This window comes from Micromonospora sp. DT228, from assembly GCF_049841595.1.
GTDB lineage: Bacteria > Actinomycetota > Actinomycetes > Mycobacteriales > Micromonosporaceae > Micromonospora.
The window spans coordinates 1-57,671 of sequence record NZ_JBNCKO010000023.1; the positions used below are offsets into that span (position 1 = coordinate 1).

Genomic DNA, 57,671 nt, shown 5'->3' on the forward strand with positions numbered 1-57,671 from the left:
CGACTAAACATCAACAACCAGCGAGGGGGTCAAAATTCGGCCGGAACAGAGGGGTCAACCTTCAGCCGGCGTTGACAGAGGCCCTGAACTCTGGCGCCGCTGGGCCGCACCGACTGGTCGCACTGCAAAATCTGGCGCAACTTGGCCGCTGGCCCATCCCCGACCTAGACGAAATGAGAGACGACGGACACCTAACGGAGGGGGTCTATGACCTGTTACACGCGCAAGCACTCGCCGCGTCGGGCCAGCCCGACGCGGCCCTGAGCCTGCTACGTGTCGGCCGGGATGGCAGCGTCCTCGTCGCCGAGGAGTACGCCAGGCAACTCGCCGCGGCAGGGCGCGTCGATGAGTGTGTCCGGGCGTGCGACCACGCGAGCCTCCGGTTCGGAGACCCGCGGCTGTCGCTCTACGCCCTCGAAGTGCTGACCGGTGCCGAACGCACGGACGAGGTGATTCTCCGGGTCAACATGCTTCTGGGCCGCGCCGACCTGCCCATCAGCCTTCGCCATCTCCTACGAGGCAAACTGACCGACATCTTCACCGAGCGCCGAGACTGGTTCTCCTGCGAACGGCTGGGACATGACGGATTGTCTGAAACGCGCCGCTTGCGAGCGCACTGGCACGAGAGCCAGCCGGGCGAGCTCAGGTTTCCCTCGTCAACGGCGGCGGACCTCGACGGAAACGAGCGAGACTACGCCTGGTCGATTGTGATCAGCCAATACAACCAAGGCAATGCTGAACGGGCATTCGAGACTCTGCAGACTTTCGACCCCGCGCCCCGCACCGTCCCTCAACTGCAGGCGTGGACCGACCTGCACCGCCTCCACGGCTGGACACCCGCCAGCGCCGAGCAAGCCCTCGCCATAGCGGAACACGACCGCACCCCGGGCGAGGTCGTGGGACGCCTCCTGTTCTCGCTCGTGCAGACATGCCGACCTTCGCCCAACATCACAGCGATGACCGGCGGCGACGTCGTAGCCACCGACCTGAGTGACCCTCTCCCCGTCCCGGTGTCCGAGGAGCTTCACCTTCGGCTGACACAAGCCTGGACCAGGTTCCTGAGCGAACATGACCCAGCCCGTGCTGTCCGCGTCGATGCCGACGTCAGCCAGATCCGTGCGAGACCTGGCGACCCGCTCGATCTGGTGACCGCGCTCCCACAACACGCCGCCGCCGTCCACGCCGGCCAAGCCGCGCTTGGCTCGCTGAGTCTGGCCACCGGCCTGCCGTATCTGCTGTCCCTCGCCGACGACCTCGCTGGCGTCGTTCCCGCAGTCGATCCCAGCGACGCGGTCACGGAAGCCGAGCTGAGCGTGGCGAAAAAGGCGATCGGTGGGACAGTCAGCATCGAGACCTCCGCCGTGTACCTGGCTGCCGCGGTCGCCCAGCTGTGGCCAACAGTGCGGGCCGCCTTCCTGAACTTCCGAATCGCCAAACCTGTGGCGTCGGACATCCTCCATAGCCACCTGGCCGCCAACAGCCGCGCCAGGGCGGCGCGAGACCCAGCCTCCTCCGAGACTGGCCGACTCTCGTCGGGAGAAATGTCGTCCGAGCAGAAGAGGTCCTCCGTCGTCCGCACAGCGGCAACTCAGAGAGCAGCACAGGACTGCCAGCTGACAGATGTCGCCACCCCGGTCGAAGACCTACCTGCCGCACCCGGCGCCATAACCATGCCCTGGGTGGCCGCCGTCCTCGTCGCGAAGCAAAACGGCATCCCGCTCTACAGCGACGACGTAGCCCTGAGAACCTGGGCCCGGTCGCAGGGCGTGCCAGCTTTCGGCACCCTCGCTCTGGTCGAGGCGCTCCTTGACGCCGGAACGGTGATTGACGTCGATCCCGTCGTCACCAAGCTCTTCCGCGGAAACGTCGTCGACCTGCCTTCGCCATGGCCGTTGGTTGTCCAAGCGCTCGAGTGTGACGGACCGATGTCGCCGCATGCGCGGCTCAACCTGACACGACCCGCTTTTTGGCAAGCGGCAGCTGCCGAGGAGGTTGGTCCGATGGTCCTTGAACTAACTCGGCTAGCCAGGGGCGACGCCGACGGACTCGGTGCCCTCGTCGCGGCGTGCGCAAAAGGGCTGACCGCAGCGCTGGAGCCCGTGGAACTCGTGCTCGGCAGCCTCGGCGCGACCGTGCTCGCCTACCTCAACGGCTCGTCGTCGTCATTGGGGGCGACCGTGGTTCGTGCCGTTCAGGACGTAGGTGCCCGCCTTGACATCGACCCCCTACCAGCGCTGAGGCAACGCTTCGTCGCGATTATGACCGATCCGGCAGGGCCATATGAGCTGCCACGGGAGGAGGCCCACCGAGCCTTTGACCAGATCCTGCACACCGCCTCGGGCACCGACATCGCTGAATGCGGGTGAAGTTAGTCGATAGACTGCATGGTGTCAGGACACCGCAGGATGCAAATCTAGAAACCCATCGACCAGGTCAAGTAGGCCATGGTCGGGCACGCTCTCGGCAAGGCGCGGCTAACCCAGACACTCGTGGTTGCGAAAACTGGAGGGCCTGTGTCGCCGTGTGGCCTGGGCTCCCAGTTCTGCCGAAGGCCCAGTCGTACAGGTGCCCGCTCAAGTCCGACCTGCTTATGCCCTGACCGGCCCGGGAGATCCACTTCCGCAGCCCAGCGGCCAAGGCCTAGAAGGCCTTTCGGTCTGACGAGCAGACAGTGGATGTCACAGTAAGACGTTGTCCGCAAGCACGAAGAGCGTGTTGATCAGGAGTTCTAGGTGCCCTGCTCACCCGTGCTCCTGTGCGTCGGTTACTGCTGGCCTAAAGATGCGGCTTCTTCCACGGTTGTTTCGGCAGTTCGGTCGGTCGGTGTCGTGATGAAGGGATGCTCGGAGAGCATCTTCTGGATCTTGAGGCGCCATCCGTCTTCAAGGTCGCCGACCTGTAGGAACATGTCGGCAACGACACTGAGGAACCGTCGTTCATCAGTGAGTGGAATGTCCGGAGCGGGATGCGGCCGGTGTTGCTCGACGGTGTGTGGTCCGGAAGGGACGAGGTCGAGCATGAGGTCGAGGGTGCAAGCGCGCACGCCCCGCTTGGCGTGGTCAGTCTCGTTTTCGCTGTGAACCATCTCGCAGCCCACGGCGCGTAGGCCGGCCGTCTGCAGCGCGCCGAAGACGGCGGCCCAGGCGCGTGGGCTGCGGTTGGCGTAACTGAAGATGAGATGTCCATCGGGACGGAGCGTCCGTCGGGCCTCCTTAAAGATGCGGCCTAGGAGCGCCTCATAGGCGCCGTCATCGACGAGTTGGCCAGTGGTGCTGTTGACCACGGCTTCGCCGGTGAGCGCCTCGTTGGTGAGCTTTTCGTTCGCGAGGCGGGCCCAAGCACGCAACGGGCCCGACAGCTCTGCGTACTGGACATCGTCGTGATACGGCGGATCGGTTAGGGCTAGGTGCACCGAGTTTGCCGGCAGGACCATCTGCTCACTGCTACCTTCGACAACCCGTACGTCCCACTCGTTCATAGCCGTGGCCGGTGCGCTGGTGGTGAGCGGCCCTTGGACGAGAAGTTCGCGGCCGGTCTTTTCCTGTAGCCATGTTGCGGACTTGACAAGCTGGTTGAGGCGCCGGAGGACGGTTCCCCGCCCGCGGCCGACGCCGCCCCAGACATTGGGCTCGACCGAAACGGTGGTGAGGTTGAAGCGATGGCCTGCCATCGATTCGAAGCTTTTGAGGTAGAACCGGTCCCATCGAGATAAATGTCCGGCCATCTCGGCGCTGCCGACGACGGCCAATTCTGCCGCACGCACGACAGAGGGATCTTGCGAGCAGCGACTGGCGAGGTCGAGTATCCGTTCGAGCATGTGCCGCTGCCGGTGTGGGTAAAGGTCCTGCCAACGTTGGAAGCCGTGGCGGGTGAGCACGCTTGTTTCTTGGCCGGGTGGAATTGGCCCCAAGTCGGCTGCCGGCTGCCAGGCGCTTGAGTCGGCCGTCTCGCGTTCAGCGGAGGTCGGGATGTCGACCTCACGGGCCGTACGGCTGGAACGGTCGACGAGCACGATCTCCCACTGCCAGGACTCGGCCCGATCGGCAAGGCGGTCCGTCCTGCCACATTCGCAGGTGATCATTCGCATCGGGGTGTAGGTGGCCGTTGGCTCGACGAGGACGCGGCAGGTCGGGCATCGTCGACGTTTGTCGGACATGGCTGAGAACAGATGGCCTCGTCGGCATGCCAACCAGGCCTGGGGGTTTCCGCTCTCCTTACGAGCACGTAGCGACACGAGCGCATGAGGGAACATGCGCGCGCGTTCTCCACAGTCGGTGCACTCGCCAGTTGCCACTCGGATCGTGTGGGAGACGACGCCCCTGGTGCCGTCGGTGAGTGTGGTGCCGTAGGCGGCTTCGACCTCAGTGTGGATCCACTGCTCGATCGTCGATGCCGCCTCCCGGAGCTTGTCGGGTGCGGGCAGGCCGAGCATGGCGGTGAGCCCAGCGGTTGGCCAGGGGTTGAGGTCCTGGGCGTACACCTGGTGACCTCGTGCGACGGCTGCGAGCGGGATCACGCCACCGCCGGCGAACATGTCAGCTACAAGCAGTCGACCGGGCATCATGGCGTTGAACGCGTCGATGACCGCTCCGTTGACGGCGCTAGTTCGCCGAGCCCACCATCGGTAGGTGCTGACCGGCGGAAGATGGATTTCCCGGTTGCGGCTTTCGGCTCGCGCTTCCGCACTGACCTTGAGGTAGTCGAGCCCGCCGAGTGGGCTGCGGAGCGGTTCATTCCGGGCGGACGACGGGGACGGCGTTGGCGGGTCGGTCGTTGGGGCCGTCATCGCGGTCATCGTTGTCCTAGGTTCGCTCACTTAACCGTGGGGGGCGTTCGTGTCACGTACGTGAGGGTGCGTGTCGTATAGCTGAACAACTGATCATGTTACGGCGTGGTTCGCGTGATTGGGAATCACCCATGCAGGATTTCGGTCTAGTCCGGTTCGTCCGGCTTGCGAAGCGGGAGGCCGCTGCGGAGACATTGAGCACTGAGCGTGATTCGACATGATGCCCAGCGGCCTCGCAGCTGGCCGCCGCCGAGTGACGGGTGTGGCGGGTCCGCAGGCAGGGCAGCGGCGAAATCGCTGTGAGTGAGCCATCCGGCGACCTGCATGACCGGCTCGCCGGTGGTGGGATCCTGTTCTCGGCGGGTAACCACCAGCGACCAACGAGGGTCGCGTTCGGCGACGGTGGCCTCATTTCGGCTAATGAAAAATTCAACCCAGCCCGCTGGTGCTGAGGTGGCCTTGACCTCGAGCCGGTGACGCTGACCGGTTGCATCGGGGCTGGCAATGTCGTAGCCCAAGGTGTCGTCGATCAGGCTGAGCTGGGCCACGTCGGGGAGCATGTGCTGCATTCCCGCGCTGCGCAGGTGGGTCCGGCATGCATCGAGTACCGTCTGCTCGCCTTCGTCCCCGAACTCCTGCAGCACCTGAAGATCAACCTTCCGGGCCGCAGCAAGTAACATGGCGTCGCGCTCGCGCTCGTCTTCGAAGGTAGAGGCAAGCGCCGTAGCAACGTCGTAGGGCACGAGCTCCCAACGGACCTCGTCGGTCGTCGCCATTTGTGCCAGCCACACCTCGCGCTGGTCGGTCAAAATCTTGAAGAGCAGCGCCTCCACGAACGTGTCCACCGGCAACCGGGACATGGCCAACAGATCGTCGGACGGGACGACGAGGTTTCGCTGAGTCGCGACCAGGCCCGCGTGGGCAAGCAGGCGTTCACCCTCGGTGAGGCTGCGGTGATCGTGTAGCGCCCCCGTCGCGAGACTCCGGTAGCTCCGGTCGAGCGCGTGCCGGGGCTCGCCATTTGGCTTGAGTAGCCGGGCGACGTAGAACGCCGCCTGAAGGTGACGATGACTGGGATGGATCGGTACCGGCTCGGACAGCACAGCTGCTCACTGTTCCTGGCCGGTGATATGGGCAAGCAGCGCGGCCATATCCGCATCGGTCTCGATCGGCGGTCCGTAGTCTTCGTCGTCGGGCAGCGACATCCTTACCAGCTCCTTGTCGTCCAAGGCGCGGGCAAGGTTGGTGGCCTTGTCCCGGATCCGGGTATCGACGACCTGATCGACGGTGTCCTCCGTGATCATGAAAAGCAGTGTCGTGCGCTGGCCGGGATCCATGCCGAGTCGATGGATGCGGTCGATGCTCTGCAGGTAGTGGCCGGCGTTGAAGGTCCTGTCGAAGTAGATCGCGTCATGGCAGTCGTGGTGCAAGCTGACGCCCTCGCTCATCGCCGCTGGATTGGCCAGCAGCACTTTGCAATCGTCGTCAGTCCGGAAGCGCCGCAGCTCGGCCTCCCGGGTGACCGCTGCAGTCGGCGCACTTGTGACGGACGGAACCCCACCATGGATCATGGCGGGCTGGTAATCGGCCAGCCACCGTCTCAGGCCCTCCAGATTCGAGACAAAGTTTGACCACACCAAAGTCTTGCGAGGGCCGGTCGGATCAGCGGCGTTCTGAGCGACGATTTCGCGGAGACGGGTGAACTTGGGGGGTGTCTCGTAGCGCCCGTAGCCGACGATCATTTCCCACAGACGGCTTCCGGGTTCGACGGGCAACGGTGGGTGGGCGAACTCGCCAGGCAGGTCACGGGATCCGACCGCGAGCAGCTGAGGGTTGCTCGCCGCCTCGAGCAGGTACATGACAATCGTGCCCATGCGGGCCAGCTCGACGCGGTCGTTCATTGACACTCGCAGCATGCCAGCGTAGCGGTCGCGAAGACCTGAGTAAATCTCGCGCTGCAGACCGCTCAGCGGAACCACGACCCGGCGCAGAGTGGGAGGCGGCAGCTCCAATTCCCTCTTCGTGGTCCGCACGAAGAGCGGCTGAATTGCCCGATTGATGGCGTGAAGCGCTTCTGGCTGAGGATTGGTCGTCAGCGCCTCAGGCGGAATGATCCGTCGGGACTGTCCAGGCCACAGAAATTCGTACAAGGCGACGAAGTCCTGTGCCGACTGTGGGGCGGGCGTACCCGTCAGTATGTCCCGTCGAGAGGCGGAGAACGCAAGATCGAGGCAGGCGGTGCCATGCTGGCCGACGCGGCCGGCCTTCATCCGGTGTGCCTCGTCGAGCAGCACCATGGTTCGGCCTTTGCGGACCCACTTGGTGAGCTCGCTGAGGTTCGCCGCCAGGCGGTGATAGTTGACCAGCAGGATCTCGGCTCCCTGGCTGCCCGGCGTACCGAATACCTTGACGTGCGGTGCCGTGCCCGGCTTGAAGCACGCCTCGACCTCGGTCTGCCACGCGTCGAACGCCGAAAGCGGCGCAACTACCAGGAGCTGGTCGATTTTCTCGGCATGGTGCTCGGCCTCATAGACCGCGTATGCCACGCTCGTCTTGCCGGCACCGGGTACGGAGAAGTTCGCGCCGTGCGCCAGACTGAGCAGTTTGGCCGCGTCGCGAAGTTGGAACGGCTTGAGCCGCCTGGCGAAGCGGCTGCCGTCTAGCTGGTGCTGCACCTCTTGGGTGGTCACCGGTGCGCTTTGCTGGTGGCGTGCACGCTCGAGCTGTTTGCGTTCACGCTTGATGGTGGTGATGATCGCTATTGCGTCAGGCGCCCAAGCGATGTCCACGTTGTAGCGGTTGCAGGCAGGACCCAGCCAGCCAATGTTTTCGCGAAAGCGTTCGAGTGGCACCCGGACTGACCGTGCCGGGTCGCCCTCGTAGCCCCACTCGACACGCAGCTGGCCCCAGAACACATCTGGGACGGCACCGACCTTCTGCGCGAGAACCACGTTCGCCGCCGGGTCGAAGTCGAGCGAGATGGCCGGGCCGTCGGTCACAGTCGATTCTCCGCAGCGGCGAACCCGCGTTCTGCCAGGTAGTGCAGCAGTTCGTCGTGCGAGCGCAAGTAGGCTTCGAGCGCCTGTTCCAGCGCTGCCGGTTCCGGCTGGTCGCCGTCATCCTCAAGCTCCGTGTATGCCCGTCGTACTCGATCGCACGCGGCACCAGCAGCGTTCAGCTGCCGCCGCGGGACGTCTAGGGCGTCCTGGCCCTGATCATCCTGCGCCTTGCTGTCTGCCGCCGTTTGCATAGCAGTCTTGACCGCGTCGAAGAACGTATTCTTGGGCAAGATCGTGGTGCCCTCGTCGATCGGGACCTCAACCTCGGCGTCCCAGTCGTTGTCATCGTCGACCTTGCCGTGACGGACGAGCACGTCGAACAGCGGCTGAAGAGTGACCTCGCCGGGTTGATCGACAGGCAGGTCCTCGTCGAGGTCGTCGAGAATGGAAAGGCCACCCAGGTCCGCGTGGGGAGCCACCTGTTGTCCGATTGTCAGAGCCTTCGCAGCGGGCCGCAAATTCGGCTGTTCTTCGAACGCCTGGAGCACATAACTGTCCAAATACGACTCGTCAATGTGCCGTACCCTGCGGTAATCCATGCCCGCTAAGAGGCCGACTAGCTTCGCCTGCTTGACACGCCGCGCGGCATCAGGGCCCTTGCGCGTAACCATCCTCCGATAGGATTCATCAATTTCAATCAAATTCTGGCGGTCGTCATCAAAATCCGGCCAGCGAAGCGCTCCACTGCTGGCGGCGATCAGTTCCTCAATGATCTGCCGAAGTCGGTCTTCGGCCTCCACCTCATCGGCGGCTGCACGGCGGTCCTTTGGCGATGCGGGATCATAGTGCGGCTTCATCTGCACGCCGATCTCGTCCGGTTTGAGACCAGAGTCCAGCAGGTCTTTGATGAAGATCAACTGATTGGTGAACGAGTACGGCTGCTGGTAGTTCCGCCGCATCTGGAAGTTGAACTCCAGCTGCATGATGTCAGTGCTGTCGGCATTATTCGGCAGCACTTGGACCTTGATAAATGCAAAGGCTCTTTCGTGCGGGAACTCCTCATGCAGGTCCCGCAAGGTGACCGCTCTGGTGTTGGCGTTGATCAGCACACCTTCGTGCGTAATGAGCCCTGGCTCGCGCTGCTTCTCGTGGCGAATCATGGCCTTGACTTCGCCATACCCGCTGGTCTCCCGAATCAGGTCGGCCAGCAGCCGCTGCGCCTCCTCGCTATGCGGGTTGGTATCGATGATGGTGCCGCCGGCCCCGAGGCTCTCGACTTGGGCGCGCACGCGGTGCGTACGGTGGTTCAGCAAGACATCACCTACGGGAACCCTGACCACCGGTAGCATCACGTTTTCGCCGCGCCACTCGAACGGCCTACGCTCGTCCTGGTCGGTGACTGCCGCCTGGGCCGCAGCGATGACCTCGCGCCTGGCGTACTGCGTCAGCGAGTTCATGAGCGGACCTCCAAAGGATCATCAACCAGCCCGGCGGGCTGTGCCGCGCCATTCTGCCCGGTCGGTGCGACACCGCCACCCTGCGCGACCATCGCGCTGAGCGCATCCGCCAACTCAGCGACCGTCCGCTCCGTATAGATCCGTCCATTAAACGGACGAACAAGCTCGGCCGTGGTGTTCCGTTCGGCCCAACCCGGACCCACCAGAACCACGCTGCAAGCGATGCCCAGGCGCGCCGGAAGCGTGCCGAGCCTGGCCCCGCTCTTCCTAGCTGTTCCCCCGTCCCGTGCAACCGAGACGGCAACCGCGTGCGTCAGCGCCGGCGAATGCACCAACACGGCAAGTTGCCCGCCCTCATTACGGCCGTCCTCCGCGGCGGTAGCCGGGTTGGCCCCTACACGCGTCAACAGCTCTCGTGACGCCGCGTTCATCGCAAGCCGGTAGAACGGCACCGACCGCTCGTCAAGCAGTTCGCACAGGGAAGTCGTCACCGCAGCTTGAACCTTCTTGCCCGTGCTGCTCCTGTGGGAGACCCACGCGCTGCCCACCGCTCTTTGGGTCAGCAGAAGCTCATACGGGACGCCGTGAACCCGCATCTGCTCGACCAATGCCCATCCGCGCCGCCGTCCAGGCTCGTTGTCATCGATGTCGGGCAGCAGATGTTCAACCGGCCGGGCCGGGTGAGCAGCCGGACTGCTTGCCGTCACTCGGCCGGTGATGACCGCGTCAATGACGTCGAACACTGCCTTCAACTGGTCGTTTTTCCACCGTCCACGTAGGTCAGTGGGTACCGACGCATCCTGAACTCTCGCGCGCAAATCCCGGTAGGACAGGCCCGCTGCCGCGCAGAGCGCCGTCACGACGTTGCGGTCATCATGCTGGGCCGAGATGACCGCGGCCAGAGTCACGCTCGTCAGAGTTCGAGTGGCGGTCCTGGCGGCCAGCGCGTCAAGGGCAGCCCGATACTGCGCCGGACGCAACACTTCATCGAGCGCCAGGAGCTCCTGGCTCGGATCCAGCCCCGAAACCACCTCGGCCCGGCAGACCTGCCGAATCACCCGGCCTGCCAGTCCTCGAACATCTGCCGTCGGCGCCTGATCCTCAATCGAAAGCAACGAGGCCAGCAGGGTGGGCAAGTCGATCGGCCGGGACACCGCGCGCTCCTCGCCGAGCCACGCCAGCGCGTCCTTGGTCGACGTTCTCCGGGTGACTACCTTGACGTACGCCTCGGCGTCTTGCAGCTCCAACCTAGATCCTTTCGAACACTCGAGACGATCAGCAGGCACCCGCCCCCGCGCGCGCACTGTTCGCTGACGCGGGGACGACGATCCGCAAGCGGCCCGGATGCCGATTGTGCCGTACGACGAGTGAATACGTCTCACCCCGAAGGGCAGGCGGTTGGCACCAGCACCAGCGGTCCGCTCCTGTATCGGCACTTGAAGCCATCCATCGTCCCTGCGGTCAACCAGGTTCGTCGCACCGTGCCGCCGGCCGATCCTTCTCGTTCACGTCGCGGTCAGCGTTGGGATGACCCTCGGCGCCTCGATGGCGAACGAACCGCTACGTCGACGGCGCGTCGACATCCTTCATGGCTGCGGCGCGGCGCCCGGCTCTGGCGACGCGTACTTGTAGGAGGCCGACCCGAGGGATCCGTGTTCACGTGTGTGTGCAGATCGGCGTCGGCCCAACTCGAATCACTCATTCTTGCCGCGTCTCTGACGCTAGGTGCCGTATCCTCATGAGTTGCCCTCAGCTCGGGAAGGAATGTTCAGCATGTCCATAAGACCCCTCGAAGAACTTCAGTGCGCCGATGAGCGCACCCTCCGATTCCTTCCTGGCGGCCCGGGTTGGACTGAATCATCCGCCCTTATGCCAACGCGCCCAAAGCGAGGTCGGCTACTACCGCCTTAGCTCACACTGAACCAACTCGGACGGTCATTCTCGTGGTGGACGAGTTCGCCACCAGCGGCTCTCGGCATTTCACAACGTAGATGCCGCTCGGACCACGCAACCACTTGCGTCGGTCGCGCTCGGGCGAGGGGCTTGTCGAGGCTACGAAGGTCCAGGGCGCGTGACACCCAGCGCGTGACGGTAGAGATCGGGGACACGCAGTATCCGTCTTCCGGAGGATTCTTCCCTCCGTGCCAGCAGCCCTACTTCGACAGCTGTATCGACGAGTTCGGCTTCAAGTGCCAGGTCGGCCTCGGGAATGGGTGTACGGCCATATCTGCGCAAGGCTGCGATGACGGGGTCAAGTTCCTCGCCGAACTCCTCCCGTAACGCCTCGACCGCCATGTCGCTAACTACGGGCAGGCTCCGGACTAGCAGACGTGGCCGGATCACCGAGCGCTCGTACTGGCTGCGGCGGTATTCCTGCCTCTCCCCATTAAGCGCCTCGTTGAAGAGTTGGATAAGGGTGCGCGGGGAGTGGTCGCCATTGGCGTCGGCTAGACGCTTCCAAACCCAGTTCCAAGTGAATGCTGTCTGTTCGCCCTTCATGCGCTCGCCGATAAGTGTGTTCCATGCATACTCGACGTCCTGGGCGGACCATTCGCTGATCTCGCGATCCGGAAGGTTTGGCGCGTTCAAGCGAGCGACGCGTTCGAAGCTGGGTACAGCCATGGCCTGTTTAACCACGACCTTGTAGTAGTCAGTGCTACTTTCCCACCGTAGTCGCAGTGAGGAAGCGTAGAAGTGGCTCTTGTTGTTGAATCTCAGGGCATCCCAGATGTCTTGACGGATCATGATCTTAAAGGGGAGATTGGCGAGTTGGTGGCCAACCTCTGCCTGTACGGACAGAAGCGCTGAAAGTGATTCGCTGCGTCGATGGCGGGCCTTTGAGTCGTTCCCGAATGCCGTGTCGAATCCGTCAAACAGGAGCGGGCGCTGACCATCGATGGCCGAGCTGGCTCGCTGCAACCAATCCTCGGCGAGCAGGCCGCAGCGGGGCTGACCTAGGGTGGCCTCCAGTCTGGATATGATCTGCAGTACGGACAGATCAGGTCCGACCGCAGAGAAGCCGTCTGGCAGTGGCGGTGTTCGCGCCCCCGACCGGGAGAGTGAGGCATGCACCACAAGCGTTAGATGTACCAGCCAGAATGTCGACCAAGTCAGATCTCGCGCACGAAGTACCCTTTCCAGGTCGCCGTAGGCGGCCTCGCTTAGCGACCAGGCGGGCCGAGACGGGTACTTGTTGGGCGCAGCGACGATGATGGCTTCGCTTCCAGGTCGTTCTGCAAGCCATCGAAAGAGTGCCGTCTTTCCGGTGCCCTTGCGCCCAATGACGAGCGGAACCGATGCAGAAGCCGCCTCGGCGACATGTTCAGTGACGACGTAGTCGTCGAGCAGCGAGTTCTGTTGCTCGGCCGTATCCGCCTCGAATGAAAGGTCGGCTAGGACGCCACGTTTGGACGGCTCAGACTGGCCCATCGAGGGCTTCGCCCGCTCGGGGACAAGCTGTATGACCCAGTCCGCCACCGGTTGATAGGGAACGAGCGCGGCAGGGTCCGGGGCCACAACGTCGCGGAATCCAACCTCGGCGTTGTAGCCGACAATATGGACTGCAGCCTCAGAGGACAGCCCATCCCGCCCACGCGCCACGGTGAGAGGCTGCAACCAACTCTCAACCCATCCGATAGCGCGTTGGGCCAACACCTCGCTGCTTGGACCGGGAGGCATAGGGCTGACCACGAAACGGGGTTCAGGCGTGAGAGCTTGTGCACCATGGCGCTTCGTCTTGGTGGAAAGCATCGCCTGCGTCAGGAGCTCGGTGCCCCTCTTCGCCTGCGCCTGAGGATGGAAGAAGATGATGGCAAGATCGCTTACGTCGAAGAGCAGCGGACCCGCGATCGGGCTTAGCCCCGTACGGGAGTCGATGAGAATCGCGTCCGGCCGGAGCGGAGAGGCTTGAAGCATCTCGATTAGGCGGTGCAAAGGATTGCGCTGCTCCCGGTACCAAATCTCCACGTCCAGCGCAGAGAGTCGTTGGGCGTAGGCCGCGCTAAGGTGCCCCGCTGGCATGCAAAAGAGTCGGTTGTCCTCATCTACAGGAAGGACGTGGCTCAATATGTCGATGTTGTCGTCGTACTCGAGGTCGTTGAGTGCGGCGAGCACACCCTGGTCTTCACCTATCTGCTCTTCAATCCCGAAGAGAATGCCCAGCCCCGGTGCTTCGAGATCCATATCGACGGTGACGACTCGGAGCCGGTGTATCGTCGTCAGGAGTCGCGCCACCGACGCCAATGCGGTGCTGCGGCCAACCCCGCCACGCAAGCTGTAGAAGGTGACGATGGGCGCGACCGCTAGGCCCTCATCAAGGTCACTGGCAAAGACGACCGATGAGAGGTCCGTCTTTGTCCGCTCCAGCGCGGTACCCCATACGGGTGGCAACTCGGCCTGTTCACGAAAAACGGGTCCGAACCAAGGCTCCTCGGCGGGAGTCAACAGTTCGATAGTGTGCAGCTGCGATACCAACTCGGGTATGTCGTCGCCGAGGGCGACCTCCTTGCGCTGGGCGATGGATTCTCCATCGAAGCCCGAATCTACGACTCGGGCGAGCAGACCACCACGGTCGGCGCTGACCGTGATCGTCGCGTCTGGCAGCCGCGCTTCGATATGCGTGCGGAGACGCACCACGAGGTCCTCCGCCTCGGAGCCTCGAGAACCGTGTGTGCTCATTGTCTGCCCTTCCGTGCGCCGCGCCGGCTCTTCCGCGAGTTTTCGCTTCGAATCCGCGAAGTGATGCGAGCGGCCAGGTCCTTCGCGCCCAACATGAGGTTCTGCGCGTCATGCTCTACCGGAAGAGCCGTTTCGTATCGCAGGTTCGTGGACCACGCGGTGAGGAACGTAACCCCGTGGCCGCGCGCCGGTTGGTTCGGGAACGCGCTCGCCCAGAGGCCGCGCAGGTTGTGGCCGTCCGGGCCACTGCTCGGAAAAGGTACTCCGCGAAGGTGTAGCAGGTACTTCAACAGGCACTCAATGTTGTACCCCTGAAGGTATACGGCCCCAAGATGGTGTCCGCTTCGCCAGAGAATGTCGGATTCTCTGGCGCGAGTGATCGCCACACTCTGCATGGCGGAGACGCCACTCAGTGCCGGCATTCCGCCTCCGGCTCAGACCCCGACGCCATCGCTGGTGACATGCGGTAACTCTAGCCACAAGCGTGGCGGCCGTGGCAACGGCTCGCCTGTCTCAGGCTCCTCACGGGAGCCGAGGAGTCGTGACGCGAACGAACCACTACGCACATGGACCAGACCGGAGGCGTGGAAGCCACTTGCCCATCAATGGACGGGGATAAAGCCCGCCCGCGCCGCCCAGACCTGCAAGGACCCACCGGACGGGCGCGGACTGTAGGACTTGTGGTCGAACTTCTTTCGAGCGCGAGGTCGCGGTGGCCCTGGCCGAGGTTGCGCGTAAGTGGTGGTTGTACGGGTTTGTGGTTCGGCCGTCTGACTAAAGATCAGATGCTCCCGAAGGCCGATCCGGGGACGCTTCGCGCTTATCGCTCAAGTCACCTGTGCAGAGCTGTAACGAACCCTGCTTGCGCCCGCGTCGTGGATGGCAAGTTTTCCTAGGGAATGGCCAAGCCTGAGGGTGAGGTGAGGGTTTGCGATAGTCCCTCATCGACCTTGCTGATGTGTACGATGGGCGTTTTCCAGTGGAAGGCGTGCCCGCACGCTCGATGCAGAAGACGGCCGGTAATCCGCCGGTCAGGTACCGAGCCTGGTGTGAGTTGGTCAGGGCACGACGACCGAGAAAGATGAGCAGGGGAGCCTCTCGGGGAGGGAGGGAACATCATAGTGACCCTTATGGACGCTGTCTTCGTGCATGATCGGGCGGACAGCCGTTTTCGCCAGGCCTGGGGAGATCGGTGGAGCTGCTGATAATCCGGCAAGATGGACGCGATCGCCGGCGCCTGCGGAGGGGTAATGTTAAGTTTGCCACCGTAGAGCTGGCGGTTCACCCGTTGATAGGGGCGTCACCGTCGGCTGTATCGTCCGCCGTGACACCTACCTCGATGAGTTGTAGGCCCGGCACGCCCTCTCAGGGACATCGTTCCGATGTCCCTGAGAGGGCGTGCGTATTGTCGGCGAGCAAGGCCATCGGTGCCTACACTTACGACGCAGTAAACCAAAGTTCTGCCGGTACGGTAGCAGCTCAGCATGCGGACCGAATTTGGCAACTCAAGACGCTGGCTTCACGTCAAGCAGGGGAAACTCAGGCACTTGAGACCAATCGAGTTTCTCGGCGACTTCGCTGGCGGCAAGGTCCGCCAGGTGGGCCGCGCACGTGACGTATATCCGGGCACAGGTAATCGCGCCGTGAAGGGCAAGAGAATGAGTGCCTGATGGCATCCGCCTCAGCACGCTGCTCGCAGTGGCCTTGCCCTTGAGTGGGCCGGGCCAATGCTCGGTCCGCCAGCCGCTTGCCAAGCCGTGAGTTAGGCAATGGCGCACCTGCATCCACCCATCGGCCTGCGACACGGCGTCTGACCACGGAATCTGCACCTGCCTCCACCAACTCTTTCCGACAGGAGGTGGATCCCATACATCAAGGGCGAATCCGACACCGATCTTCGACGAGATGCAATTGAACTCTCCAATAAGCTTGTCGCGGAACACCGCGACAGTAGGATTGTTCATGGAGACCTTCGCGGCTATCTGACCCAGGCTGCTTCCACGCGCGTAGAGCGCGGTGGCGAGGAAGTCCTCCGCGAATCCTTCGAACGCCGATATGACACCGAGCGTTACTGCCGGAGCAAGGGCAGCGTAGTTTCCTGGGTTGCCCTGCTTACGCGGATGCAGCTGAATCAATCGCGACGGCACCTGCAGAGATCGCGCGAACCGCTCCACTGAGGGTTGGAGATTGGCTGGTAGCAAGCGTTCCTCCTAATGTCGGCGATCAGCGCGAGTGTTACGTCGCGACTCCCGCTCGTGTCGGCGGGGACACAGCCAAACGATCATCCCTGATCCCCTGCAGCATGCGTCAATGGGCCAACGGCAGTGAGACCGCCTTCTTCCTCGCCCGGACGTCCCACGCTCCTCTGGGGGTTGATTTAGAGACCATAGTGCAGGAACGAGGCCCAGAGGTTGGGGTGGCCGGGGCGGCGGTCGCGCAGGGTGCGGGCGGCGAAGGCGAGGGCGGCGGGGGCCGTGGCGTGATCGCCGGCATCGCGGAAGAGCTCGGAGAACTCGGCAGCGATCAGGTCGCTGCCCGGCCGGAGGGTCGCCCCCACGCTTCGGGAACCGGTGCCTGAAACCCGGCGGCGAGGTGGTCATCGTTCCGAGTGCAATGACGCGGCCGTTTCGGCAGCGTACTTCTGCATCATGGCGTTCATCTCGGCCGCGACCCGGCTCCGCGTCCGCGTCATCCGCTCCCGGTACTGCCCGGATTCGGGTGATCCGCTGGGACGAGCGCCACGGCGTCGGCGGCCAGCCGGGCCGCGTGTCGAAGTCGTCGTCCTAGCCTCGGGTCAGGTAGGCGTCACTGAGCCGGCGAGCCGCTCCGGCAGATCCTGATCGTTCGCGCCGGTGGCCTCGACCGCGGCGGTCAGCAACAGGATCACGGCTTTCACCAGGGCCTCGTGTTGCTGGCGGGCGAGGTCGATCAGGGTGTCGGCGTAGCGGGTCCGCATCGTCGGCTCGGCGGCCAGCCCGATCATCCGGCGCAGCGGGTCGCGCATTGGTTCAAGACTGCCTCCAGCGCGGCCAGCCAGTACATCAGCGTCTGCACCAGATCGTCGGGTCGCCGGGCGCTGGCCGTTGCTTTGTGCCGCTGAATATGGAACTTGCCGAGGATCTCTCGGGCCTGCGGGATGCTCGGCGAAGCGGGATCCCTTGCGCCACCAGGGAAGCTCGGCTGGCAGCTCGAGCACGAGAACGTCACCAGTTTCCCGGGCCTGACCGACGTCACCGTCTCGTTCTGGCCGCCTTCGAGCGTGCACATCACCCGGCCGTCGCGTCCGTCAGCGCGAAACTACAAGGCGAACTCCATCCCGTCGGGTTGGGAACGGCCGCCGGTGGTTGCGGTCGACCTCGAGCGAGCCACATGTAGGCGAGCATGTTTCGCCAGAGCGAAGCCGACCACCGGGAAGCGGGAGTGGGGTGCGGGTGCGGCCGCGCATTTCAGAGATGCCGTCGGCAAACGTGGGGCGATCGCCCGACACAGGTTCAAGCTACCTCCTTGAGACCTCAGCTCTTCGTCAGTAGCCGCCGACCCTCCGTCCCGAATTTGTCCACGACCAGGAACGCCTTACCCAGTTCGTTCAGTGTCAGCTCCAGCCGCCAAAAGTCCACCTCGCCAGAGGGGTTGGCGTAGGGTCGCAGTCTTGGGGCCAATGGTCGGCGGCGCCAGGGGTCGATGACTTCGATGACAAAGTGATCTCCCTTGTCGTCGTGCATGACGTACTCGGCCTCGTACTGGTCCCGCTGGTCGTACTCGGCGTCCTCGTACGTCTCTTCATGTACTTGTATATCGGCCCACGCGAACATCCGGGGGACCGCCTCCGCGTAGCTCGCGAGTCCGAGGAACACGCCCCAACTCGCCAACTCCTCCGGCTTTTCGCCGTCCTCGTTGTCGACACCCAGGGAGATATGGCCCCGCCCGGACGTCTTGTTGATCCATTCTTCGATGTCCACGACGAGTCGCTTGCCACTAGCTAGCATCTCTATCCAGGGCTTTGCCAGCTGCAGCTGACGGATGCGTAGTACGTAAGGGTCGCCTTCAGCGGCCTCACGGAGCGGAGCCGCCGCACTAACATCTAACACTTGGTCTTCCGGCACGAGCAGCTTCCAGCCGCCAGTTGGCGTCTTCTGAAGCGTCTGGCGGTTCATCAGCTGCCAGTGGCAGCGCTTGGTCCCAGGGTGGTAGAGCACTATCGCGACGGGAAGGCTGTGGTTCAGCCAATATCTGACATGTTCGGCGTCGGGTCGGAACCACCAGCCGCCCCTTGGGGCCGGCTGGAACCAGCTCTCACCGCTCTTAATCTGCAGTGCGAGCAGCCGTCCGCGCACGTCCTCGCCGTCTACCACCTCGATCTGCGCGTCAATGCCGTAGTCCTCCGTGGGCTGCTCACGGAACAGCCACTTCAGCTTATCCTCGACGGCTAGCTTGGTTTGGGTCACGCCAGTGCTGGCGACCCCGGCGGAGGGTTTGCGACGCATACCCACATCATCCCTGCCGAGTGACACGCTTTGGCGCTGGCCGGCTGGGCAGGATCCGTCGCCAACCGTGCCGGTCGACCCCATGAGTCGGGCCAGATGACCCACGAGCGACATTGACGTGCTTAAGGCGCTCTAAGCAGTAGGTTGTCGGAGTTCTTCGCTAGCACCTCGTGGAGGGAGGTCCGCACCACTTCGACGCGCTCGGGCCCGGGCTAACTCTGAATCTAGTCCTGCGAGGCGCCTCACCACGGCGTTTGTGTCGGCGCATCAAGCTAAGTACGGTCACCGTCACCCGAACTTGACGTAGGCGACTTGGGAGGTTTGCGTGGCCGACACGAGCTGGATCCCGGTTGCGAGCGCGGGCGTTGGTGCGGCCATTGCCCTTGCCGGGACGGTCGTCAGCAGTGTCCGGTCCGACCGCACTCAGCGCAGCCGAGACCGGGAATTGGAGCGCTTGAGCACGTATGTTGATTTCGCCGTGGCGATCCACGACGCGCATTCCGCACTGCGCGACGTAGCTCGTGCCGTGACGAACCCCGAAGAGCAGGCGGTTGCCGCAGGGCAGACTCTACAAGACTCCAAGGTGTACGGCATTCGAGAACGACTGCTGATGTCGGCGACGATCGAGATGGCCAAGGCCAGCGAATCCGTTTTCTTCGCGCTGATCGATATCCGAGACGCTGTCCGTGCCGGCACCGAGCTTTCCGGGGCCGCCTACCACGACGCCTACCACGTGTTCGCTGACGCGATCTGGAAGTTCCGGATCGCCGCCCGCCAGGAACTGAGCCAACGCCCGATCGTGCCTGCCGATCTCGGCCGGATTAACTGGTCCGAGAGGGAGGAATGTCCCGTGTGTGGCCAGACCGTCTCGTCGGCCTGACGTCGGTCGGACGGCCGACTCCCGTCCGTCGCGTTGAGTGACATCATGGTCGCCATGATGGACGGCACGGAGGATCGGACCCTCCGCGTGCTCGCGATCGATCACCACTGGCCCTCCGCCCGCGGCGGGGTTGGCACGTTCAACCGAGACCTGTGCATCGCCCTTGCTAACGCCGGTGCTGAGGTGTACTGCCAAGTGCTGGCCGCGACACAGGAAGACCTCGACCACGCGCAGCGAAGCCGTGTCCGGTTGCTGTCTACGCGTGTTCGCAGTGGCTCGGAGGGCGAGCGGATGATGCCTCACCCACGGCTTCCGATGAACGTGCCGGTCGACGTGATCATCGGACATGGCCGTGTCTCCGGAAGGTTCGCGGAGCAGTACCGAGCGCACTGGCGCAACGCCGTCTACCTGCATTTCGTTCATACCGATCCGGATGAGATGGAGTGGCATCGAGATCCGACGGAGGACCCGCAGGGTCGCCTGGCCGAGCTGAAGTGGAACGAGGAGCTTCTCCTGATGCGGGCGGCAGACGGCGTGCTCGCCGTCGGGCCCCTTCTTCAGGAGCGGGCAGCGCTCGATCTTGAGCCGGCCGACGACCTGGAGGTGCGGCCGATCCGGATAGACCCGGGATTCGACTCGCCGGACGGAAACGACGTGAGTTGGCGGAGGCCACTTTCGCGGCGGCAGAAGACTCGCATCCTGATTCTCGGGCGACTCGTTGACGCCGAGATCAAGGGCGTCGACATCGCCGCACGCGCGGTCGCGGAGGCCATCCGGATCCGGCCCGGCGACGGCCGAGACATTCAGCTGATGTTGCTCGGTGTTCAGGACGGTCAGCAGCGCGCGACTCGCGAGGCGGTCCAGGGGTGGACCGGTCTCGAAGGATTGGATGTCCGTCTACGCGCGTACACGACCGACAGCGAGTCCGTACGGGACGAGCTCGTTCGCGCCGATCTCGTGCTCATGCCGTCCCGGGCGGAGGGTTTCGGCCTGGCCGGTGCCGAGGCGATCAAGGCCGGAACGCCCGTGCTGGTCAGCGGCCGGAGTGGGCTGGCTCGTCTGCTGGAAGAGAGAGCGCCGGGGTTGGTCGTGCCAGTAACAAAGAACGCCGCTCGGGACGGGGAGGAGTGGGGACAAGCGATCGCCCGTGTGCTCCGACAGCCGGCCGAGGTGCGTCTCCGGGCCGCAGCGGACCTGCGCGATCGTCTGCAATCCACGGTGACCTGGGCGAAGGCGGCAGACGACGTTCTAGAGACGGCGTCAGTCCTGCTTCGGGCTGACGCATGGAACAGGCCGAATCACGTCGCCGCTTTCATCTGCCATGCCGGCGCAGACGAGTTCGCCGACCGGCTCACCCGGAGCACGAGACTCTCCATCGACCATGTGACTCCATTTCACTGGCCCGATCGCATCTCCACCAAAGCCGCCATGGTCGAGGTCCTCACCAAGGCGGAGGCCGTGCTTTTCGTTCTAACCGCCGAAAGCGCCCGGCTGAGCGACGCCAACTTCTGTGTCGCCTTTCTCCGCCTCGCTGTCGAATGGAACAAACCGGTCGTCGTGTTGCGACAGCAGTACGGCGCCCGGCCACCGGTCGACCTTCCCCGCAGCGTCGAGGTCGACTTCACCAGTGGTTATCGCAAGGGTCTCGCCGACCTAGCGGTCGCCTTGGCCACGATCGACAGCGGCGGGAAAGTGCCGATCGCTCGGGCGGAGCCGGACCGGCCGCGGACGGCCGGGCTGCATCCCAACTTCCTGGTGATCAATGAGATGCCGTCGATCGCCACGGTCACCTTCCAGGACCGCAAGAGGGAGAGGGGCTTCCTGGTGAAGGCCGTGTCCCGCCCCGGTTTCCGGCTGGTGCGGCTCGAAGGCGGCGACGGCATCGGGAAGACCGCCATGCTGCGGACGCTCCGCGACGAGCACATGGACGGCGAGGGCACCACACCGCTTCGAGCCTTCGTGTACTTCTCTGCTCGGGGATACCGGTGGATCACTGTGCCGACGCTGCTTGAAGATCTATTGGCGGCGGCTGGTCCGGCCGCACCAGCCGGTCTCGTCGAAGATGTGCGCGGCAACCCGTGGAGAGTGATGCTGCCCAAGGTGACCGCGGCGCTTGCCAGGCGCCCGGTTGCGGTCGTCATCGACGACGCCGACGAGCTCTTCGACGACTGCGGCATTTGGCGGGATCGTGACCTCGCTAACCTTCTGCGTGACCTTGCCAGGCATGACAACGAGATCAAGGTCGTCATGTCGGTCCGGGGCCCGAAGGTCAGCCGGCCGGTCGCCCCTGACCCGGCGTTGGACGGCCGTACCGAACAGGTGAACCTCGACCGCGGGCTTCCGGTCCCGGATGCCAAGTCATTCCTGAAGGGATTGACCGGCGATGGAACGATATCGGCGGACCGGGTCGAGCTGTTGCTAGACCGCACCGGCGGTCACCCGCGAGCACTGGAACTCGTTGCCGGAGTTGTGCTGCGGCACGACCTGGTCGCCCTCGATACCGTGGCCCGCGCGCTCAACGAGCCCTCCCAAGCGTATGCCCAGCTCTTCCAATTCTTGTTCGGGCGCCTGAGCCTCGATGAGCGCCGGGTAGTGCAGGCCCTGGCCGTGTTCGCCCGGCAGGTCCCGGCGAGGGCCGTCGCCGCCCTGCTCAAAGAGATAGCACCGGCACTGGACGCCGAGCCTCTGCTGAGGTCGCTCCGGACGGCGTTCGTCATCCGCGGATATGACGAGCACTACTATCTGCCTGCGGCAGAGGCGGAACTGGCCCGTGCCTCGCTGATCACCGAGGATGAGGTGGGCTCGTCGAGCTCCCTCACGGTTGAGGCTCTGTGGCGACGAGGGGTGACGTACTTCGCGTCCCAGCGATTGCCTGAGCCGAAACGGGCCGAAGATCTCTGGCCCCAGTACGGCGAGGTGGAGCTTTGCCTAAGGTCATGTCGCTGGGAACACGCTTTGCGGGTGATGAATGACATCGATGACAGGTTTCTGACGCGATGGGGTCAGAGTCACGTCCTCGGCTCCTGGCGCGAGCAGTTGAGGGGCAACCTTAGGCGGGGCGACCTGGAGGGCTCAAACCTTTCGCACATGGTCGCGGCTCGGCGTCAGTTCGAGGGCCACACCGACGACCTAGGCGACATCAGGGAAGCGCTGCGATTCGCTGAGTCGAGCAGCCCGATCAGCGTGCCGACCGTGACGGTGCAGATGGCCAACGCCCTTGTGGGACTGGGCCGAACCGCAGACGCCGAGCGGTACTTCCGGCTGGCGACGGCGGACGCGGCCGGCGACGATCTAATGGGCGTGGAGATCGATGCCCGGGCGGGCCGAGCGCAGTGCCTGGTCAAAGCGGGAGCTTTCGACGAAGCCGAGATGGAGCTGGACGAGGCCGCGCGCATCACCCGGAAGTTGGAGCCGCCTCGCTTCCGAGATGGTAAGTGGATCCATCTGCTCCGGATGCGGGGTTGGGTGGCGCGCCAACGCGGCGATTACTGGCTCGCCAACCGGCTTCTCCAGCGGGCCTTGGAGCTGGCCGAGGAGACCGGCGATGATCTACCGCGCGGTCAGGTTCTGGCCTCTATGGCCACGAGCGCGCTGGTGACGGCGCTCCCCGACGCGGCCCTTGACCTGGCCGTTCAAGCCGCCGCGATTGGCGTCCGCCTGGACAACCACACGTTGCTGCGGGAGGCGAATCTGACCCAGAGCCTAGCTCTGCTCGACTTGGCGGATATCGATGAGGCCGGAAAAGCGGCCGAACGCGGCGCCCGATATGCGACCCGGCCCGGCGCGCTTGGAATCCTCGGAGTCCAGGGTCTGATCGCGTTCCGCCAACATGATCACGACAAGGCCCGTCGGGTAGTCGGCGAAGCGCTCGACCTCCTCCGTGCCCTCGGTGGGCGTGACGTCCGCGACGATCGGGACTATCAGCTTTGGGACGCCGAAGGGGTCGTGCGATGCGGGTCGGCCCTGCTCGGTGATCGTCCGATCGACGAAGCCATCACCGCTTTTGAGAACGCCCGCGCGATCGCGGCCGAGCCTGGACTGCTCTCCTACAACGACCTGGTCCTGAGGCAATTCGGCGAACGCGCTGATCCGACGATGCTCACACGCGTACACCGCGCTGCGTGCGGCGCGGGCTACGGCGGGTTCGTGGCCGACCGGCGCTTCACACCTTGACGAGTAACCACCGCGGTACGAGCTCCTCAGCATCCGGCCAGCGGACCATGGCGTGAGGGCGGCCGTACAAGGACCTGAATCCGAGGATATGCCCGAATTGCGGGTCGGCGGAGGGATCCAGGTCGATGAGGTTCAGCCGCACCGCCTGACCGACGACAAGCTCCCTGCTCGCCGGGTTGTACCGGCAGTGATTCCAATCGTCGTCGTCGGACCACGGCGTGTCCGGCATGCCAAAGTCGTCATCAACCATCATTCAACCCCTGATCGGGACGCTACGGCCGGGCTTAGCCGCAGGTCTACGACGACTCCGGTGACAGGGACGTGCCATTTCGGGGGTGGTTCATGTCGCACACCGGTCGGCGGAAAAGGCCCCTCGATGATGGTGTTGCGGACACCCCGCAGCGGAAGATCTAGCCGGGAGGCGGCCAGATCGATGAGTGTTCGCGTTGCCGTGGTTGATCCGCTGCCGTTGTGCCGCCGAGGGGTTGCGGCCGCGCTTGGGGAGCTCGGCCACGCCGTCGACTCGCCCGACGACGTGGTGAGTTGGCTGGGCGATGTGGATCAGGCGGTGGTTCTCGGACTTTCCCGCGACTTCGGCTGGGACGTCCTCGCCGACCTGCGCGAGCGTCGCCCCGCGCTGCCGATCCTCGTGCTGATCGACAAGCCGGACCTTCGGTCATACGTCCGAGCGGTAAAGGACGGCGCCACGGGCGCTGTGGCGCGTTCGTGTTCGCCACTCGAACTCCAGCGGGTATTCGCCGCGCTGCTCGACGGCCAGGCCCTCCTTCCCGTCGATGTCGTTCGCTCGCTCGCCACCGAAGACCGTGCCACCGATGTGCCGTCCGAGCAGGAACGGTCCTGGCTCCGGCAGCTCGCCGACGGCGGCACGGTGGCTGACCTTGCGGAGAGGGCCGGCTACTCGGAGCGCATGATGTTTCGGCACCTGCGGGAGCTCTACGGCCGGATTCCGGCTCGTAACCGTACCGAGGCGCTGATGTATGCCCGTGATCGCGGCTGGATCTGAGTCGGTCTCGGCTGCGCTAGATTGCTCTGGCGGGTCGGCTCGCTGACCAGCGAGGCTTCGCTGTTCCTCTGGCAAGGACGCCTCCTTTACCCGACCCGCCAGCGCCCGCACGAGCGATCGAGGCCGGCGGACGGTGGCAGGCCGGGCGCCGGCTCGCTCCCCGGCGGGCGGGACGGTGGCAGATAGGGATAGGGGAAACATCTCGGCGCTGCGGGCCAAGCAGCCCTCGGTCGACCTGCGCTGCCGGGAGCTGGGCTCGCAGTCGTTCAACAGCTGACGCCGTCCTTCGCGTACCCGAAACAGGCAGCCGGCGTGGCTGCGTTGAGCCGGCCTGGCTCGTGCCGCACCCAGCCGCAGAGCGCTTCAAAGTTTCCTGGCTGCTTCCCCACCCCTTCACAAAGATGCCCTTCGATGGCCATGATCGTCAGAGACGGTTGCCGTCCACCCAGTGCCGAGGAGGCCCCTATGCGGGTAACCCGAGTACCTGCCCGTTTTCCATGCATCACGCGCTACGCCGCCACAGTCGTCCTCGCCGCCGTCGCCGCCCTGGTCGGCGTCAGCGCGCAGCCCGCGTCCGCCGCACCGCCCGGGATCCCCTCGAAGGCGACGGCCCAGTCGCAGCTCAACGCCTTGACCGTGGCGACGCAGGGCTCAACGAGCGGCTACTCGCGGGACCTGTTCCCGCACTGGGTCACGATCAGTGGTAGCTGCAACACCCGCGAGCAGGTTCTCAAGCGTGACGGCACCTCCGTCGTCGTCGACAGCTCCTGCGCGGCGACCTCCGGTCGCTGGTACAGCCCCTACGACGGCGCGACCTGGACGGCGGCCTCCGACGTCGACATCGACCACGTCGTTCCCCTCGCCGAGGCGTGGCGCTCCGGTGCCAACTCCTGGACGACGAGCCGCCGGCAGAGCTTCGCTAACGATCTCACCCGTCCGCAGTTGATCGCGGTGACGGACAACGTCAACCAGTCCAAGGGCGACCAGGACCCGTCCACCTGGCAGCCGCCACTGTCGTCGTACCGGTGCACCTACAGCAAGATGTGGATCACCGTGAAGTACAGCTGGGGCCTGACCCTGCAGTCGTCGGAGAAGTCCGCCCTGCAGAGCATGCTCAACACCTGTAGCTCCTGAGCGCGATCCGGCTGACGGCCTGCGCCCCGAGGTGCGGACCGTCAGTCGGGTGCTAGGTCTGCTGTGGCGGCTGGCTGTCGCCGGACTGCTTGCGCCACTGGCCGCCCGCGTCGGCGGCGAGCAGACGCTTGACCACGGCGAGCGCCTCGCCTTCGGTGTCGAACTCCCACCGGAGCACCCGGCCGGTCTCGCTGTCGCCGGCGCGGGCCGTGACCTTCCACCGGACCTCGCGGACAAGCCACACATCTCGGCGGCCCAGGCGACCCCAGATCCCGTTCCACCAGCGCGCCGTCACATCCTCCACCAGCTAATCGTACAAGTGTCCGATTAGCTGATGATGGTGGGTAGCGATGTGGCCGTGCTGGGGTGGTGCCGTTCTCTGGTCGGAATACAGGCTGCTCCGACTTTGGCCGGTTGGCAGCCCACGCCGAGGTCATTGGTCCTGGGGGACAGGGCCGTCGTACTGGAACGTTGGTGGGTCGACCTCGCCGGCGCAGCGGAGGTAGCGGTGCTGCACCGGCGGGCTGGGGTGATCGCGGGCACCGAGGTAGGCGCCGCTTTGCGGTAGGACGATGGCTTGCGGAAGGGACCCGTCGTCGTCAACCTCAATGTGGGTGAAGCGGCCGTCGGCGGGTCCGCCGAGCAGCCATGCCTCGACGGCGGGCATCAGCGACTTACCGTCAGTGTGGCGGCGGCTGTCAGCAGGCCGGCGACGGCGGCGATGAGGGCGGCCGTCGCGCCGATGAGGCCAGTGACACCGGCGAGGTGCTCCAGCGGTGTCGGCCTGTCCGTGCGCCGTGATCGGCTGCGTGCACCCCGGGTCATGGCTGCGCTCCTTCGTCATTGGATGGGACGTGGCGTCGTCCCTGCGGAGGTACTTCAGCAGTGGTGGTCCAGCCGATCAATGCCTGATCGCATTAGCTGTGGACAACTCAGGTGCCTGTGGATAACCAGATGATCACTGCGGGCTTCTGGGATCATGCGCCGCTCGTTGCCGACCCTGAGCGAGGTGGGTCGATGAGAACGCCGTCATGGGCCCACACGTGGTGACCGTCGGGCCATTGGATAGCTGGCCCGTCGTCGGCATGGAGACGGTCCTGCTCGTCGAGTGTGAGCAGGGTGGGTCGCTCGCTCATGACCACGGTTTGCGGGAAGGGCCACCAGGGTCCGCTGGTCAGCGCGACGTCGCGGCAGCCCTGCCAGGCGGCGCCGGGGTCCGTGTCGAAGGCTCTGCGGTAGGTGTCGATGGCCGCCAGGACCATGAGGTCGGGGTAGAGGCACCAGGCCGGGTCGAAGATTCGGTCGTTGAGCCCGGGTGTGCTGTAGCGGACGACGGCACGAGCCTCATCGTTCTGGTCGACGAGCCCGTGCTCGTCGGACCAGTACCAGGCCGGTTGGAGCGTGTAATCGGCGCTGATCGCGCGGTCGATCGCTGACCACATGGGGCTCACGACCTGCCGGTAGGTCTGGTGCACGGCGTGAAGCACGGGCCGTAGCGCCGATCGCTCGGACGGTAGGACCGGCGGGCACCGGTAGGGGCGCTCCATGAGGTCGTACCGCTCGTCCATGCCGTCGTAGCGTTGCTCGCCGTAGAACCCCTTGCGTTCGAAGTAGGAGTGGAACTCGCCGAAGGCGGCGAACCGGTCAGTGTCGCTGGCCCGATCGATGAGTGGGGCGCGGGCTGCGGACAACGCCTGGTTCAACACCGCGCGACGCACGGAATTGACGAGTGGAGCCTGCCCCTCTTCGAGGAACCTCCTGATGAGCTTGAGTGCGGCCCAGGGAGACGGGCACCAGATGAACTTTGTGGGCTCGGGCTTGCCTGCGGTGCGGTAGGCGGCGCGGGCTGCGGCTTCGGCGGTGTCGTGGTCGGCGGGTTCGGTTGTCAGGACTGCGCGGGTCCATGTGCGGGCGGTGCCGTCGGTGGGGTGGGCGGGTGTGTTCGAGGGCTTCACGGTTCCATCCAATGCGTGTTGGTGTCGTTGGCAAGGGGCACGCAGGCGGGAGACGGCCTTACCACGGGGGTTCCTCGAGGAGATTCTTCGGCGGTTCGTGACGCTGGTGCGGTTTCGGCTGGCCTCTGCTGGCCGTGAGTGATTGACAGGTGACGTGAATGTGATCCTCATGTTTGACTATGGACATGGGGTCGGGGGAAGCGCGGTTGTCGATCGATTGCGGCAGCGCCGGCACCCAAGCCGTCCTGGCGTGGGCCGACGGCAGCGCGCACGTGCTGTCATTCGACGGGGATCCATCCCTACACAGCGCGTCATATTTGCCTGCGAACGGACAGGCGGCGGGGCCGCCCGCAGCGTTCATTCCGGGGCCGCGCCGTCCGGTGGAGGACGCGACGGCAGGTGACGCTGGTGGCGACGCGCTGGAGGTGGCGGCGTCGCCGCTGCGCAGGGTCGCCGCCGAAGCCGAGCGGGTCGTCGGTCAGCCGGTGCGGGACGTGCGGGTGGTAGTCCCGGCGGGGTGGGGGCCACGGCGGCGGACCTGGATGCGGCAGGTCGCGCACCGGGCGGGGTTGCCGCAACCGCGTCTGGTGGAGGCCCCGGTGGCGGTCGCCGAGTACCTGCTCACCACCGGTGTAAGGGTGCCGGTCGGTGCGTTCCTCGTCGTCTGTGACGTCGGCGCTGGCGCGGAGGTGACGGTGCTGCGCCGCGGGCCGGCCGGGTTCGAGGTCCTCGCGACCCTCGCCGACGCTGCGGCTGGCGGCACGGCAGTCGATCACGCGCTCGCCGACGCCCTCATCGGCGCGTCAACGGGAGAGGCCCAGGGCGCGTCGCGCCCGTCGGTGGCGCACAGCGTTCGGGTCGCCAAGGAAGCGTTGGCGATCCATCCGGCAGTCACGATTCCGCTCCCGGACCGGCCGCCGGTGATAGCGAACAGCGCGATGCTCGACGAGGCCGTCCGGCCGGTGGCGTGGCGCGTAGCCCAGTTGACCCAGGAAACGGTCGCCGCCGCCGAGCTCACGGTCGGCGACCTCGCCGGTATCTACTGTGTGGGCGGCAGCGCCCAGTTACCGCACCTAGCGGCGGCGATCGCCGAGCACACAGGCGCCGCACCCGTCGTCGTGCCCGAGCCAGGGCTGGTCGCGGCCCGGGGCGCCGCTGACGTCGGCGCCGTCGATACCGGAACGCTCGAGCGGGTGGAGGTGCAGGTGCCGCCCGTGCGGCGGGCGGCGGCGATCGCGGTCCCAGGCTTCGCGTCGCTGGCCCTGATCTGGCAGTGCCTGCTGACCGCCGAGGAGCATGGGGTGCTCGGTGTGTACTACTCGGTGAGTGTGAACTGGGGCGAGTTCACGATGGCGGCCGTGATGGCCCTGCTGGCGTGCCTGGCCGCGGGCACGGTCCTCGGTTCGCTGATCGTCGCCCGCAGTCCCACCCCCGGCACCCGAACCGAAGGGGGAAGGGTCAGCGTCGGGATCCTCGCCGCGGTGTCCCTCGGCGCGGCGATCGCTGGCCTGTACGCGGTGGTCACGAGCCAATACTTCGGTATGCCCGTGGGCCCGTACCTGAAGTGGGCGCTGTGGCCGATCGCGCCGGTGTCGGTGATGGCCGTGGCGATGGCGCTCGTCGCCGCCCGGCAGTGGCGTATCCCGCACGGCGGCTGGTCGGCGTTGCTGGCCGCGCCGACCGGATCCATCGTCGCCGCCACCCTCGGCATGGGATTGGTCCAGTACTCCCTGACCGCCGACCGGTGGCCGGACCGGATCCTGTGGATCGACATCGCCGGCCGCGTCGGCGGTCTCCTCCTCGGCGTCGCCGTGGTCATGGCAGTGGTGACACCGCTGATGTTCCGCATTATCCTCGCCGCCCCGCTGGCGGTGATCTTCGCGGCGATCGTCAGTAGACGGGCCGCCGGCATGCTCGGCGTCATCTACGCCATCGCCGTCGCGACCTGGTGGGCTACTCGGCTCTGGAGCCGAATCCTGCGCCCCGCCCCACCCACTCCCACCACACCGCCCACGGGCCTAGTCCGGGCGGACATGTCACCGGGTGGAGGCGGGTGACATGCGGTGGCCGCGGCAGCTGATGTCCCTGCTGTTCGTCCTCGCGCTTCTGGTCGGCCCTCCGATCGTGCTGCTGTCCCTGGTCGGGCCACCCGAACTGGGTTGGCCGACCGCGGCGCAGGCACGGGAGTGGGTGCAGAACCCGCTGACCGAACAGACCCTCACCGCCGCGCTGACCATCGCGGCCTGGCTGGTGTGGCTCCTGCTCGCCTACACGGTCACGATCCGGATGCTGACCCGCCTGAGCGCGACCGTGTCGTGGCTGCGGGCCATGCCGCTGCCGACACCCTGGCAAGCCACCGCCGGTGGCATCGCCGGCGCAGCCGTGTTCGGCGTCAGCTCCCACGCGATCACCGCACCGCCACCGCCGCCCATGCAACCGGTAGCGGCAGGAACTCTGGATGAGGCTGGTAAGCCCACGCCATCAGACGGCGACGTCCTGGCAGACGCGGGGATCAGCGTCGCCGGCGGCTGGCTGCCGCGCGACGTGGCGGAGCAGGTCAGCGCGGCAGCGGCGCTGGTGTGGCTCCGACGCCGCCGCTCCTACCGACCCCGCCCGCCCGGCCCACCGAGCCGCGAGGACACGGACCTGGCACCGCTGCCCCCGACAGTGGCGGCCGTGCAAGCCGCCCTCGCCGACTCGACGCCACCGCCTACCGAACCCGGCGCCGCCTCGGCCGGCTCGCCGCCGCTCGACCGGCCAACCCCTGGCAGGGCTTCCCCCCGAGCTGCGGTCGGTCTCACCGGACCGGGGGCGCAGGACGCAGCGCGAGGCCTGCTCGTCACCAACCTCCTAGCAGGGCGTCATCACCCGACAGTGTCCGTGGTCGCCACCCGATCCGTCCTGGCCGGGTTACTCGGCCCCACCGCCGAAACGCTGGGCCCGCGCCTGCCGGGGCTGGCCGTCATCGACAACCTCGGGCAGGCAGCGGGGTTCTTCTCCGGGAACCACCCTGGTAATGGCCTGGGCGGACGAGACCAGCCACAACGAAACACACAGGAGGGCACCGGCCCACCCGGACCAACCCTCATCGTCGACGAGGCGTCCGCGACGGCCAACGCCGAGACCCTGGCGAATCTGGCCACCGCCTCCGCCGCGATGGCCGTGCTCGGACGGTGGCCGGCCGGCCAGACATGGCAGGTCGACCCGTCCGGGCGCACCCACCACCAGGACGGCAGCGGGACAGCCGGACCACGGATGTGCGTCCTTACCCAGGTCACGGCCACCGACCTGCTCACCGTCATCGCCCACCCCGACCAGACGCCGCCAGAGCCTGGCACCTTCGCCCCGTCGCGCAACCCTGCCCTGACAGGCCGGTCCCCGCAGTGGAACGCCACCGCCCAGGACCACCCCGTCCGCCCCGGCAACGACACACGACGCCTTCAGCTGCGCGTGCTGGGCGAACCGACACTGCTGCTGGACGGCCACCCGGTGGAGATCCGGCGTACCGCCGCGCTCCAAGTCCTCGTGTTCCTCGCCGCCCACCCCGACGGAGCCGACACCCGACAGCTGACCGACGCCATCTGGCCGGGCCTGCCCCGCCGCTCTCTCACCGGCCGCCTCTACACCACCCTCAGCGACCTCCGCGCCACCATCCGCTCCACCGCCAGGGTGGCCATCATCGAACACAGCGACGACCGGTACCGCCTCGACCCCGCCGGCGTCACCGCCGACCTGTGGCACTTCCACCACGCGGTCCGCGACGCCACCACCGCCGTCACCACCGACGTCACGACCTGGAAGGCCGTCATCGACGCCTACCCCGGCGACCTCGCCGCCCGACGGACCTGGCCCTGGCTCGACCCGATCCGCGAGGCCACCCGCCGCCACGTCATCGACGCACACGCGGCTCTCGCCAGCGTCAGCCCTGACGACCGTGAAGCCCTGGCATGGCTGCAGGCCGGCATCCGCATCGACCCATACAACGCCGACCTGCACACCCGCGCAGTCAGCGCACTCATCACCCTCGGCGACCACGACGCGGCCGACCACCTGCGGAAGGATTACGCCCGGCGCCTCGCCGCAGCGGGCATCCTCCCCACCGACACGGCTCTCACGACAGCCACCCTCAGGGACCAACCCACCATCCCCACCCGGTAACGCCGCCCGCTCCGAGCGCACGGGCAGCCCACTTCGGGAAAGCCCGAACTGTGCTACCCCTGCGCTCCGGCTCCGTTTCTGCCTCCGGCTTCCCCGTGCTCGGTCCCAGACAGCCAGCTTGTCCTGCTGACAAAGGCGCGTCTTGGCCTCAGCAGATGCCGCCGTTCGCACCGTCTCGACTCCTATCGACCGCCTCTGAGCTGGGGTTGTGAGGTCGCGTGAGGTCGTGTGAGGTCCTGTTAGCCAGCGGACCCGCATCGTCCTCTGCCGCTCGCCCTACGGTCGATTCGTGGCCAACGTTTCACGGCGCCGCCAAGCCGGCTCGGTGCCGGTCGGCGTCCGGGTCCCACACACGGCAGCAAGGGAGGGGCGATGAGGTCTACGGTCGCTCACACGTCGGCGGCCACGCTGCTGCTCGTCGCCGTGCCGGTCACGCTCGTCCGCGTCGGCACGTGGCCACGCCCGCAAGGCTCGTGGACGACCCTGCTCCGCGGCTGGGTCGAGGAGCCCCTCAGCGGCGGCTTCCTCGCCGGCATCGCCTACCTCGCGGCGTGGCTGCTGTGGGCAATGCTCGCCGCCGCCATCACGACCCGCCTGTACGCTCAGGCCGCCCGGATATCACGGCGACTGCCACGGCTGCACATGCCCGGGCCGCTGCAGGGCATCACGGCGGCCGTCCTGGGAGCGACCGCCGTCAGCGCGGCGGCCACCGCGACGCCCGCCCACGCCAGCGCGACCACAGCTGCCGCCGCGGAGACGACCCATGCACCGCAGGGCCCAGCAGCCACCGCGCTTGCCCACACCGACGAGCAGACCACCCCACCAGGCAACGGCAGGGACCAGGCCAAGCACACCTACACGGTGCGGCGCGGCGACACGCTGTCCCGCATCGCCCAGGACCGCCTCGGCGACGCGGACCGCTGGCCCGAAATCTTCACCGCTAACCGTGGCGCCCGCTTCCCCCACACCGGTGGGACACTTCGCGACCCTGACCTCATCTACCCGGGCTGGACACTGCGACTACCTCCCACGCTCGAAGCACCACGCCCGTCGCCCCGACCGGCGCCAGCCCCAACGCCGACGACATCAGCTCCCTCAGGATCGCCCAGCAGCCCGACCGGAACGGACACCGACGACGGCCTCGTCGAGTCCGCCCCAGCGCCCACGTCCGCGCCAGCCGACCACGCTTCGGCGTCGGGACCGGCCGCCACGCCCACCACCCGCACCGCCGACGACCGAACCGCCCCAACGCCGCGACCTCAGCCGGGCTTGTCGCTCGGTACGGGTAGCTGGCTCGACATGGGACTCACCGCCGCAGTCCTCGCCGCGGCTGCCCTCGTTTGGGCACACCGCCGTCGCCGCTACATCCCCCGGCAACCCACCGCGCGCCCACGCCTCGACGACCCGAGCGTCGAGGCGATGCCGGCGGTGGTCACCCGGATCCGTCGCGGCCTACGGGCCCTGATACCGAGCGCGGAGACGATTCCTGACCCCCGCCCCGACCTCGACCCCGTCGTGGACGCTGACTCGGACCCTGCAGACGCGGCCGACGACGAGACCTCCAAGCTCACGGCGCCAGAGGCGCAGCCGCCTATACCCGCGCCGACGCGCCCGCTGGTCGAGGTGTGGCCGTCTGCTGGACTCGGTCTGATCGGGCCCGGAGCCGAGGCCGCGGCCCGAGGCCTGCTGGTGTCCGCCCTCGCCGCCAGCGGACCAGATGACCCCGATAGCCGCCACCACGTTGTCATCGCCTCGGACACCCTCACCATGCTGTTAGGCACCACCACAGCCACACTGGCGGACACGCCGCGGATGACCATCACCAGCGGACTCTGCGACGCTCTGACGCTGATCGAGGAGCAGACGCTGCACCGCGCACGCATGTGCGGCGACTACGAGGTCGACACGATCGACGACCTGCGGGACCGGGACCCGATCGCCGAGCCCGTGCCGCCGACGGTGCTGATAGCCGCCCCCACCGCTGCTCATGAGCGCACCCGCATCGCCGCGCTGCTCACGCAAGGGCACCGACTCGACATCCACGGCGTCCTGCTCGGCGCCTGGCCCGATGGCGACACCATCCTCGTCGCCGAAGACGGCTCCACCAGCATCATTAAGCACGACGCGAAACAACACAGCTGTGCTCCCGCCGTCGGCCGCCTGAGCGTCATCAACCACAGCGAGACCACCGAACTGCTGCGGCTCCTCGCCGAGTCCCATACCGGCGAGCCTCAACCGCCAGCACCCGCGCAGCGCATATCCCTACCCGCAACCGTCAGGCACCTCGACGAAAACAGCAGTGCGACACCCACGAGCGACAAAGAGGCTGCCCCGCAGCCCGACCCGCGCCCCGCCAATGCCGGTCGCCTCAACGTCCTTACCCCGCCCCAGAGAGTCGACCTACTCGCCGAAGTGCAGCGCAGCGAGCCCCGCGCACCGGCATCGACCTCACCGCCGCGCCCTGTCATCGATCAGGGAGCATGGCCGGCGGCAGCCAGCGCTGTCATCACCGACCCGCCCAAACACACCGATATGGGCGGCCCCGACAGGCTGGTCGGTGCCGCGCACGAGCCGAACCCCACACCGGAGCATTCCGCCGCCGCACACCTGCACGAGCGCCGCGATCCCGCCGGAGATGAACCGCATTCGGCGGGCGACGACCGGCCTTGCAGCACCGGCGGACGCGCCGACGTTCGAGTGCTCGGAGGGGCCCGCATTCTGGACATGGACACGACCACGCCGCTGCGGGCGAAAGCCCTCGAGCTGATGGTCTACCTCGTCGTTCAGGACGGCGAAGCCGCACAGGACAACATCCTCGACGACCTGCTGCCTGACGCCCCAGCGTCGAAGGCACCGCACCGCCTGCACACCTACGTATCCGCACTACGCAAAACCCTCGCCCTCACCGGAGGACCCGCCACCTACCTCACCCACCCGTCGCGCCGCTACGCGCTCAACCGCGACGCCCTCGACACCGACCTGTGGCGCATGCGCGCCGCGCTGCGCGACGCCGCACTCGCCACCACCGACGCCGACCGCACCGCCGCACTGCAGCGCGCCGTCGACGCCTACGACGGCACACTCGCCGACGGCTTCGACTTCGAATGGATCGAGGCATACCGCGAGGGCATCCGCCGCCAAGCCCTCGACGCCCACCTCGCCCTCGCCGCCGCTACCACCGACCCGAAACAAGCCCTGGCCGTCCTGGAAGCCGCCATGCGCCACGACCCGTACGCCGAAGCCGTCTACCAGCAAGCGATGCGCGCCCACGCGGCACTCGGACACCTCGAGCAAGTTCGCTCCCTGCGCCGGGCCCTCACCCGCCGGCTCGGCGAGATCGACGCCGAACCCAGCGAGGACACCCTCAGACTCGCCGACCGGCTAATCGCCGACCTGCGCCGGCAGAAGCCGACCGGGAAGACCGACTCTCACAAGAACGGACTTCACCCATGACGCCGGACCCTTCGGCGGCACTCGACGCACGTCGTGTCAGCCTCCACCATCAGCCCAACCGCGGCTGCGACGGTCCGCAGGCGACGAACTGGGACCGCAACGGCACCGCACGGCCCGTGCGAGCAGCCGTACCCACCGGCCATCCTGGGCCCACCCGCAGCCCTCAAGGCGGGTCGACGCACCGGCAAGCTCCGGTCCCGACTGCGCTCAACGCGGTGGACGCCGACCTGGCCACGGCAGTCCGGCACGCCGCCTGGATACGCCAGGTGTTCTACGTCCTGGTCCTGCTGGTCGCCCTCATTGGACAAGTCACCGGCGCCGTCCAAACACTCGGCGTCCCGCTGGCCGTCGCGGTCCCCGCCGTCGCCGCGCTCGAACTCGGCGGCGTGGTCGTGATGGCCAACGCCGACGTGCGACGCCGCCTCGGCGAGCGGGCAATCGGATCACGCCTACTGTCCGCCTCGATCGCCGCCGGAGCCGTCACCTTCAACTGGGCCGCCCACCCTGACCACCTAGCCGGCGGCTTCTACGCAGGCATGTCCGCCCTCGGATACCTCGTCTGGCTGATGCACGCCGGCAACCAGCGCCGCGACCGGCTGCGCGTCACCGGGAGCCTGCCGCCCACACCACCTGCCTACGAGGTGTTCGGGCACTGGATCTGCCACCCCGTCATCACCTCCCAGGCGCGGTCCATAGCCAAAACTGGTGGCCTCGACCTGTACGAGTCCCTCACCGCGGCCCGCACCGCGATCGCCCGCCGACGCCGCGATGCCGCGATCGCCAAGGTCCTCCATCGCAAGATCAGAACCGCCGTAAACCCCACCACCGCCGATATCGCCGTGCACGTGTACGACGTGGACGAGATCGCCGCACGCCTCGCAGCCACGGCCGACTACAACGGGCTGACCGGGCTCCTGGCCGCTGACCTCGCCCCGGAGCGGCTCATGACGGCTCACAATTTTCGTCACCGCCGTCGCTGGTTCAGACGAAAGCGCCTCGCCGACGCACCACCAGCACCTGAGCCCACCCCCTCCCCGCCGCACGCGCCCACCGCGTCGGTGGCGGACACGCCTCGCGATGACCGGCAAAAGCCGACACCAGAGCCAGAGGAGAACCCTCAACCGGCCCCGAGCGGCAACCAGCAGAGGGCCGAGAGCAGCGACGCCGGCCCGCCTGAAGCTCAGTCACCAGACGATCCCGCCGACGCGAGACCGGCAGACAGGACCGTAGGCGACAGCGTCCTTGGCGCGAACGCCGACGAGGAGACGGACGACGGCGATCAGAATGCTGCCGCCGACGACGCCAACGACGACGGGGACTCGGAAGTGCCCCGGGGAACCGCGCAGGCAGTGGCCTACTGGCTGCGCAAGGAGCCGAACCTGGATCCTGAACTGCTTGCTGAGCGGATCGGCAAGTCACTGCGATCGGTCTACCGGCACCTGCCGCCGGACTACCCCCGTCGACCGGGGATCGCCAGGCGACGGAACCGACGCCAGCCCGGCTCCGCCCGAAACGGGAGTCACAGCGAGTGACGTTAACAGGCGCCACGCTCGCCCGACAAGCGAGGAAAGAGCCGCACTTCTACTCGAGAGCCCGCAGGTGGGCGAACACTGCGGAAGTGAGACCAGCGCAGGATGTGGCCCTCTGTGAAGGATGGCCGAAACGAGTTGAACGAACAGGCGACGGATTTCGTTGCTGCTCAGCGGTACCAACTGTTGCCGGAGTACCGGCGCCCGCGCAGAGACAGGAACGAATTGACGTACAAGGCTGCACCGGGGCAGGCGACTCTTCGATGGTCGGCTGCCTTGACGGCTGTGCGACTGACCGCATGCCCAGTTGATAACGATGCGTGACGTGCGTCTGGTCGACATCTCCACACGGCGCCCGCTTCTGAGGATGAGCACGTGTTCGAAGATCCGTTGCCTGACGCTGACGCTGATGCGGATCCCGCAACGAACTGGCCCGTCGAGGACTGATGGGCAGTTGGCGATCTCAAGAGACTCGACCCGCGGAGGCTTGTTTCGCAGCGCCACTCAAGCCCTGAGCAGGATCCCACCGCCATGGACTCGATCCCGATCGCCGAGGAAGGCGTCTACGACAAGCAGGAAGCCGGCGACGGCCACGTAGGCGAGTAGGTTGGTCGATGTCACTGCTGCTTCAGGTCCCCGAATGCCCTCACCGTGACCCGATGAGAGTACACCCTTCTCTTACCGGAGCATTGGCCCACTGGCTAGCGGCAATTCGTTGGATCCGCACAGTCATCGACTCCCCTAAGGTGCGCCTATGGCTCGCGACTACACCTCCGACGGTACCTACTGGACCGTCCGCAAGGTCGGCAAGGTCTACTGGGTCGTCCGCATCGACAACAACAACAGCGACTACCGCTGGGCCGAGATCTGGGGCGGCTACTACCGCGCCGGTGCTGCTGGCGGCGCTGCAGCCGAGCTTGCTTACAACCAGGGCAAGCGGGACGTGGCGCAGCAGCTAAGGAAAAGCCTGCACGGCGCGCTCGACTCGGTCGGCCTGGGAGCGCTGCCGAAACCGGCGCCGGTACAGCCGGATGCAGCAAAGATTGTGCCCGGTGACGATGAGGACCCGGACGGTGAGTAGGGAGATCGCGCCTCGTCCCAAGCTCTCGATGCCCGCCTGATCGCGTCCAGGTTCGCGCGACGGAGACGGCTCACACGACATCGATCGCCATCTTGAAGCCCTCTGGACGTTCAACGATAAGTTGTGGAGTGCCGTCGGCGAGTGAACGGCCTGACGCGACCACGCTCTTGGTCAAGGCGAGGCAAAAGCGCGAAATTGCTAAGCCCGCATCGATTCCGTCAGGGACGATAAACCCGTACTCTGGACGGGTTGCCACGCTGAGCATTGTGGAAGGCTCGGCGTCCCCGATCCCGCAAGCTATGATATTAGGTGCCCATTGCGCAACGGAGCGATCGGTAATGGATCTGTGTATGGCATGCCATCGGTTGCCATCGGTCGGTTGACCATCACTCAGAAAGAAGACGGCCGGCCGGTGAACTGAATAGCCATCACCCTTGAGGGTCGCCACGTCAGATGGGATGAGTTCACGCAATATCGAGAAAGCTGGACCGTAGTTCGACGATCCTCGGCCCAACAGTACTGGAAATGTCTCAACGCGCCGAAGATCCGCTAGGTGCAACCGCACGATAGCATCCTCGGCGAAACCGATGATCGTCAGCCTGACTTTGGCTGCAGCAATAGGGTCGTCTAATAATGCGTCCTGGATAGAGGCTATACCTTGGTTGACTTCGTCCAGATGTGGACCGAGGGAGCCGGACTCGTCGGCAACGATGTAAACGGGAAGAATGGTACGTCTATCTCGCATTGGCGTTCTCCCGCCCGAGCGGTCGCGAAAGCCGGATGCTCGCAAGTTCAACGATTGGCATCAAACAAGATCCTCTTCTGTGGACTGGGTAGGCGCCGGGACCAAGCGAGTTAAAAGTCTAAATCCATCGGTGTCGGCAGGGCCTTCACCAAGGCCCCATCCACTCGGCCAAGCATCACGTCGATTCGGTCTGACGTACACGCGTGTATTTTGAAATCGTGTGGCGTCACCTGACACGCTCCCGAACCTGCCATCACCGCAGAATGCTGCATGATCGAAAACGCCGGCATCAATGAAATCGGCGGCGACGAACCATGCCTGGCCGAGAAAGCGAGCGCCGACAAAGAGACCAGCATCAAACCTCGCGCCACCAAAGTTTGCAAGCCCCATAAAAACAACATTACTATAAGACGTTTCCGCTTCGAATTTTGTCTCACCGAAGAGGGCATCGCCACCGAATTGGCTCTGGATAAACAATGCATTGCCGCGAAAGCGCGCGCCTCCGAAGTCTGCAGAGGTTGCAAACCGAGCGTGACCGAACCATGCCTCACCGACGAATTGAGTCCTCAAGAACTTGCATTTGCCGAAGTGGACCTCACCGAATCTAGCATCGGCGCGAAATTCAACATCTCTGAATAGAGCAACCCTGGCGAACTTTGCTGCCCCAAATTGGGCGGGCGCAGCGAATCTTGCATTGTCGAACGTGGCCTGAGCCATTTCCGCCTCACGAAACCGAGCGGGACCGTGAAACTTCGCCAGTCGGAAAGACGCGTTAGCCATGAACTTGCTACGCGTGAAGTCAACCTCCTTGTTGAATGATGCATCGACAAAGTCCGAATCGTTCTCGAACACCGCGTCTTCGAACGTTACCTCCGCTTCAAATGTTGCACCGCGAAACGAGACATCGCCACGAAACGTCGCGCGGCTGAAGTCAGCGCTACCCACAAATGTTGCCCCCACAAAGGCGGCGTCTCGTAGGCGTACACCGTCAAGAACCAGGTCCACTAGGACGGCTCCTGAAAGGTTGAGCCGTACCTCGGTCCACAGATGCAGCTCGGCACCTGAACGACCGACGCCTCCAGGCAAATGCGCTGCCAGAATTCGTTGAGCGGCCTGGCGGACCTGAAGCTCTTGGCGTTGGTCGCCGCCGCTGGTCTGGTGGGTGGCTCCACGACTGGCCCGAGGAATCCGTTGCCTTCTCGGCAAACCTGAATGCGTCACCGGGTCGAACGGCATGCGCAAGTAGGCGCAGATGACGTCCACCACGGTCTGCCGCTGAGCTGGGTCCGTTTGTGCGACCCGCTCCAAAGCGTACATCCCGCCAAGCCGAACTGCAGCATCGGAAGCACCTAGATGTTCGACTGCCTTTGTGAATAACTCGTTGATCCTGCGCTCGGCCGCATCTCTCTCGGTGTGCGATTGCGCTTTTAATGCCAACTCGTGGTTGGCTTCTGACAATCGTTGTCGCCGAATTGCCAACAGAAGCGCCGCGATGGCTCCACCGCTCGCCATCACTCCTAGGCCGTATTTGATCGCAGCAATCTGTAGTTCAGGACGCTTGTCGAGTGGTGCGGCGTCCGCTACTTTTAGCATTATTACCAGCACCGCGATACCAACGAAGCCAACTGCGACGGTAACTCCACCGATGATTCGATCTGTCAGCCATCCAGTTCGGTGTACGCCAGAGGTATTCGGTTGAACTGTTGGGGCTCGGGACATGGACAACCATACCGTGCTGGTTATCGCTGCAGCGCCAGCGACGAGCAGTAACCAGGCCATTGTGCTTGGAGGCGGTGTTCGGCGCCAAAGCGCCGCCATCGTCAAGGCGACAACGCCGATGACCGCTGACACCAGCGCGCAGACGCGACGAACGATCATAGTGTGCGGGGAGCCGCATCATAGGAGGTATGCCTTGCAAGCTTGAGCCGCCCGACTTGGGCGTGACTGCAAGTCGATGCATCGTAATCCTCAGCTCGCGGGGATCGATTCGCACCCACGGAAGTGAGGATCCCGAGATCAACTCCCACGACCACCGGATCCATGCCCAATACTCTGTCACCCGTGTCAATAGCCCGCAGCGCCACATGGTCTAGCGCGAGACTGATAGTGGATCTTCTATCCAGTTCAGACCCGACCACGGCTGGGGATCAGATGAGTAGATCCTATGATAGATCCGCCCCGGCCCATTCGCTCTTCTGCCGCGATCCGCGCGGCGCGCAGCGTGACGGCAGGAGCTGCCGCTCGCCATCTGGATCTGCCGATGTCCGGGCATGACGTCAACCCCGCGCTTCAACTCAGGCGTCAGAGTGGGCTGCCTCGGGAGGCGCCGGGTGGGAATCGGGAGCCCCGACCCGACCGGTCGCCATTTATGCCGCCCCGTGTTTCCCTGAGGTGCTGGTTAATCGCCATGTGCGCGTCCTTCGCGGTGTCACCCCCCGGGCGATCTTTCCGGCTGGTCTTAGTCCGCCAGGTGAGCTCGCTGCTCGACGACTACCTCGACCTAGCCCCGCACCCGCTCCTTTCGGGCCCTGACAGGTCACGAATTGTTGAGGTTTTCAAGCTCAACCGTTCGTCGCTCGCCAGCTTCTCGTGGCGCGAAGGAGATCAGCCACGATCAAGTGCACAGATCGCCGCGCTCCGGCACGCATGCCTTTGCGGCCGGGTAACCGAGCGTAGCCGGACGAAGTAGCTCCGCCTGAGTGATGAGGGGAACTCGGTCGACCATTCTGAGCTCCGTCGTCATGTGGATCTTTGTACGTGACGGCGTACCTACCGATGTACTCCGGTCTTTACGCCGACAGTTGCTCTCGTTGGTGCTGCCACCGTTGTGGGCCAGCGGTTCGGTCGTGCCTGGGGTCCGGGCACCTGGGGCGTCCGGATCCCAGGCGGCGCCGCTTGGTCGCGCTACATCTGGGCGATCAGTGGCTGTGCGTGCCGGTCGCAGTTGTACCCGCTGTCCCAGGGGAACCGGCCCTGCTGGTCGGGCCAGACGAGCTGCTGGAGGCGGATCTGACGGCCGTAGCGGGCAATCGCCATCCCGGGCAGCAGATCATGGGTGGGTGATCCGTCGATGATGATCGCGTCGTAGCCGGCGATGAGGTCGCTGATGCGCTGGCCGTGGGTGAACCGTTCGGCCCTGTCGTAGACGCGGCGGGCGAGATCGTTGAGCAGGCAGTGGGCGACCTCCGTCGGCAGCCCGGCGGTGATCAGTTCGGGGTAGTGGTGGGCGGTGAGTCCCACGGTGTAGGCGAACGGGGTGGTGGTGTCGGGGTCGTCGCCGGTGGGCAGGACGTGCGTGACGGCCCAGCCGATGGTATCGATGATCTGTTCTTGGCGTCGGAGGACGTCGTCGATGTTCGGCATGGCGGGTGGCTCCTGGTCACTCGGGAGTACGGGTGAGGTCAGGGTCAGGTGGCTCGACTTCGACGAAGCCCCAGAGTCGTTCCATGACCTGGAGTTGCCAGGTGCGGTAGCGGTCGGCGAAGCCGCGGCAGACCGCGGGCGGGACCGGGCTGCCGGCGTACGGCAGGGTCGAGTGGCAGATGATGTAGCCGGCGTCGCCGCGCGCCGCGGTCACCATCTGCTTGAGCCGGCCGGGGTCGAGGTTCATCGGGTTGCCGGGCTTGAAGATGCAGGTGGCGCATTCGCGGGCGAGCAGGCGGGTTTTGCGCAGGTCCGGGTCGCCGACGTTGAGCCGGGCTGGACTATTGGCGGCCGGTTCGTCAGCGGGTTGGAACGTGCTGTCGATCGTCAACTCCTTGTCGTTACGGGGCGGGGCGCGCATCCGTGGATGCGGACGCCGCGAGTCCAGGTGAACGGGATGGTCCGCCGCCGGGTCGACGCTGGTGCGGTTGTCAGAGCTGCCTCAGCCAGGTCAGTACCGCGTCGATGTCGGCGCGGCGTAGCCCGTGGTACGGGTTGACCGGGCGGAGCAGGGTGGGCGTCCCGCCGGCGGTGCGCTGGTCGGCGGTGAAGGGGTCCTTGACGCAGAACTCGTCGTCGAGGACGGCGAGTGCCCGCCGCGCGGACCAGTCGTAGAGGGGGCCGAGTTTGCTCTGGTGGCCGAAGCGGATGCCGCCGACGTGGACGGGTGTGCTGCCAGGTGGCCGGTAGGCCCAGCCGTGGCGCGATCCATGCGACGGCGAGGTGGTTCCAGCTGGTGCACCACACCGGCTGGGCGTGGTTGGCCCCTTCCCGCAGCCACGGCCCGTGGTCGGGGTGGAGCCAGACGGTGCCGGTGACGTGCCGGCCGTCGGGGCCGGGCCCGTCGTAGCGGTGCGGCTGGTAGGCCAGCGCCGTGGCGTGGGTGGGGTCGTCGGGGTTGGGCCCGCCGTCGACGTCGACGGCCACGATCGGTGCGAGCGTGGGGCGGGCCAGCGGTGGGGTGCTGGTCACGGCCGGGCCTCCTGGATGGTGACCGGGTGCAGGGGCACGATGAGCCGGTCGGCGGTGGGGCCGGGGCCGTCGTCGGGTTGCCAGGTGTCGGCGGCGGCGTGGGTGGGGAACGGGCCGACGGCGGCGAGCCGGCCACGGGTGCGGTCGAGCAGCACGAGGACGGCGGTGCGGGTGTCGTCGAGTGCGGGCCGTAGGGCCGCGGCGAGGTCGGTGGGCAGGTCGACCCAGCAGGTGGCGGGCAGGGCCGTGGCGGCGGGGTCGTGCAGCGGTGTGGGCCTGGTCGCGGCGAGGGTGGTGCTGTCGAGCGCGAGCGTCGCCGCGTGGGAGTCGGCCGCGGCGGGGCCGCTGGTGGGGCCGTGCGCGGCGAGGTCGCTGCCGGTGTGGACGGCGTTCAGCGTGTACGGGTCGCGGATCTCGAGTGAGTCGAGGATCGCGAGGGTGATCGTGTCCCCGGTGTGCAGGTCGGCAAGGGTGAGCATGACGGGCCGGCCGTCCGGGTCCCGGTTCCAGGTGATGACGTCGAAGTGTTCGCTGGCGATGTCGCCGAGGCGTCGCCAGGCGCGGTTGTCCGTGTCGAAGGGGTATTCGCTGTCGGTGCCGTAGCGCATGGGTTGGAACTCCTTGTGATGGGCATCGTCGTATCGCGTCCGACCCCGGTCGGTCAGGGCCTGTCAGGGACGCGACGCATCCACGCTTCGATGACGGCGAATGGTCAAGTCGCGGACCGGCGGCGGATAGCCGGCGGCGGGCCGTGCGATCTGGAGGGCTGGGCACTTCGTGAGATGCCGCCCGCGGAGCTGCCCGGCCGCAGCCGTTGCAAGCGCCGCGCGCGAGGTGGGACTGGTTTGCCGCCCGGACGGGCCGGGTCTGGCCGGGGTTTAGGCCTGGGCGAGCGCGGTGACGGCGGCGTCGGCGATCGCGGTGATGGCTTCGACCGGGTCGGTGACGGTCAGGGTGGTGGTGTGCGTGAAGGTGTTTCCCCAGATCTGGTCCGGGTCGGTTGGCTCGCCCGCGGTGGGCGGGTCGGCGGGGTGAAGCCACAGCACGGCGCAGCCGGCGCGGTGCAGGGTGGTGACGAGGCGTTGTCCGGCGGGGATGTCGTCGAGATAGCCGTCGGAGACGACGGCGAGCATCCGTAGGGTGCGGCCGTGGCGCAGGTCGAGGAGGTGATCGGCGACCTTGACCGCTTCAGGGAAGGTCGCGGTGGCGAAGTCGGTGCGCATGTGCAACACCTGCTCCGGGAAGGTACGTGGGGGAATTAGGACGGTGGTGCGGTCGCCGAAGCCGATGGTGGTGGTCGTCGCGTCGGCGCGGCGGGCGGCGTGGGCGAAGATCCACGCCGCGGAGGACATCGCCTCGGTGTAGCGGTCCATCGACCCGGACAGGTCGACCAGGATCGCCAGGTGCAGCCGGGGCTTCTCGGGCGGTAGGTGGACGCGTTGCTGCCACGGGGCGGCGGTTGGCAGTTGCCCGGCGGCGGTTTGCGCGTCGGCGGTGATGGCGTGTCGGGTGCGCAGCCGGCCGGGTGGAATCGCGGAGGGCCGCCGGCCGGGTTCGGGGTGGCTGGTGCGGGCCTGCCGCAGCCGGTTGGCGAGGTCGCGGGCCGCGCGGTGTTCCTGCTCGGTCGGGTCCCGGCGGTCCCACTCCGAGGGTGGGCTGTGGCGGCGGGCCAGCATTGATGCTGCGTACTCGGCCGGGGTGACGCCGGCTGTGACGGCGAGGTAGTCGACGAGGGCCGCGGCGAGGCGGCCGGGGAACAGGCCGGCGTCCGGTACGGGGGTGTCGTACTGCTGGTCGGGGTCGATGCCGAGGACCTGACACCAGCGGCGGGCCAGGAAGACCATGGTGTCGGCGTCGGTGTCGTCGCAGATCTGGGCCTCGCGCCAGATGTCACGCAGTTGGCGCAGGCGTTTGCGTCCGAGGACGCCGGTAACGGCGGCGCGGACGGGGCGGACGTCTTTGCTGGTGACGATGCGGGCGTCGACGCGGGCCAGCAGCAGGGCGGCGAGTTGTCCGGCGTGCCACGGGTCATCGACGGCCGCGTCGTCGGGTGCGACGAGGGTTGTCACGACGTGGCGCAGCCAACGGCGGTCGCCCCGGCGGCGACCACGGTGGCGTCCTTCGGCCCGGGATTCCTCGAGCATGGTGGCGACGTGGGCGAGGATCGGCGGGGTGCCGGGCGGGGTGGTCCAGTGGCTGTGCGCGGCGTGCGCGGCGCCGTGCACGAGTAGCCCGTAGCCGGTGGGCACGAGGCGCTTGTGGCGGGCCTTGGCCGGGTCGGTGATGTCGGGGCGCTCGGCGATGTAGGTGGCGTCGACCTCGATGCGGTGGAGGTCGGGGTAGAAGCATTCGGGCGCTTCCCCGGCGGCGCCGGGGGCGACGAGGACGGTGAGGTCGGTACGGCCGGTCAGCAGCGGGACATGCTTGGTCCACGCCGCGGACCAGTCATGCCAGTCGCTGGCGCCGGCCGGCGTCGGCGGTGCGCCCTGCTGTAGGTGGGTGCTGGGGTGTGACACGGATTGGCTCCTTCCATGAAGCTGAGGTGCAGGGGGTCAGCGCTTGCCGAGGGCGAGCGCGGTGATGGGCGTGCCGGTGTGTCGGGACAGGGCGGCGGTGACGTCGTCGCGGGCGTCCTCGGGGGCGATGCCGGCCAGGTTGGCCAGGGCGGCGGTCATGCCCAGGTGGTCGCGGACTGTGACGAAGCCGAGCAGTTCGCGCAGCTGCGGCGCCCATACGGTTTTGCCGGCGGTCAGGTCGGCGTTGAGGTCGATCGCCGCGGCCACGACCTGCTTGGGGACGCCGAGTTGGCGGGCGAGGTCCCAGTCGGTGGTGACGTGCAGGTGGACGGTGAACCGGGAGGCCAGGGCCTCGGTGAGCACCGCGCCGTGCACGCCCGGGTTGTGGCCGGCGACGATGTAGAACCCGTTGACGGCCTGCACGGTCTCGTTGCCGTTGGCGGGGATGGTGATGACACCGCGGCCGTCCATGGCCGGGTACAGCACGGCCAGGACGCGGGGCGGGATGAGGGTGGCGTCGTCGACCAGCAGCACCCGCCCGTCACGCATGGCGGTGACGAGGGGCCCGTGGACGAACTCGTAGCCGCCGCCGGGGATCGGGTTGTAGGAGCCGAGGAAGTCGTCGACGACGGTGTCGCCGGTGCCGGCGATGGTGAGCAGGTCGGGGAACGCGGCCTCGACCATGGCGGTCTTGCCGGTGCCGGGCGGCCCGTACAGCAGCACCGGTACTTGCTGGGCGCGTAGCCGTCGCAGTTCCTCGACGTCCCAGCCCTTGCCGAGCCGCCGCGGGTGGTACAGCGTCCCGTTCGGGCGCGGCACCGGCGCGGGCCGGGACTGCCGGCCACCACCGCTGCCGCCGGAGCGGGTGCGGGGCGCGGCGGGCGGGAGGGTGCCGGCGGCGTCGATGCCGGGCTGGGTGATCTGGAAGCGGTGGTGCGGGTCGCGGTAGTGGGTGGCGTGCCCGGCGGCGGCCATCTTCTTCAATGCCTCGAACACCGCCCCGGAGGACGGTGCGCCGATCGCCCGGGTGATCTCGCCGACCTTGAGGATGCTTTCGGGGTGACCGGCCAGGTGTAGGGCGACGTTGCGGTAGAGGTAGCCGGACCGGCCGGAGGTGGCATCGGTGGTGGGCGTCTCGCCGGTGCCGGCTAGGGCCGGGTCGTTCTGCGGTGGACCGGCCGGCGGGATCGTCGTGTGTGGTGTGGTCATGGGGTTGCCTCGATTCCAAGGGTCGGGCCCGCGCACCCGTCTCCGGGTGCGCGGGCGGTGGGTACCGCACAGCGGAGACGGGTGGGGCCAACCCCTGCCGGCCCGCATCGGGCCGGGCAGGTGGGCGACCACACCCCGGTGGTGCTGAAGGGTTACGGCGACGCGCAGGGTCGCCGCTGGTGCGTGCTGGTCGATGTCGCGCGGGCGGTGTCGGCGCCGACGATGCAACGCCCCACAGCTCAATCGATCAAGTCGAATTGATGCGCGGGTGCGGGATGGCGGGGGCGCCCGCTGACCGTGGGTGCACGTGAGAGTCGGGGCCGATGCCGGTGGCCGGGTCGTGGTCAGTCGGCGCAGCCCTGTTCGCAGCCCCGTGGGTCGCACTGCTGTCCCTCGGCCATCCTGGCCAGGGACTGCTGGTCGTCGCCGTCGAGGTCGTCGAGGAACGGCCAGTCGAACCTGTCGGCGAACGCCTTGACCTTGGGTGCTCCGTACATCGGGTATCCGGCGTGGTCCATCGCCGCCACGATGTCGTCGCGGCCGAGGAGCCAGGCGAGTTCGCCGAGCTTGTCCACCGACCGGCTCGCCGAGTTGCCTCGGTGGTCGATGATCTTCCCGATAGCGAATCGCAGGTAGTCCCGGGCGTAGGCCTCGTGGTCGACCCGCTGGATCCACTCAGCTGGGTGGCGGGGGGTGAGGACCAGGCGGGCGTGGTCGAGATCGAGTGCCTCCACGAGCACCTCCTCCCGAAAGCCGAAGATGTCCCAGCGGTTGGCCCGCAGAGCCCATACCCGGGTGACGATCTCCTCTTGGCTACGGATGGTCACTGGGGTTTCCTTCCTGTTGGTCTTAGCTGTCGTGGGGCGTGTCGGATGCCGCGGCCGAATTTGGCTCAGCCTCGGCAGACGCGGCGGGGTCTGGTTGGGGGTGCCCGGCCTATGCCTGGTCGGTGTCGGGCAGGTCGCCGCCGATCCGGTCGCAGGCGTAGGGGTCGACGGCCTCCCAGCACCAGCTGCGGCCCATCACCACGTACCGGCCGTCGCCGTCGGGGGTGAGGCGCTCGATGGCTTCCGGGTCGTCGGCCAGGGCGCGCTGGTCGGCGACAATGACGTCGCCGTCGAAGGACAGGTCGGCCAGCGCGGCGTCGACCCGCCGATCCAGTTCGTCCGCCGACACGCCTTCACCCCGGAGGCTGTCGCGGTACTCGTCGCGGTGCCGCTGCTGCTCGGCGACGATCGCCTCGGCCACCGCGCGGGTGCAGGAGAACACCGCCCACCCGTTCCAGTGCTCGATCAGGGTGCCGACGAACCCGACCGCGATGCGGTCGCCGCCGTCGGGTCCGGTGGTGCGCGCCCAGTCGCCGGAGAACACGCCGACGTCGCCGACACGGACCTTCTCGGGGTGCAGGTGGGACACGTCGGCGCCGGTGGGGCTGGCCGCGAGGTGACACAGGTCGGCGACGCGGTCGGTGGCGGCGGTGTCGAAGGCGTCGCGGTAGACGGTCATCGCCTCGTCGCGCTGCTGGATGCGAAGCCCGAACCAGCCCGTGGTGTCGCCGGTGGCGTCGGCGAACAGCTCCCACCCGGCGATGTCGACTGACTCTCCCGCTGAGGTGTAGCGGGGCAGGGCGTCGAGGACGGCGGGATCGCCGTCGTCGATGCCGGCCAGGACCCGGCGGGCGGCCAGGCGGGTGTCGCCGCTGGCGCGGGCGCCGATGGTGTCCTGGGCCCACCACTCGGCGGCACTTTGGCCGGCCTCGGTGCCGGCGGCGAGCATCCGCCGCAGCGCGGCGGCCCATCCGGCGGCCTCGCCGACCAGCCCGCCAGCGGGCGGCGGGGTGGTGGTGACCGGTGCGATGCGGTCACCGGCGTCGAGGCACATCGACAGGGCCGAGCCGCTGTCCCAGGTGACCTCGACGATGTTCTGTCGCTGGTCGTAACTGCGGACGGTGCCGGTGTCGCCGGGCCGCAGCCGGGTGTGCGGGTCGCTGGTGTGGACCAGGGCGACGCGCTGGCCGGGCTGGTAGGTCATGGTGCTCTCCAATCGGTGAGTGGATGGGACGCGGCTGGTGGGCGGGGGCGGTGGCATCTGGTCGGGCGTGCTCATCGGGTGCTGCCCGTCGCGTCACCCGTCGTGGGGGCGTGTGGTGGCCAGGGCTTGCGGGTGAGGCGGGCGCCGAACATCGGGTCGGTGGCGACCGAGGATCCGCAGCGGGTGCAGCTGGTGGCGGTGTCGTGGCCGTAGCCGGCCATGGACGGGACCTCGACGTGGTCGATCTCGTCGACCGCGCCGCAGACGGTGCAGACGGTCATCTCCGGGCCGCCCTCGTCGGGGGCATGTGCAGCGGAGTGTGCAGCAGTGCGATCCAGGCGGGCTGCTCCGCCGCGGGCTGTGTGTTCGGTGATCGGCTGTCTCGGTTGGACACGGTCGTCCCTTCGATGTCTCCTGAATATGGATGGGTCAGTGGTGGCGGCTGTGCGGGATCCGGCAGTGGGTGGCGACCTGCCAGGGGCTGAAGACCGGGACGAGCGGGTCTTCGGTCCAGGTGCCGCCCAAGGGTCGTGGCAAGGTCACGTGGGAGCGGGCGTTCCAGGCGGTGGGGGCGACGATGAGGCCGTGACCGCCTGCGACCAGACAGACCTGGTACGGGTGGTCGTAGCTGGCCAGCGCCGCCGGGCTGTTGTCGGCGAGGTCGGCCAGCGCGGCGGCGATGAGGGACAGCGGATAGCCGCGCAGGGGTGGGTAGGCGGCGTGCAAGCCGGCCTCGGTGATCCACTCCCGGATCGGTGGGACGCCGTTGCGCAGCTCGTCGGGTCGGTAGCCGAGACGCTCCTCGGTGGGCAGAGTCCACGGCAGGACGTGCTGGCCGATGGTGTAGTGAACGTTGAGGTTCGGAAGCCGGACGGTGTCCGGGCCGATCCCGGCGTGCCGCAGCCCGACACCCGGCGTGATCTGTTGTGTCTGCTCGTGGCCGGAGCCGTTGAACCACAACACGATCAGGACGTGCTCGACGAGGGTCAGCGAAGGAAGGCCGGATCCTGGCATTCGTCCCGTGTTCCACTCCCGCGTCACATCGATGACGTCGCGCAGCACGTCCTGAGCGAGGCGGGCGACGATGACGCCACGTGCCCATTCCGTGGAGCAGATTTCGGCCTGCCAGGAGGTGCGCAGGCCGGCGAGTCCGACAGTCGCGGGCCGCCACTGGTGCTCGCGGTGCCCGGTCGCGAGGTCCCCGGCGGTGCCGAGCCCGCCTGGCAGCGGGGTGTCGGCGGGCGCTAGCAGTCCGTGGCGGCTGTGCCGGGCCCAGGTGCCGTGCACCGTCGCCTCGTACACCAGCACCATCGGTTCGCGATCACCGAGCAGGTACAACCACTCCGCGCCTGCCGGCACGCTGGCCTCGCCCAAATCGAGAAGCCGGGCCGATACGTGCGCCGATGCCTCTGCCGCTCGGTGGGCTGGGTCTAGGGAAGTCCAGCCGTGGGTCATGATCTGTTCGGTCAACAGCCGCATGTCGCTACCGACATCCGCGAGAATGCCGCGCAGCAGCGCCAGGACATGCGCCGGGTCGCTGCGGTCGGCGATGGCCACGACGGTGGCGGTGTTTCCGTCCGCGTGAAGGTGACCGATCAGGCACAGTTCGCCCGCGTGCTCAGCAACGACAGGGTCGGCTGGCTGGTAGGACATGGTGGTACCTCCTCTGTTCGGGTTCGGTGTGCTGACTGGCGCGCCGATCTGCGGCACGCCGGCTGCGCCTAGCCGTACGGCTGGGCGAGCGCAGGGATCCGGATGCCGCCTGCGGTCGGGCGGCTGTCAGTCGCGGCGGTATCGGCCGATGAGGGCCTGGTGCCGAGTGGGGCGTGCTGAGCGGCCATGAAGGGCACCGGGTCGATCGCGCCGCTCGGGCTGGCATCGGCGTTCTGATGCACCTCGTAGTGCAGGTGCGGGCCGGAGCTGTGGCCGGTGGAGCCGACGACGCCGATGGGTTGGCCGACGGCGACTGGCTGCCCGATCGTCACCATCGGGGGCCGGTCCATGTGGCAGTAGCGGGTGAGCAGGCCACCGGCGTGGTCGATGTCGACGTACCAGCCGCACCCGCGCGTGAGGATGGGGTCGCCGTCGCGGTCGCAGCCCCAGTCGGCGCCGGTGTCGGCGTTAACGGCGTTGCAGCCGACGGTGCGGACGGTGCCGGCGGAAGCGGCGCGGATGATGGTGCCGCGCGGGGCGCTCAAGTCGACGCCGTCGTGGCCGGGTCGGTGACCGGTACGGAATCCCGACCCGACAGGGGCGAGGAGCGGCTGCGTCCACGGGCCGGTGGCGCCGCACCCGGCCAGGCCGTCGGTGGGCAGGCCGGTGGTGTCGGCGATCGCGGCGACCAGGTGGGTGGCCGGTGCCTCCCATTTCGCGTAGGCGTCGGGGAAGGCGCTGACCTGCACGGCCTGGGCGGCCTCGGTCAGTGGCATCGCCTGCCAGTCGCTGATCGTGGCCAACGTGCCGAAGAACTTCTCCGACGCGTAGACGGGGTCCTGAAGCTGGGCGGGGGCGCCCCACCCTTGGCTGGGGCGTTGCTGGAACAGCCCGACTGAGTCGCGGTCGCCGCCGGCCAGGTTCCGCAGGGTGCTCTCCTGCATGGCGGTGGCGACCGCGATCACCCAGCCGCGGGCTGGCAGCCTGAGGCGGGCGCCGGTGGTGACGATCGCGGCGGCGTTGCTGACATGGTCGCTGTCCCAGTCGCCGATCGCCGGCCATAGGTTCGGCGGCCCGGCGGGTGACGCCGTGGTGGTCGATGAGGAGCCGGGTGAGGTGGCTACGGGGACACACCCGGCGGCGGCGGTGCCTTCGCCGAGGAATCCGCCGAGCCCACCGGCGCAGAGGATGAACACGGCGACGAGCGCCACCGCGAGTGATACCAGAGATCGGAGCTTCACGTCGGCTCCCGGCGGTCGAGGTGACGGGCGCGGTAGGGCCGCGTCGTGGGCGCGCGGGAAGGCGTGACGTGTCGCTGGACGTGGGGAGAGGCGCGGTCGGGCAGGGCGGTGGTTCGCCTGGTTGCCGGTGAGCCGAGGGGGTGGACGCCGGCCGGATCGCCGTCGCCGGTGTGGGCGGTGATGGTGTGGTCGGTCGGGTTGATCACGTAGATCCAGGAGGCGTCGAGGTCGACGGCGCGGCTGAGCGGGAAGACGGTGACGGGCTCTGGCTCGGCGTCGTCGAGCGTCACACCGACTCCCCGCACGGGGTGCTGGTTCGGGAAGGATCGCGTGTCGGGGGTGACGTCGGATCCGAGGTAGTACCAGTCGTGGGCGAGGACCGCGTCGATGAGGGCGTGAGTGTCGCGGCGGGCGGTCTTGGTCCAGATGCCGCGCAGTTGCGGGATAAGCGCCAAGGGGTAGCCGTCGAAGTGGACGTAGCGGGCGCGGACGATGCTCGGCCGGACGGGGTCGGTGGCGCTGACGTAGCAGATGGTGTCCACGGGTCGTGTCTCCTCGTCGCGGTGCTGTGTTCGGGTAGGCGACGACCGCGCGGCCGTGGCGGGCCGCGCGGTCGTCGTTGTCGCTTCGGTGCGGGTGCCGGGGCTAGCGGGCGAGGACGGCGACCTTCTCGCCGTGCAGCAGCGGCGCGTCGTCCGGTCCCTTGAGGTGCACGCGGACCCAGATCCTTTGCGCCTGTCCGTGCTTGTCGATGAGGCGACGCCAGTGGCCTCGTACGACGAACCGGACGCGGTAGTGCCATTTGGCGGGACCGTCGGCAGGCTCGGGCATCGCCGAGGTGCGCCGCAGCATTACGACGCGGGTGTCGTGCACGATGCGGGCACGTGCGGCGCAGCGCCGGGCGGGCCGGTCCAGTGGCGCGGGCGCGGCGACGCTGATGGGTTGGTCCTGGATGCGCCAGAACGCGTAGGCGATCGCCGCGCAGACGCTGGTGCGGGCGGTGGCGTCGGCGATCACGTACCGGCCGTCGGGTGCGGTCTCCCAGTCGCGGTCGGGCTCGTCGATGTCCGGGTGTGCGACGGCAGGCACGGGTGCCGCGATCGGCAGCATGTCCAGGCTCGTCATCACGTACGGGCCGAGGCGCGACAGCAGGGTCGGGTCCTGGCGGGCGTAGCCCTGGATACGGGTGGCGTGGGGATCCTCCGGGTCGTCCCGGTTGGCCCAGCCGCAGATCAGCCATGACCGCCCGCTGGGGGAGGCGATGGTGGCCCAGGTGATCGCCGCGATGGCGCTGACCCGTCCGGCCAGGTTGCGGTGGTAGATCGGTTCGGGCAGGAAAAGCACACCGCCGTCGGTGGGGGCGGCATCGGCGGTGAGCAGGTCGCCGGTGAGGTCGAGGGATTCGGCGGCCGCGGCGACGACGGCGCTCATGGCGGGGGCGAGGACGTACGCCTCGCCCTGCGCCCAGACCGCACCGCTGGCGCGGTTAATGACGTCGGCGAGTTTCTGGTGGCGATGCGCCTCGTCGTCGTGGTCTTCCGGACGGCTGGCGATCAGCGTTTCGACGAAGGCCCGGGTGTACTCGTCGCCGGCGGTGCTGGCGCAGTACTCGTGCATGCGGGTCTTCATCTCGACGGCGGCTCGCCCATAGCCGGCGAGGGTCGTCTCGGTGCGAAATGTCATGAGGTCCTCCTGCTCGGGGGTTTCAGTGGCGGTGGTCGTCGCGTCTGGGCTGTGGCTACGCGGCGTACGCGGCGGTCAGGGTCGCGGCGGGGACGCGGCGGGGCAGCCGTTGCGGGATCCGCGTTCGTAGGCGCGTGGCGGTGCCGGTGAACCAGCCGACGAAGCCGCCGCAGTCGCGGCCCGGCCTCTGTAGGGCGAGGTTGCCGGTGGGTGCCGGCTGCGGCAGGTGTGGCGTTGGTGCGCCTCGTGCGGCGCGCATCGCCCGTTGTGCTTGCCTGGCGGCCGAACACGGCCCGGCTTGGTTGGCGCACTGCAGGTTGGCGCACCGGCTGCTGGGTCCGGGTTGGTGTGCGGTGAGGACGTCCACGGCCAGCCGCCACAGCAGGGGGTCGCTGACGTCACTGGGGACGAGGGCGCGGTGAGACGGTCGGATTCGGCTGCGGTCAGACATGGTGGATGACCTTCCGTCGGGTTCTGGGCAGCGGTCACCATCCGGCCGGGGGCGATCGCGTGGTGCCTGATAGCCGCCCTGGACAATGACCTGGTTGATCGACGCTCTTCTCTCGGCCAAGGTCAAGTCGTCTACCTAGGTGGTGCCGTAGGGGGCACGGTGTGCGGCGCGCCGGTGAGGTCGGGACCCGCGCTCCCGGCAGGCCGTCGGCGGCCCTCAGGAGGCCGCCGGCATGATTCGGCCGGGCCTGCTGGTGGTCTGGATGAGACGCGCCAGTGCGGAGCGAGTGGCCGGTGCGTCGTCGTGGTCGTCGTGGTCGTCGACGCGGACCACGGGGTGCGGTTCGCGTCGCAGCCTCGTGAGCCGGTAGCTGCGGCGGTCGGCGTCGACCGCGTCAACGCGGCGGATCTCGTGCAGGTCGTCGGACTCGACGAGGACGTCCTCGTAGCAGACGGTCCAGGCCAGCAGGCGGAGTCCGGGGGTGGGATCGGCGAGGAGGTTCGTGATCAGGTCGATGTCGACGCAGGCCGCGAGGGTGGGCCGGGCGACCGGCTGGTTGATGTCGAGCGCGGTGGTGAGGTCGGGCAGGAGGTCGGCGAGTCCGGCGCGGTAGCGGCCCATGCGGGTGTCGTTGAGCGGTAGGTGCACGGCCCGCATCTGGCGTCTGGTGCCGTGCGGTGCGGTTGGGGCCGGCCGGTCCTGGATGAGCAGCAGGAGAGGCGGGCGGCCCCAGCCGAGTAGGTCGGCGTTGGCCTCAATGTGCAGCAGGCACCCGGTCAGGGTGTGGACGGTGTTGAAGGACATCACGGGGATCTGGCTCCTTGACATACGCGAAGCCCCGCAGGCCGAATCGCCTGCGGGGCTCCTGGTGCGTGCGCGGACGTGGTGCGGTTGGCGTCGGGGGCGTGTTACCGCAGGTCGCGGTAGCGGATGAAGTTTCCCGGCGGCGTGGCGTGGTCCGGGTCGTGGGCGCGGACGCCGCAGCGCTTGCGTTTGGCCAGGTACATGGCCTGGTCGGCAGCGTGCAGGAGGTCGCGGGGCAGCATGTCCGGCTCGGCGAGCGCGTACCCGACGCTGGCGGTGACGATCACCTGCTGCCCGGCGATCTCGTACGGGAGTTCCGAGATGCGCCGGTGGGCGGCCTGGGCGGCAGTCTCGACCTCGCCGTCGTGGCCGTGCACGACGAGGGCGAACTCGTCGCCGGCGAGATGCGCGGCCAGGGCCACCGACGGCCCGAGTGCCCTCAGGCGGCGTCCGACCTCGCGCAGCAGGTCGTTGCCGTGCTCGTGGCCGTAGGTGTCGTTGACCTGCTTGAACCGGTCCAGGTCGATGAGGACGAGCCCGAGCGGTTCCCCGAGCGAGAACGTGGCCTGAAGGTGGGTCCACAGGGCCCGCCGGTTCGGCAGGTCGCTCGTGTCGTTGTGCGTGGCCAGCCGATGCCAGTAGGACCGGTCACGGTCGCGGGCAGCCAACGCGCGCCGCTGATGGTGAATGATGTGCCGCTGCCGGGAGAGCAGTGCCGCGGCGACGGCGAGACCGGCGAGGATTCCGCCGGCCGCGGTGAGGTACGAGCTCAGGTGACACACTTGACGTCGCTCCTTCTGAACTAAGGAGCACCGGGGCGGGCGTGGTTCCGCCAAGTTCGACGCCCGCCCCGGGCTACCAGCGGTAACGGGTCTGCTAGGTGGTTGCCGGGGCGAGTTGGAACGTTGCTGGCCTCTCGGCGACCTGAACGGCGACACCGTCGGTGACGAGCTTGTGCACGGCGTTGACGACCGCGCCCGCGCTGGCCTTTGCCGAGTCGGTGCCCTCGTTCGCCTGGTCGATGGCCTTGCACAGTTCGCTGGTCTTGAACGGCTGGCCGGGATGGGCTTCGAGAACGTCGAGGATGGCCCCGCGCAGGCTGCCCTTGGACCGGCGCGGCTTCCCGCCACCTGACGCGCTTGCTGCCTCGGACGGGCTGCTGGGCGCAATGGGTTCGTCGCTGCCCGCCGGGTCCAGACTGGGCCCGAGTTCTACCTGACCAGACGCGTCGGCTGCGGGCGGATTCTCGGCGTCGGCCGGGGAAGCCTCGCTCGCCTCCGTTGTGGTCGGTGCCTCGGGGACGTGGTCCGGCTTGGCGAGTGGGTCCTGTAGGACTGGCCGGCCCGCGTCGCTGTCCGACGCTGGTCGGCGTTCGTCGTCCGGCTGGAGACTGGTCGACTCGTCGTCCGGTCTCGCCACCGAGGCGGCGTTCGCCGCCTCCGCCGGTCCGGGGGCCTCGTCCGGTCCGTGAGCCTCGTCGCCGTTGTCGTCCGTCAGTGCGGGGGGCGGGTCGCTCCTGGCGTCGGTCGTGGTCGCCTGCGGGTCGCCGCTGTCGGTGCTGTTCGCCGCGTTCGCCACGTGCCGCCAGAGCGTGCGGCCGTCGTCGGCGCGCAACGGTTCGGACTGGCCTGCCTCTGCCAGGGTGCGAAGTCGTTTGGTGGCCGTCGAGTAGCCGACGCCGGCGCGCTGCGCGATCGCGGCGGCCGTGTCCTGGCCAAGTGCTGCCAGAGCGGCGGCGACCTTGTCGAGGGCGCTGGGCGCCGCGGTCTGGTCGGTGGGGTTGTCCATGAGTCCTCCCTGTGGCTGTTGTTGCGTCTGCCGGGATGTGGCGTGCACTGATCCACGCTTCGATGACGCCTCGTGATCAAGTGCGGTGACCGGATCTCGGGATGCCGTCGACGCTCGGGGCCTGCCAGGCCCCCGTGCTGGTGGGCGGTGCGGCTATGGCTGGCCGAAGACGCGGTCGCAGCGGCTCGGGTCGACCGGCAGCCACGGAAGGCCCCAGCCGATCCGGTACCGCCCCCGGGTGGGCTCGACGAGGTGGACGCCGCCGCCGAGGGACACCGGACGGGCGATGGTGAGGGTGTGTCCGTCGAAGCCGACGGTGCGCCAGTCATCGCCGACGTAGGTGGCCATCGCGTCGAACGTCTGGGTAAGGGCGATCACGGCCTCGTGGTCGAGGGCGAGTTCGAAGCTGCCGTTCCACCAACCGGTCACCGTCGCGAGGTAGCCCTCGTGGTAGCGGTGGAAGCCAGGGACCGGTTCGTAGCGCAGCCACCGACCGGAGAAGACGGCTGTGCTGCCCTGACGCGGCGTGTAGTCAGGACTCGTCACCGCTGGCCCTCCTGCGGGTCGATATCGCCAGCGGTGGAGGAGGCGCCGAGGTGACTCGCGGCCGCGACCTTGCGGACGCTGGACCAAGCCATCCCTGACGCCTGCGCCGATTGGGCGAGCCAGTCGGCCGCGTCTTGCAACCATGCGCGGATGTCGTCGACGGCGTCGATGACCTCGCTGCGCCCCTCGCTGTCATCGAGGCTGGCGAGGTGTGCCTGGCGGGCCTGGTCGAGGAGGTAGGAACCGATCTGTGCGTGCACCCGGGCGAGCAGCCGAGTGCTGCGGTGCAGGTGCCCGATCAGGGATGCGACGTCGGAGGGTGCCGGCAGGGTGAGCAGCGCGCTGAACGGTCCGGTGGCCGTGTGCAGCCAGCGGGTGAGGTGCTCGGCGGCGGTGATGGCGCTGCCCAGTCGGGCGGGGTTGTAGGGACCGTCGACAGCGAACAGGCGGCTCAACTCGTCGAGCCAGGGGTTGGTCTGACTGTCGACCGGAAGCGGGTCGGCCACGAGGGCCGGCTGGGAGTGCTGGCCGTCGGCAGCCGCGCAGATCGGGCTGTTGTCCGCCAGATGCCACCACGGAATGCCGCCGCGGTAGGCGTTGGTCCAGTGCGTGGCGGGTTGGTCTGCCACCGGCTCATCGCAGACGGGGCAGATCGGAAGGTGAATCATGGAGCGGTGTCCCTTCAGGCAGGGTGATGACGGCGACCAAGGCCTGGTCGCCGACGGCTCGGTGAGGTGCGCAGGGGTTGGTGCCGGCGCTCGCCGGCTTCCGCGCAAGAGGGAAAGGGCGGCCGTCTCGCTGGCCGGCAGCGCAGTCAGC

46 protein-coding genes and 1 pseudogene are annotated in these 57,671 nt (G+C 67.3%); 11 read left to right on the top strand and 36 right to left on the bottom strand.

The window, feature by feature from the left end; genetic code table 11:
* Positions 1-173 precede the first annotated feature (173 nt).
* The gene (locus ACLQ29_RS31435; protein ID WP_425775002.1) at positions 174-2,366 is read left to right on the top strand and encodes a PIN domain-containing protein; all 2,193 of its coding nucleotides are present in this window, start codon (positions 174-176) and stop codon (positions 2,364-2,366) included.
* Between the two features lie 398 nt (positions 2,367-2,764).
* On the opposite strand, the gene ACLQ29_RS31440 is transcribed toward ACLQ29_RS31435, so the two are convergent.
* The 11 genes from ACLQ29_RS31440 to ACLQ29_RS31490 form a co-directional block, all read right to left on the bottom strand.
* On the bottom strand, positions 2,765-4,795 hold the full coding sequence (locus tag ACLQ29_RS31440) for a hypothetical protein (protein ID WP_425775003.1): 2,031 nt from the start codon (positions 4,793-4,795) through the stop codon (positions 2,765-2,767).
* Between the two features lie 137 nt (positions 4,796-4,932).
* Positions 4,933-5,889: a DUF3883 domain-containing protein gene (locus ACLQ29_RS31445; protein WP_425775004.1), complete on the bottom strand. Its 957-nt coding sequence runs from the start codon at positions 5,887-5,889 to the stop codon at positions 4,933-4,935.
* Positions 5,890-5,895: 6 nt separating this feature from the next.
* Complete coding sequence (locus tag ACLQ29_RS31450; protein ID WP_425775005.1) at positions 5,896-7,785, bottom strand: DEAD/DEAH box helicase; 1,890 nt, start codon at positions 7,783-7,785, stop codon at positions 5,896-5,898.
* The gene (locus tag ACLQ29_RS31455; protein ID WP_425775006.1) at positions 7,782-9,242 is read right to left on the bottom strand and encodes a hypothetical protein; all 1,461 of its coding nucleotides are present in this window, start codon (positions 9,240-9,242) and stop codon (positions 7,782-7,784) included. The genes ACLQ29_RS31450 and ACLQ29_RS31455 overlap by 4 nt, the downstream gene beginning before the upstream one ends.
* Positions 9,239-10,489 carry a hypothetical protein gene (locus tag ACLQ29_RS31460; protein ID WP_425775007.1) on the bottom strand — a complete coding sequence of 417 codons (1,251 nt, stop codon included), beginning with the start codon at positions 10,487-10,489 and terminating at the stop codon, positions 9,239-9,241. Before ACLQ29_RS31460 ends, ACLQ29_RS31455 begins: the two co-directional genes overlap by 4 nt.
* Before the next feature lie 805 nt (positions 10,490-11,294).
* Positions 11,295-13,877, bottom strand: a complete 2,583-nt coding sequence (locus ACLQ29_RS31465; RefSeq protein WP_425775008.1) for a P-loop ATPase, Sll1717 family — start codon at positions 13,875-13,877, stop codon at positions 11,295-11,297.
* 1,547 nt (positions 13,878-15,424) lie between these two features.
* Entirely contained in the window at positions 15,425-16,054 is a 630-nt protein-coding gene (locus ACLQ29_RS31470; RefSeq protein ID WP_425775009.1) for a hypothetical protein, read from the bottom strand.
* Between the two features lie 242 nt (positions 16,055-16,296).
* Positions 16,297-16,476, bottom strand: a complete 180-nt coding sequence (locus ACLQ29_RS31475; RefSeq protein ID WP_425775010.1) for a hypothetical protein — start codon at positions 16,474-16,476, stop codon at positions 16,297-16,299.
* A 237-nt stretch (positions 16,477-16,713) separates the two neighbouring features.
* On the bottom strand, positions 16,714-16,902 hold the full coding sequence (locus ACLQ29_RS31480) for a hypothetical protein (RefSeq protein ID WP_425775011.1): 189 nt from the start codon (positions 16,900-16,902) through the stop codon (positions 16,714-16,716).
* Complete coding sequence (locus ACLQ29_RS31485; protein ID WP_425775012.1) at positions 16,899-17,186, bottom strand: hypothetical protein; 288 nt, start codon at positions 17,184-17,186, stop codon at positions 16,899-16,901. Before ACLQ29_RS31485 ends, ACLQ29_RS31480 begins: the two co-directional genes overlap by 4 nt.
* Positions 17,187-17,431: 245 nt before the next feature.
* Complete coding sequence (locus ACLQ29_RS31490) at positions 17,432-18,403, bottom strand: DUF4365 domain-containing protein (protein ID WP_425775013.1); 972 nt, start codon at positions 18,401-18,403, stop codon at positions 17,432-17,434.
* A 325-nt stretch (positions 18,404-18,728) separates the two neighbouring features.
* On the opposite strand from ACLQ29_RS31490, the gene ACLQ29_RS31495 reads away from it, so the two are divergent.
* Together ACLQ29_RS31495 and ACLQ29_RS31500 are read left to right on the top strand one after the other, a co-directional pair.
* Positions 18,729-19,283, top strand: a complete 555-nt coding sequence (locus ACLQ29_RS31495; protein ID WP_425775014.1) for a hypothetical protein — start codon at positions 18,729-18,731, stop codon at positions 19,281-19,283.
* 45 nt (positions 19,284-19,328) lie between these two features.
* On the top strand, positions 19,329-23,456 hold the full coding sequence (locus ACLQ29_RS31500) for a glycosyltransferase (protein ID WP_425775015.1): 4,128 nt from the start codon (positions 19,329-19,331) through the stop codon (positions 23,454-23,456).
* On the opposite strand, the gene ACLQ29_RS31505 is transcribed toward ACLQ29_RS31500, so the two are convergent.
* The gene (locus tag ACLQ29_RS31505; protein ID WP_425775016.1) at positions 23,446-23,706 is read right to left on the bottom strand and encodes a hypothetical protein; all 261 of its coding nucleotides are present in this window, start codon (positions 23,704-23,706) and stop codon (positions 23,446-23,448) included. The genes ACLQ29_RS31500 and ACLQ29_RS31505 overlap by 11 nt on opposite strands.
* Before the next feature lie 201 nt (positions 23,707-23,907).
* On the opposite strand from ACLQ29_RS31505, the gene ACLQ29_RS31510 reads away from it, so the two are divergent.
* Positions 23,908-24,480, top strand: a complete 573-nt coding sequence (locus ACLQ29_RS31510; protein ID WP_425775017.1) for a DNA-binding response regulator — start codon at positions 23,908-23,910, stop codon at positions 24,478-24,480.
* 465 nt (positions 24,481-24,945) lie between these two features.
* Positions 24,946-25,614 carry an HNH endonuclease family protein gene (locus ACLQ29_RS31515; protein ID WP_425775018.1) on the top strand — a complete coding sequence of 223 codons (669 nt, stop codon included), beginning with the start codon at positions 24,946-24,948 and terminating at the stop codon, positions 25,612-25,614.
* Between the two features lie 52 nt (positions 25,615-25,666).
* On the opposite strand, the gene ACLQ29_RS31520 is transcribed toward ACLQ29_RS31515, so the two are convergent.
* The 4 genes from ACLQ29_RS31520 to ACLQ29_RS31535 all read right to left on the bottom strand — a co-directional run bounded on the left by ACLQ29_RS31520 (position 25,667) and on the right by ACLQ29_RS31535 (position 27,569).
* A complete protein-coding gene (locus ACLQ29_RS31520) occupies positions 25,667-25,918 on the bottom strand; it encodes a hypothetical protein (protein WP_425775019.1) in 252 nt (83 codons plus the stop codon).
* A gap of 129 nt (positions 25,919-26,047) precedes the next feature.
* Positions 26,048-26,281: a hypothetical protein gene (locus ACLQ29_RS31525; RefSeq protein ID WP_425775020.1), complete on the bottom strand. Its 234-nt coding sequence runs from the start codon at positions 26,279-26,281 to the stop codon at positions 26,048-26,050.
* The gene (locus ACLQ29_RS31530; RefSeq protein WP_425775021.1) at positions 26,281-26,439 is read right to left on the bottom strand and encodes a hypothetical protein; all 159 of its coding nucleotides are present in this window, start codon (positions 26,437-26,439) and stop codon (positions 26,281-26,283) included. The genes ACLQ29_RS31525 and ACLQ29_RS31530 overlap by 1 nt, the downstream gene beginning before the upstream one ends.
* 152 nt (positions 26,440-26,591) lie before the next feature.
* On the bottom strand, positions 26,592-27,569 hold the full coding sequence (locus tag ACLQ29_RS31535) for a DUF6745 domain-containing protein (protein ID WP_425775022.1): 978 nt from the start codon (positions 27,567-27,569) through the stop codon (positions 26,592-26,594).
* Positions 27,570-27,949: 380 nt separating this feature from the next.
* Between ACLQ29_RS31535 and ACLQ29_RS31540 the strand changes: the two genes are divergently transcribed.
* From ACLQ29_RS31540 to ACLQ29_RS31560, 5 genes are all read left to right on the top strand, one after another.
* On the top strand, positions 27,950-29,626 hold the full coding sequence (locus ACLQ29_RS31540; protein WP_425775023.1) for an Hsp70 family protein: 1,677 nt from the start codon (positions 27,950-27,952) through the stop codon (positions 29,624-29,626).
* Position 29,627: 1 nt separating this feature from the next.
* On the top strand, positions 29,628-31,727 hold the full coding sequence (locus ACLQ29_RS31545; RefSeq protein ID WP_425775024.1) for a hypothetical protein: 2,100 nt from the start codon (positions 29,628-29,630) through the stop codon (positions 31,725-31,727).
* A 567-nt stretch (positions 31,728-32,294) separates the two neighbouring features.
* Entirely contained in the window at positions 32,295-35,180 is a 2,886-nt protein-coding gene (locus ACLQ29_RS31550) for a BTAD domain-containing putative transcriptional regulator (RefSeq protein WP_425775025.1), read from the top strand.
* Positions 35,181-35,395: 215 nt separating this feature from the next.
* The gene (locus ACLQ29_RS31555; protein WP_425775026.1) at positions 35,396-36,712 is read left to right on the top strand and encodes a hypothetical protein; all 1,317 of its coding nucleotides are present in this window, start codon (positions 35,396-35,398) and stop codon (positions 36,710-36,712) included.
* A 751-nt stretch (positions 36,713-37,463) separates the two neighbouring features.
* On the top strand, positions 37,464-37,790 hold the full coding sequence (locus tag ACLQ29_RS31560) for a hypothetical protein (protein WP_425775027.1): 327 nt from the start codon (positions 37,464-37,466) through the stop codon (positions 37,788-37,790).
* Between the two features lie 70 nt (positions 37,791-37,860).
* Here ACLQ29_RS31560 and ACLQ29_RS31565 read toward each other — a convergent pair whose 3' ends face one another.
* The 7 genes from ACLQ29_RS31565 to ACLQ29_RS31595 all read right to left on the bottom strand — a co-directional run bounded on the left by ACLQ29_RS31565 (position 37,861) and on the right by ACLQ29_RS31595 (position 46,655).
* Positions 37,861-38,535 (bottom strand): vWA domain-containing protein, encoded by a 675-nt coding sequence (locus tag ACLQ29_RS31565; protein WP_425775028.1) that lies wholly within the window; start codon positions 38,533-38,535, stop codon positions 37,861-37,863.
* 60 nt (positions 38,536-38,595) lie between these two features.
* Positions 38,596-40,254: a pentapeptide repeat-containing protein gene (locus tag ACLQ29_RS31570; RefSeq protein WP_425775029.1), complete on the bottom strand. Its 1,659-nt coding sequence runs from the start codon at positions 40,252-40,254 to the stop codon at positions 38,596-38,598.
* A 1,185-nt stretch (positions 40,255-41,439) separates the two neighbouring features.
* Entirely contained in the window at positions 41,440-41,898 is a 459-nt protein-coding gene (locus ACLQ29_RS31575; protein WP_425775030.1) for a DUF4262 domain-containing protein, read from the bottom strand.
* Between the two features lie 16 nt (positions 41,899-41,914).
* Positions 41,915-42,319, bottom strand: a complete 405-nt coding sequence (locus ACLQ29_RS31580) for a hypothetical protein (RefSeq protein ID WP_425775031.1) — start codon at positions 42,317-42,319, stop codon at positions 41,915-41,917.
* A 607-nt stretch (positions 42,320-42,926) separates the two neighbouring features.
* Positions 42,927-43,538, bottom strand: coding sequence for a hypothetical protein (locus ACLQ29_RS31585; RefSeq protein WP_425775032.1), 612 nt, complete (start codon positions 43,536-43,538; stop codon positions 42,927-42,929).
* A 270-nt stretch (positions 43,539-43,808) separates the two neighbouring features.
* Positions 43,809-45,446 carry a VWA domain-containing protein gene (locus ACLQ29_RS31590; protein ID WP_425775033.1) on the bottom strand — a complete coding sequence of 546 codons (1,638 nt, stop codon included), beginning with the start codon at positions 45,444-45,446 and terminating at the stop codon, positions 43,809-43,811.
* Between the two features lie 36 nt (positions 45,447-45,482).
* Complete coding sequence (locus ACLQ29_RS31595) at positions 45,483-46,655, bottom strand: AAA family ATPase (protein ID WP_425775034.1); 1,173 nt, start codon at positions 46,653-46,655, stop codon at positions 45,483-45,485.
* 120 nt (positions 46,656-46,775) lie between these two features.
* On the opposite strand from ACLQ29_RS31595, the gene ACLQ29_RS31600 reads away from it, so the two are divergent.
* The gene (locus tag ACLQ29_RS31600) at positions 46,776-46,916 is read left to right on the top strand and encodes a hypothetical protein (protein WP_425775035.1); all 141 of its coding nucleotides are present in this window, start codon (positions 46,776-46,778) and stop codon (positions 46,914-46,916) included.
* A gap of 83 nt (positions 46,917-46,999) precedes the next feature.
* Here the strand turns inward: ACLQ29_RS31600 and ACLQ29_RS31605 are convergent, their stop codons facing one another.
* From ACLQ29_RS31605 to ACLQ29_RS31665, 13 genes and pseudogenes are all read right to left on the bottom strand, one after another.
* Entirely contained in the window at positions 47,000-47,482 is a 483-nt protein-coding gene (locus ACLQ29_RS31605; protein WP_425775036.1) for a hypothetical protein, read from the bottom strand.
* A 109-nt stretch (positions 47,483-47,591) separates the two neighbouring features.
* Positions 47,592-48,686, bottom strand: a complete 1,095-nt coding sequence (locus ACLQ29_RS31610; protein WP_425775037.1) for a DUF4314 domain-containing protein — start codon at positions 48,684-48,686, stop codon at positions 47,592-47,594.
* A gap of 71 nt (positions 48,687-48,757) precedes the next feature.
* Positions 48,758-48,967: a hypothetical protein gene (locus ACLQ29_RS31615; protein ID WP_425775038.1), complete on the bottom strand. Its 210-nt coding sequence runs from the start codon at positions 48,965-48,967 to the stop codon at positions 48,758-48,760.
* 148 nt (positions 48,968-49,115) lie between these two features.
* The gene (locus ACLQ29_RS31620; protein ID WP_425775039.1) at positions 49,116-50,339 is read right to left on the bottom strand and encodes a hypothetical protein; all 1,224 of its coding nucleotides are present in this window, start codon (positions 50,337-50,339) and stop codon (positions 49,116-49,118) included.
* A gap of 152 nt (positions 50,340-50,491) precedes the next feature.
* Positions 50,492-51,580, bottom strand: a pseudogene (locus tag ACLQ29_RS31625) (M23 family metallopeptidase); the annotation flags it as partial.
* Positions 51,577-52,122 carry a hypothetical protein gene (locus ACLQ29_RS31630; RefSeq protein ID WP_425775040.1) on the bottom strand — a complete coding sequence of 182 codons (546 nt, stop codon included), beginning with the start codon at positions 52,120-52,122 and terminating at the stop codon, positions 51,577-51,579. The gene ACLQ29_RS31630 and the pseudogene ACLQ29_RS31625, both read right to left, overlap by 4 nt.
* Positions 52,123-52,225: 103 nt before the next feature.
* Positions 52,226-53,263 (bottom strand): hypothetical protein, encoded by a 1,038-nt coding sequence (locus tag ACLQ29_RS31635; protein WP_425775041.1) that lies wholly within the window; start codon positions 53,261-53,263, stop codon positions 52,226-52,228.
* 55 nt (positions 53,264-53,318) lie between these two features.
* Complete coding sequence (locus ACLQ29_RS31640) at positions 53,319-53,522, bottom strand: hypothetical protein (RefSeq protein ID WP_425775042.1); 204 nt, start codon at positions 53,520-53,522, stop codon at positions 53,319-53,321.
* 408 nt (positions 53,523-53,930) lie between these two features.
* Complete coding sequence (locus tag ACLQ29_RS31645) at positions 53,931-54,518, bottom strand: hypothetical protein (RefSeq protein ID WP_425775043.1); 588 nt, start codon at positions 54,516-54,518, stop codon at positions 53,931-53,933.
* 104 nt (positions 54,519-54,622) lie between these two features.
* The gene (locus tag ACLQ29_RS31650; RefSeq protein WP_425775044.1) at positions 54,623-55,300 is read right to left on the bottom strand and encodes a GGDEF domain-containing protein; all 678 of its coding nucleotides are present in this window, start codon (positions 55,298-55,300) and stop codon (positions 54,623-54,625) included.
* 94 nt (positions 55,301-55,394) lie between these two features.
* The gene (locus ACLQ29_RS31655) at positions 55,395-56,306 is read right to left on the bottom strand and encodes a MarR family transcriptional regulator (protein ID WP_425775045.1); all 912 of its coding nucleotides are present in this window, start codon (positions 56,304-56,306) and stop codon (positions 55,395-55,397) included.
* A 153-nt stretch (positions 56,307-56,459) separates the two neighbouring features.
* Entirely contained in the window at positions 56,460-56,852 is a 393-nt protein-coding gene (locus ACLQ29_RS31660; RefSeq protein ID WP_425759441.1) for a hypothetical protein, read from the bottom strand.
* Positions 56,849-57,481 (bottom strand): hypothetical protein, encoded by a 633-nt coding sequence (locus ACLQ29_RS31665; RefSeq protein ID WP_425775046.1) that lies wholly within the window; start codon positions 57,479-57,481, stop codon positions 56,849-56,851. The genes ACLQ29_RS31660 and ACLQ29_RS31665 overlap by 4 nt, the downstream gene beginning before the upstream one ends.
* Between the last annotated feature and the right edge of the window lie 190 nt (positions 57,482-57,671).

Excerpts from the sequence above, each read along its gene's own strand:
- ACLQ29_RS31565 (WP_425775028.1), bottom strand. The coding sequence starts at position 38,535 with ATGCGAGATAGACGTACCATTCTTCCCGTTTACATCGTTGCCGACGAG.
- ACLQ29_RS31525 (WP_425775020.1), bottom strand. The coding sequence starts at position 26,281 with ATGCCCGCCGTCGAGGCATGGCTGCTCGGCGGACCCGCCGACGGCCGC.
- ACLQ29_RS31485 (WP_425775012.1), bottom strand. The coding sequence starts at position 17,186 with ATGTGCACGCTCGAAGGCGGCCAGAACGAGACGGTGACGTCGGTCAGG.
- ACLQ29_RS31505 (WP_425775016.1), bottom strand. The coding sequence starts at position 23,706 with ATGGTTGATGACGACTTTGGCATGCCGGACACGCCGTGGTCCGACGAC.
- ACLQ29_RS31585 (WP_425775032.1), bottom strand. The coding sequence starts at position 43,538 with ATGCGCTACGGCACCGACAGCGAATACCCCTTCGACACGGACAACCGC.
- ACLQ29_RS31440 (WP_425775003.1), bottom strand. The coding sequence starts at position 4,795 with ATGACCGCGATGACGGCCCCAACGACCGACCCGCCAACGCCGTCCCCG.
- ACLQ29_RS31620 (WP_425775039.1), bottom strand. The coding sequence starts at position 50,339 with ATGTCCTACCAGCCAGCCGACCCTGTCGTTGCTGAGCACGCGGGCGAA.
- ACLQ29_RS31595 (WP_425775034.1), bottom strand. The coding sequence starts at position 46,655 with ATGACCACACCACACACGACGATCCCGCCGGCCGGTCCACCGCAGAAC.
- ACLQ29_RS31480 (WP_425775011.1), bottom strand. The coding sequence starts at position 16,902 with ATGATCGGGCTGGCCGCCGAGCCGACGATGCGGACCCGCTACGCCGAC.
- ACLQ29_RS31545 (WP_425775024.1), top strand. The coding sequence starts at position 29,628 with ATGCGGTGGCCGCGGCAGCTGATGTCCCTGCTGTTCGTCCTCGCGCTT.
- ACLQ29_RS31530 (WP_425775021.1), bottom strand. The coding sequence starts at position 26,439 with ATGACCCGGGGTGCACGCAGCCGATCACGGCGCACGGACAGGCCGACA.
- ACLQ29_RS31515 (WP_425775018.1), top strand. The coding sequence starts at position 24,946 with ATGCGGGTAACCCGAGTACCTGCCCGTTTTCCATGCATCACGCGCTAC.
- ACLQ29_RS31560 (WP_425775027.1), top strand. The coding sequence starts at position 37,464 with ATGGCTCGCGACTACACCTCCGACGGTACCTACTGGACCGTCCGCAAG.
- ACLQ29_RS31655 (WP_425775045.1), bottom strand. The coding sequence starts at position 56,306 with ATGGACAACCCCACCGACCAGACCGCGGCGCCCAGCGCCCTCGACAAG.
- ACLQ29_RS31570 (WP_425775029.1), bottom strand. The coding sequence starts at position 40,254 with ATGTCCCGAGCCCCAACAGTTCAACCGAATACCTCTGGCGTACACCGA.
- ACLQ29_RS31640 (WP_425775042.1), bottom strand. The coding sequence starts at position 53,522 with ATGCGCGCCGCACGAGGCGCACCAACGCCACACCTGCCGCAGCCGGCA.
- ACLQ29_RS31455 (WP_425775006.1), bottom strand. The coding sequence starts at position 9,242 with ATGAACTCGCTGACGCAGTACGCCAGGCGCGAGGTCATCGCTGCGGCC.
- ACLQ29_RS31550 (WP_425775025.1), top strand. The coding sequence starts at position 32,295 with ATGCTCGCCGCCGCCATCACGACCCGCCTGTACGCTCAGGCCGCCCGG.
- ACLQ29_RS31645 (WP_425775043.1), bottom strand. The coding sequence starts at position 54,518 with ATGTCCTTCAACACCGTCCACACCCTGACCGGGTGCCTGCTGCACATT.
- ACLQ29_RS31500 (WP_425775015.1), top strand. The coding sequence starts at position 19,329 with ATGGTCGCCATGATGGACGGCACGGAGGATCGGACCCTCCGCGTGCTC.
- ACLQ29_RS31435 (WP_425775002.1), top strand. The coding sequence starts at position 174 with ATGAGAGACGACGGACACCTAACGGAGGGGGTCTATGACCTGTTACAC.
- ACLQ29_RS31490 (WP_425775013.1), bottom strand. The coding sequence starts at position 18,403 with ATGCGTCGCAAACCCTCCGCCGGGGTCGCCAGCACTGGCGTGACCCAA.
- ACLQ29_RS31635 (WP_425775041.1), bottom strand. The coding sequence starts at position 53,263 with ATGACATTTCGCACCGAGACGACCCTCGCCGGCTATGGGCGAGCCGCC.
- ACLQ29_RS31575 (WP_425775030.1), bottom strand. The coding sequence starts at position 41,898 with ATGCCGAACATCGACGACGTCCTCCGACGCCAAGAACAGATCATCGAT.
- ACLQ29_RS31610 (WP_425775037.1), bottom strand. The coding sequence starts at position 48,686 with ATGACCTACCAGCCCGGCCAGCGCGTCGCCCTGGTCCACACCAGCGAC.
- ACLQ29_RS31580 (WP_425775031.1), bottom strand. The coding sequence starts at position 42,319 with ATGCGCGCCCCGCCCCGTAACGACAAGGAGTTGACGATCGACAGCACG.
- ACLQ29_RS31615 (WP_425775038.1), bottom strand. The coding sequence starts at position 48,967 with ATGACCGTCTGCACCGTCTGCGGCGCGGTCGACGAGATCGACCACGTC.